General features: G+C 37.2%; 53 protein-coding genes and 4 pseudogenes (1 of these 57 running past the window's edge). 16 read left to right on the forward strand and 41 right to left on the reverse strand.

The window, feature by feature from the left end; translation table 11 throughout:
• Positions 1–238 precede the first annotated feature (238 nt).
• The 3 genes from FCJ93_RS19790 (at position 239) to FCJ93_RS19800 (ending at position 2734) form a co-directional block, all read left to right on the forward strand.
• A complete protein-coding gene (locus FCJ93_RS19790; protein ID WP_328592012.1) occupies positions 239–568 on the forward strand; it encodes a GNAT family N-acetyltransferase in 330 nt (109 codons plus the stop codon).
• Between the two features lie 118 nt (positions 569–686).
• Complete coding sequence (locus FCJ93_RS19795) at positions 687–2060, forward strand: sensor histidine kinase (RefSeq protein WP_137744479.1); 1374 nt, start codon at positions 687–689, stop codon at positions 2058–2060.
• A complete protein-coding gene (locus tag FCJ93_RS19800) occupies positions 2057–2734 on the forward strand; it encodes a response regulator transcription factor (RefSeq protein WP_137744480.1) in 678 nt (225 codons plus the stop codon). Before FCJ93_RS19795 ends, FCJ93_RS19800 begins: the two co-directional genes overlap by 4 nt.
• A 282-nt stretch (positions 2735–3016) precedes the next feature.
• Here the strand turns inward: FCJ93_RS19800 and FCJ93_RS19805 are convergent, their stop codons facing one another.
• The 5 genes from FCJ93_RS19805 to FCJ93_RS19825 form a co-directional block, all read right to left on the reverse strand.
• On the reverse strand, positions 3017–3214 hold the full coding sequence (locus FCJ93_RS19805; RefSeq protein WP_137744481.1) for a hypothetical protein: 198 nt from the start codon (positions 3212–3214) through the stop codon (positions 3017–3019).
• A gap of 123 nt (positions 3215–3337) precedes the next feature.
• Positions 3338–3928 (reverse strand): YdhK family protein, encoded by a 591-nt coding sequence (locus FCJ93_RS19810; protein WP_137744482.1) that lies wholly within the window; start codon positions 3926–3928, stop codon positions 3338–3340.
• An 832-nt stretch (positions 3929–4760) separates the two neighbouring features.
• Positions 4761–5453, reverse strand: coding sequence for a Crp/Fnr family transcriptional regulator (locus FCJ93_RS19815; RefSeq protein WP_137744483.1), 693 nt, complete (start codon positions 5451–5453; stop codon positions 4761–4763).
• Positions 5454–5515: 62 nt separating this feature from the next.
• On the reverse strand, positions 5516–7426 hold the full coding sequence (locus FCJ93_RS19820) for a heavy metal translocating P-type ATPase (protein WP_211344138.1): 1911 nt from the start codon (positions 7424–7426) through the stop codon (positions 5516–5518).
• Entirely contained in the window at positions 7423–7884 is a 462-nt protein-coding gene (locus FCJ93_RS19825; RefSeq protein ID WP_095310533.1) for a flavodoxin, read from the reverse strand. The genes FCJ93_RS19820 and FCJ93_RS19825 overlap by 4 nt, the downstream gene beginning before the upstream one ends.
• A gap of 360 nt (positions 7885–8244) precedes the next feature.
• Here FCJ93_RS19825 and FCJ93_RS19830 point away from each other — a divergent pair, with 360 nt between their 5' ends.
• On the forward strand, positions 8245–8649 hold the full coding sequence (locus FCJ93_RS19830; protein WP_095310535.1) for a MarR family winged helix-turn-helix transcriptional regulator: 405 nt from the start codon (positions 8245–8247) through the stop codon (positions 8647–8649).
• Positions 8650–8721: 72 nt separating this feature from the next.
• On the opposite strand, the gene FCJ93_RS19835 is transcribed toward FCJ93_RS19830, so the two are convergent.
• The 4 genes from FCJ93_RS19835 to FCJ93_RS19850 all read right to left on the reverse strand — a co-directional run bounded on the left by FCJ93_RS19835 (position 8722) and on the right by FCJ93_RS19850 (position 11348).
• A complete protein-coding gene (locus FCJ93_RS19835) occupies positions 8722–8943 on the reverse strand; it encodes a heavy-metal-associated domain-containing protein (RefSeq protein WP_095310537.1) in 222 nt (73 codons plus the stop codon).
• A gap of 505 nt (positions 8944–9448) precedes the next feature.
• Entirely contained in the window at positions 9449–10375 is a 927-nt protein-coding gene (locus FCJ93_RS19840; protein WP_095310539.1) for a helix-turn-helix domain-containing protein, read from the reverse strand.
• A 102-nt stretch (positions 10376–10477) separates the two neighbouring features.
• Positions 10478–11044 carry a DUF2812 domain-containing protein gene (locus tag FCJ93_RS19845; RefSeq protein WP_095310541.1) on the reverse strand — a complete coding sequence of 189 codons (567 nt, stop codon included), beginning with the start codon at positions 11042–11044 and terminating at the stop codon, positions 10478–10480.
• Positions 11031–11348, reverse strand: coding sequence for a PadR family transcriptional regulator (locus FCJ93_RS19850; RefSeq protein ID WP_137744485.1), 318 nt, complete (start codon positions 11346–11348; stop codon positions 11031–11033). Before FCJ93_RS19850 ends, FCJ93_RS19845 begins: the two co-directional genes overlap by 14 nt.
• A gap of 932 nt (positions 11349–12280) precedes the next feature.
• On the opposite strand from FCJ93_RS19850, the gene FCJ93_RS19855 reads away from it, so the two are divergent.
• Entirely contained in the window at positions 12281–13081 is an 801-nt protein-coding gene (locus tag FCJ93_RS19855; protein WP_137744486.1) for a hypothetical protein, read from the forward strand.
• A gap of 33 nt (positions 13082–13114) precedes the next feature.
• Positions 13115–13930, forward strand: a complete 816-nt coding sequence (locus FCJ93_RS19860) for an immunoglobulin-like domain-containing protein (protein ID WP_137744487.1) — start codon at positions 13115–13117, stop codon at positions 13928–13930.
• A gap of 243 nt (positions 13931–14173) precedes the next feature.
• Here FCJ93_RS19860 and FCJ93_RS19865 read toward each other — a convergent pair whose 3' ends face one another.
• A complete protein-coding gene (locus FCJ93_RS19865) occupies positions 14174–14851 on the reverse strand; it encodes an N-acetylmuramoyl-L-alanine amidase family protein (protein WP_235879550.1) in 678 nt (225 codons plus the stop codon).
• A 457-nt stretch (positions 14852–15308) separates the two neighbouring features.
• Between FCJ93_RS19865 and FCJ93_RS19870 the strand changes: the two genes are divergently transcribed.
• Complete coding sequence (locus FCJ93_RS19870) at positions 15309–15734, forward strand: MarR family winged helix-turn-helix transcriptional regulator (protein ID WP_137744489.1); 426 nt, start codon at positions 15309–15311, stop codon at positions 15732–15734.
• A gap of 18 nt (positions 15735–15752) precedes the next feature.
• Complete coding sequence (locus tag FCJ93_RS19875) at positions 15753–17057, forward strand: MFS transporter (RefSeq protein ID WP_137744490.1); 1305 nt, start codon at positions 15753–15755, stop codon at positions 17055–17057.
• Positions 17058–17355: 298 nt separating this feature from the next.
• Here the strand turns inward: FCJ93_RS19875 and FCJ93_RS19880 are convergent, their stop codons facing one another.
• Both FCJ93_RS19880 and FCJ93_RS19885 read right to left on the reverse strand, forming a co-directional pair.
• The gene (locus FCJ93_RS19880) at positions 17356–18603 is read right to left on the reverse strand and encodes a sensor histidine kinase (RefSeq protein WP_137744491.1); all 1248 of its coding nucleotides are present in this window, start codon (positions 18601–18603) and stop codon (positions 17356–17358) included.
• A gap of 9 nt (positions 18604–18612) precedes the next feature.
• The gene (locus tag FCJ93_RS19885; RefSeq protein ID WP_137744492.1) at positions 18613–19284 is read right to left on the reverse strand and encodes a response regulator transcription factor; all 672 of its coding nucleotides are present in this window, start codon (positions 19282–19284) and stop codon (positions 18613–18615) included.
• A 165-nt stretch (positions 19285–19449) separates the two neighbouring features.
• Between FCJ93_RS19885 and FCJ93_RS19890 the strand changes: the two genes are divergently transcribed.
• The 5 genes from FCJ93_RS19890 (at position 19450) to FCJ93_RS19910 (ending at position 24153) form a co-directional block, all read left to right on the forward strand.
• Positions 19450–20424: an efflux RND transporter periplasmic adaptor subunit gene (locus FCJ93_RS19890; protein ID WP_095310556.1), complete on the forward strand. Its 975-nt coding sequence runs from the start codon at positions 19450–19452 to the stop codon at positions 20422–20424.
• A 1-nt stretch (position 20425) separates the two neighbouring features.
• Complete coding sequence (locus FCJ93_RS19895) at positions 20426–21148, forward strand: ABC transporter ATP-binding protein (RefSeq protein WP_095310558.1); 723 nt, start codon at positions 20426–20428, stop codon at positions 21146–21148.
• Positions 21105–22283 carry an ABC transporter permease gene (locus FCJ93_RS19900; RefSeq protein WP_306428705.1) on the forward strand — a complete coding sequence of 393 codons (1179 nt, stop codon included), beginning with the start codon at positions 21105–21107 and terminating at the stop codon, positions 22281–22283. Before FCJ93_RS19895 ends, FCJ93_RS19900 begins: the two co-directional genes overlap by 44 nt.
• Before the next feature lie 140 nt (positions 22284–22423).
• The gene (locus FCJ93_RS19905) at positions 22424–22858 is read left to right on the forward strand and encodes a hypothetical protein (protein ID WP_095310561.1); all 435 of its coding nucleotides are present in this window, start codon (positions 22424–22426) and stop codon (positions 22856–22858) included.
• A 41-nt stretch (positions 22859–22899) separates the two neighbouring features.
• Positions 22900–24153, forward strand: coding sequence for a cadherin-like beta sandwich domain-containing protein (locus FCJ93_RS19910; RefSeq protein WP_137744493.1), 1254 nt, complete (start codon positions 22900–22902; stop codon positions 24151–24153).
• Positions 24154–24322: 169 nt separating this feature from the next.
• Here FCJ93_RS19910 and FCJ93_RS19915 read toward each other — a convergent pair.
• From FCJ93_RS19915 to FCJ93_RS19945, 7 genes and pseudogenes are all read right to left on the reverse strand, one after another.
• Positions 24323–24825 (reverse strand): annotated as a pseudogene (locus FCJ93_RS19915) (FMN-binding negative transcriptional regulator); the annotation flags it as partial.
• Between the two features lie 25 nt (positions 24826–24850).
• Positions 24851–25369: a GNAT family N-acetyltransferase gene (locus FCJ93_RS19920; RefSeq protein ID WP_095310564.1), complete on the reverse strand. Its 519-nt coding sequence runs from the start codon at positions 25367–25369 to the stop codon at positions 24851–24853.
• A gap of 25 nt (positions 25370–25394) precedes the next feature.
• Positions 25395–25847 (reverse strand): MarR family winged helix-turn-helix transcriptional regulator, encoded by a 453-nt coding sequence (locus FCJ93_RS19925; RefSeq protein WP_095310566.1) that lies wholly within the window; start codon positions 25845–25847, stop codon positions 25395–25397.
• A 393-nt stretch (positions 25848–26240) separates the two neighbouring features.
• Positions 26241–27104 carry a dimethyl sulfoxide reductase anchor subunit family protein gene (locus FCJ93_RS19930; RefSeq protein WP_095310568.1) on the reverse strand — a complete coding sequence of 288 codons (864 nt, stop codon included), beginning with the start codon at positions 27102–27104 and terminating at the stop codon, positions 26241–26243.
• Positions 27105–27124: 20 nt separating this feature from the next.
• Positions 27125–27667 carry a 4Fe-4S dicluster domain-containing protein gene (locus FCJ93_RS19935; RefSeq protein ID WP_095310569.1) on the reverse strand — a complete coding sequence of 181 codons (543 nt, stop codon included), beginning with the start codon at positions 27665–27667 and terminating at the stop codon, positions 27125–27127.
• Between the two features lie 4 nt (positions 27668–27671).
• Positions 27672–30035 carry a molybdopterin-containing oxidoreductase family protein gene (locus tag FCJ93_RS19940; protein WP_137744494.1) on the reverse strand — a complete coding sequence of 788 codons (2364 nt, stop codon included), beginning with the start codon at positions 30033–30035 and terminating at the stop codon, positions 27672–27674.
• 46 nt (positions 30036–30081) lie between these two features.
• Positions 30082–31323: a sigma-70 family RNA polymerase sigma factor gene (locus tag FCJ93_RS19945; protein ID WP_137744495.1), complete on the reverse strand. Its 1242-nt coding sequence runs from the start codon at positions 31321–31323 to the stop codon at positions 30082–30084.
• Between the two features lie 258 nt (positions 31324–31581).
• Between FCJ93_RS19945 and FCJ93_RS19950 the strand changes: the two genes are divergently transcribed.
• Positions 31582–32292, forward strand: a complete 711-nt coding sequence (locus tag FCJ93_RS19950) for a DNA alkylation repair protein (RefSeq protein WP_095310575.1) — start codon at positions 31582–31584, stop codon at positions 32290–32292.
• A 505-nt stretch (positions 32293–32797) separates the two neighbouring features.
• Here FCJ93_RS19950 and FCJ93_RS19955 read toward each other — a convergent pair.
• The 9 genes and pseudogenes from FCJ93_RS19955 to FCJ93_RS20005 form a co-directional block, all read right to left on the reverse strand.
• Complete coding sequence (locus tag FCJ93_RS19955; RefSeq protein WP_095310577.1) at positions 32798–33550, reverse strand: ChbG/HpnK family deacetylase; 753 nt, start codon at positions 33548–33550, stop codon at positions 32798–32800.
• Positions 33551–35543: 1993 nt separating this feature from the next.
• Entirely contained in the window at positions 35544–36044 is a 501-nt protein-coding gene (locus FCJ93_RS19965; protein WP_095314702.1) for a PTS sugar transporter subunit IIA, read from the reverse strand.
• 11 nt (positions 36045–36055) lie between these two features.
• Positions 36056–37471: a PTS transporter subunit EIIC gene (locus FCJ93_RS19970; protein WP_137744496.1), complete on the reverse strand. Its 1416-nt coding sequence runs from the start codon at positions 37469–37471 to the stop codon at positions 36056–36058.
• A 103-nt stretch (positions 37472–37574) separates the two neighbouring features.
• Positions 37575–38405 (reverse strand): PRD domain-containing protein, encoded by an 831-nt coding sequence (locus tag FCJ93_RS19980; RefSeq protein WP_137744497.1) that lies wholly within the window; start codon positions 38403–38405, stop codon positions 37575–37577.
• 305 nt (positions 38406–38710) lie between these two features.
• Positions 38711–39412: a metallophosphoesterase family protein gene (locus tag FCJ93_RS19985; RefSeq protein WP_235879552.1), complete on the reverse strand. Its 702-nt coding sequence runs from the start codon at positions 39410–39412 to the stop codon at positions 38711–38713.
• A 224-nt stretch (positions 39413–39636) separates the two neighbouring features.
• Positions 39637–39789: pseudogene (locus FCJ93_RS25550) on the reverse strand (acetyltransferase); the annotation flags it as partial.
• Entirely contained in the window at positions 39789–39968 is a 180-nt protein-coding gene (locus tag FCJ93_RS19995; protein ID WP_137744499.1) for a hypothetical protein, read from the reverse strand. The gene FCJ93_RS19995 and the pseudogene FCJ93_RS25550, both read right to left, overlap by 1 nt.
• Positions 39969–40144: 176 nt before the next feature.
• Positions 40145–40971 (reverse strand): annotated as a pseudogene (locus tag FCJ93_RS20000) (HAD family hydrolase).
• A gap of 47 nt (positions 40972–41018) precedes the next feature.
• Entirely contained in the window at positions 41019–41639 is a 621-nt protein-coding gene (locus FCJ93_RS20005) for a DapH/DapD/GlmU-related protein (protein WP_095314697.1), read from the reverse strand.
• 372 nt (positions 41640–42011) lie between these two features.
• On the opposite strand from FCJ93_RS20005, the gene FCJ93_RS20010 reads away from it, so the two are divergent.
• The gene (locus FCJ93_RS20010) at positions 42012–42914 is read left to right on the forward strand and encodes an AraC family transcriptional regulator (RefSeq protein WP_235879553.1); all 903 of its coding nucleotides are present in this window, start codon (positions 42012–42014) and stop codon (positions 42912–42914) included.
• A 624-nt stretch (positions 42915–43538) separates the two neighbouring features.
• On the opposite strand, the pseudogene FCJ93_RS20015 reads toward FCJ93_RS20010, so the two are convergent.
• Positions 43539–44360: pseudogene (locus FCJ93_RS20015) on the reverse strand (transposase); the annotation flags it as partial.
• A gap of 323 nt (positions 44361–44683) precedes the next feature.
• Here FCJ93_RS20015 and FCJ93_RS20020 point away from each other — a divergent pair.
• Complete coding sequence (locus FCJ93_RS20020; RefSeq protein ID WP_170211363.1) at positions 44684–45802, forward strand: acyltransferase; 1119 nt, start codon at positions 44684–44686, stop codon at positions 45800–45802.
• 243 nt (positions 45803–46045) lie between these two features.
• Here FCJ93_RS20020 and FCJ93_RS20025 read toward each other — a convergent pair whose 3' ends face one another.
• The 12 genes from FCJ93_RS20025 to FCJ93_RS20080 form a co-directional block, all read right to left on the reverse strand.
• Positions 46046–47239: a PDZ domain-containing protein gene (locus tag FCJ93_RS20025; protein WP_137744501.1), complete on the reverse strand. Its 1194-nt coding sequence runs from the start codon at positions 47237–47239 to the stop codon at positions 46046–46048.
• Between the two features lie 206 nt (positions 47240–47445).
• The gene (locus tag FCJ93_RS20030) at positions 47446–48171 is read right to left on the reverse strand and encodes a hypothetical protein (protein WP_137744502.1); all 726 of its coding nucleotides are present in this window, start codon (positions 48169–48171) and stop codon (positions 47446–47448) included.
• 11 nt (positions 48172–48182) lie between these two features.
• Positions 48183–48968 carry a hypothetical protein gene (locus FCJ93_RS20035; protein ID WP_137744503.1) on the reverse strand — a complete coding sequence of 262 codons (786 nt, stop codon included), beginning with the start codon at positions 48966–48968 and terminating at the stop codon, positions 48183–48185.
• 138 nt (positions 48969–49106) lie between these two features.
• Positions 49107–50402, reverse strand: a complete 1296-nt coding sequence (locus FCJ93_RS20040; protein WP_137744504.1) for a hypothetical protein — start codon at positions 50400–50402, stop codon at positions 49107–49109.
• A gap of 42 nt (positions 50403–50444) precedes the next feature.
• On the reverse strand, positions 50445–51098 hold the full coding sequence (locus FCJ93_RS20045) for a Tad domain-containing protein (RefSeq protein ID WP_095314690.1): 654 nt from the start codon (positions 51096–51098) through the stop codon (positions 50445–50447).
• Positions 51095–51487, reverse strand: a complete 393-nt coding sequence (locus FCJ93_RS20050; protein WP_137744505.1) for a TadE/TadG family type IV pilus assembly protein — start codon at positions 51485–51487, stop codon at positions 51095–51097. Before FCJ93_RS20050 ends, FCJ93_RS20045 begins: the two co-directional genes overlap by 4 nt.
• Positions 51488–51538: 51 nt before the next feature.
• Positions 51539–52975 carry a vWA domain-containing protein gene (locus FCJ93_RS20055; protein ID WP_137744506.1) on the reverse strand — a complete coding sequence of 479 codons (1437 nt, stop codon included), beginning with the start codon at positions 52973–52975 and terminating at the stop codon, positions 51539–51541.
• A 54-nt stretch (positions 52976–53029) separates the two neighbouring features.
• Positions 53030–53233: a hypothetical protein gene (locus FCJ93_RS20060; RefSeq protein ID WP_137744507.1), complete on the reverse strand. Its 204-nt coding sequence runs from the start codon at positions 53231–53233 to the stop codon at positions 53030–53032.
• 54 nt (positions 53234–53287) lie between these two features.
• Positions 53288–54223, reverse strand: coding sequence for a type II secretion system F family protein (locus FCJ93_RS20065; protein ID WP_095314686.1), 936 nt, complete (start codon positions 54221–54223; stop codon positions 53288–53290).
• Positions 54224–54227: 4 nt separating this feature from the next.
• Positions 54228–55154, reverse strand: coding sequence for a type II secretion system F family protein (locus FCJ93_RS20070; protein WP_137744508.1), 927 nt, complete (start codon positions 55152–55154; stop codon positions 54228–54230).
• The gene (locus FCJ93_RS20075) at positions 55132–56508 is read right to left on the reverse strand and encodes a CpaF family protein (RefSeq protein ID WP_095314684.1); all 1377 of its coding nucleotides are present in this window, start codon (positions 56506–56508) and stop codon (positions 55132–55134) included. The genes FCJ93_RS20070 and FCJ93_RS20075 overlap by 23 nt, the downstream gene beginning before the upstream one ends.
• A 64-nt stretch (positions 56509–56572) precedes the next feature.
• Positions 56573–57671, reverse strand: the 3' portion of a protein-coding gene (locus FCJ93_RS20080) for an AAA family ATPase (protein WP_095314683.1). 68 nt of this gene lie beyond the right edge of the window; only the last 1099 of its 1167 coding nucleotides appear in the window; the start codon falls outside the window, past its right edge — the gene reads right to left on this strand; it ends in the stop codon at positions 56573–56575.

Raw genomic sequence — 57671 nt, forward strand, 5'->3', positions numbered from 1 at the left:
TATGTATTGGAATAGTTTAACATATTAGGTAAATTTTATTAGGAATCGTGTCGAAAAATATTTTTTTGGCACTCCAACAGCGGTTCAAACCGTTGATATATCAATATTTATAGAGGGAGGACTTTTAGTTGGAAATTTACCAAGCAACTATCGCAGATATAAATGGGTAGCCACCCTGTTTGATCAATATCGACAGTTCTACCAACAACCATCAGATCTCGAGGGGGCAAAAAGTTACATTAAGGAACGGCTTTCAAAGAAAGAATCGATCATTTTTATAGTGAAAAATGATGGTAATTACATCGGTTTTACCCAGCTTTACCCCACTTTCTCTTCCATTTCAATGGCGAGGGCATGGATTTTAAATGATCTATATGTGACAAAAAATGCTAGAAAAAAAGGCGTTGGAGAACTGCTTCTACAAAAGGTAAAAGAGTTTGCCAGCGAAACCAAGGCAAAAAGCATCAGCTTAAGCACTGCTCCAGATAATGACACGGCTCAACGCTTATATGAAAAACATGGCTACATAAAAGATGTCCAATTTTATCATTACGAGCTCAATTTATAAAAGGTAGAGGAAAACTGCACTGTTTCTCCACAATTTCTCAGTACACTATTGATCTAATCAAATTTCGTGATGGAAAAGCATGCAAACGTTTTGTCCATTATCAACTTAGGTGATAGGATTGAAAAATTTATCGATTAAATTAGGCATTCTTTTTTTCATTATTATCTTTTCTCTAATTACTTCGATGCTCTTCTTTTTACATATGGGAATAGCCGACACAAAGGCGGAAGAGGAGGTAATGGCACTGCAAGCAAGAGGAAATTCCCATCGGGCCGTTCTTGAAAATCACTTCGCTGAAGACATTATCGACCATGTGATTCTGATGGAATCAGAGTCCTCAACAGATGTCGTCATTACCGATGAAAAAGGCACTGTAATTCGCTTCTCTGATCCGATAGACAACTTTGAAAAATATCTTCCGGCTCCTGGGCAGGAAATTCCTAGGGAAGGGCAAGTCATTGAAGATGATTGGAAGAGAGAAAGATATATTGCTACAGTCAGCCCTATTTATATCCATAATCATTTAATGGGCTATGTCTATATGTTTGAAAACACGGAATCGGTTCATTTAATGATGAAAAGTTTAAACGAACACTTTTTTCTTGCCGGCGTATTATCGATCATTTTCACCGTTATCATTATTGTCTTTCTCTCTAAAGGAATTACGAAACCTTTACTCACGATGAAAGAAGCAACCTATCAAATTAGCAAAGGAAACTTCTCTGTCTCCTTTCCGAAAACCTCTAAGGATGAGTTAGGCGATTTGGCACGCTCGATCGAAGCACTTGCCGCGGAACTAAATTACTTAAAGCAACAGCGGAGTGAGTTTCTCTCCAGCATTTCACATGAGTTGCGGACACCCCTTACCTATATAAAGGGCTATACCGATATTGTTAGAAAAAGAAACTTGAATGAAGAAGAGCAGCAGAAATATTTAACCATTATATCTGACGAAACAAATCGTCTCTCAAACCTTGTAAAAGAATTGTTTAACTTAGCAAAAATGGACCAAAATTCCTTTGTGATCCAAAAAGAGCGCCTAGATCTACAGCCATTATTAGAAAAAGTTTCGCAAAAACTGACACCCGCGCTTACAGAGAAAAAAATTCACTACATGTATCAGTGCCAGACACAACTCTATTTAATGGCAGATCCCATCAAACTCGAACTCATTTTATTTAATCTTTTGGATAATGCCGTCAAATACTCAGATACAGAATCGGACATTACTTTAAACGCTTGGAAGGAAAAAGATTCGATCCTTATAGCCATCACTGATAATGGAAAAGGCATTCCAGAAAAAGATCTTCCTTATATTTTTAACCGCTTTTATCGGGTCGATAAATCTAGAACGAGATCTCTTGGCGGAACAGGGCTTGGACTGGCCATTGTCCATGAACTTGTCCATGCCCACGATGCGGAAATCTCTGTTACAAGTAAAGAAGGCGTAGGCACAAAGTTTCAATTAACGTTTAAGGAGGTCAGCAAATGAAGACGATTTTATTAATTGACGATGAGGCAATGATGCTTGATTTACTGTCTTTATATTTAACTCCACTTGGCTATAAATGTGTGAAAAAGGAATCAGCAAAAGACGCGATCGCCTTTTTAGAGTCTGAACACGCTGACCTTATCTTATTAGATGTGATGATGCCTGAAATGGACGGTTGGGAAGCCTGCAAAGAGATTCGAAGGCATTGGGACATTCCGATCATTATGCTTACTGCTATGAGTGAAAAATCAGATATTGTCAAAGGATTAAAAGGTGGAGCAGACGATTATATCTCAAAGCCCTTTGATGAAGATGAACTCACAGCAAGAATCGAAGCTGTTTTAAGAAGAAAAAAAGGGATATCAAGCAAGCTATATTTTAAAGGCATCATCTTAGACAACGACTCCTACCAAGTTCAGTACAATGGTAAAAATATTCCGCTAACCCCTAAAGAATTTGCAATGATGAGTTTATTCCTAAGCAACCAAAATAAAGTCTTTTCAAGAGAGCATTTAATTATGACGATTTGGGGCTTTGAGGTGGCAACGGAAGATCGTACCGTCGACTCACATGTGAGGAATTTACGGGACAAGCTTCGAAAGGCCGGTTTCCCCCCAGATGATTACTTGCAAACCGTCTGGGGTGTCGGCTATAAATGGGCCAGTAAAAGTTAGGTAAAAGGGATTGGCCATACTTTAGACGTTGTAAACTTCAAACAAATTAAGAATTGAGCTTAATCTTATGTGAATAAGATTCATTCCTAAGGACAAATCTCTGGATTTACGACTATATGGTCATTTCACCTAAAAAAATCGTATTGCATCTTCGAATATCGTTTCTGCGATCATGATCCACAGCTGCTTTCCTTCGTACTCATCACAGTACAAACGATCAAGGCCTTTCTTTCGATATAAGAACCTACGGGGCTCCGATTGACTTATCGTCGGTTGTAAAATTCAAACTAAAAGCTTATTGCTTGCTCCTGACATAACACATTCCAAGAGTGGTGCACAAACGATAAAATCTGCCTCTAAAAGGAGACAGATAATCGTTTGTCGTGCTGGGATTTTCATGCGTTCTAATAGCTGCTCGATTGACCACTCTTTACACTCTTCTTTTCCGGTCTTATAGACTCTCGATTCAACCGATAACAACCTTGTCCTCCCTTTCTCAAGGTAAATTCCCACTCAATTCACTTTAAATAACTCGACTTTAACCACATCGCAATAAAGGGATTTAGAGAAAAAAATTACTGAGTGAAGAACATTCGACTTATTTTATTCAGCAGGAGACAATTCGTCTTCAGTTACCCATTTATGAAACTTGACTTCTTCTCCACTTGGAGTTGTGAAATCTACCATGTAGACAGTCGTTTCTTCAGCTGAATCAATGGTTGCTGTTGCGTCCTCCATACCTGCCATGTGGACAGCATCGGTTTTTACCTCTGTCCCTGGAGCCAAAGGTGCATCACCCGGATTAACAAGTTCCTCGTGAATGACCCATTTATGATTTTCTACTCTTTCCCCACCAGTAGTTGGTGTATACGAAATGGCATAGACAGTTGTGTGGTAAGCTCCGGAAACAGTTGCTTCGGCTCCCATCATTCCCTCCATATGATCCGCTTCAATGATCACTTTGCTGCCAACTTCATAGGTTGGATTTTCTTCATCAACCAAACCTTCAGGCACTTCCCCTGTTCCGGACATCTCCATATGACTGTGATCTCCACCTGTCGATTGTTCTGTAGGAGCAGTTTCATCATCCCCTTCTACAGCTTCGTCATCACCTCCATTGGAACATGCTCCTAAGATAAAAATGAAAGCCGCTAATAAAAAGATAGTCCATTTTCCATTTAATTTTTTAAACATTTGTAATTCCTCCTTAGTAAATCATAGTGAGTTTTATCACAATGCATACTTTAACAAGAAAGTATGCAGAAATGATGGAGATCCCCAGTCGAATTTTTTGAGCATTTTGTGACGGTTTCTCTCAAGCAAGAGTATCTCCAAATTTAAAATACATTGGTAGGATCATCCTATACTTCCAATCATTCATCATCGACAAAATTCGACAAGGTTCGTATACTAGATTTAACAATAAATTTTGGGTTGGTAAGCCATAATCTTATTGTTTCCTCCGAGTTTTCAACTCGGAGTTTTACATATAGCCAAAAAGAGTACTCATTGCAGTACTCTTTTTTATTGTAAATTCATCAAAACGATAGATTCCCAAATTTCTTATTTTACATATGGAATCCATTCAATCAATCAATTTGAAATCTTTATTAATACATATAAGTTCAAAATATTATTGTCTTCAGTTACTGGTCTTGTTACGGTAAGTTTTGCAGTAAAAAAATGAATAAAAGCGACAAAAAAATTTCGGCTAGCAAGAGAGCCTTCATCATCACGTTCTCCCTACTTGTTCTATAAGCTATATTATGGGCCGAAACAGCTATTTTATCCTTTGATGGTGTATAACTTAAATTGGTTAAATAATCGTCCGGATCTAAATTCCACAGACCGACTTTCTTCACTTCTACTATAAAAGATAGTAATGCGGTCGCTATCTATTTAATGCCTCTATGGTCATTACAGGAGTAGGTATACCCTAAACTCGCATTTAAAAACTCCGTCTGGAAACTCAATATATCCGATCGAATTTTCAGACGGAGATTTCATTTAATGGGTGCTAAAATTGCTATTGGCTAACAACGAACAGTTGTTCTAAATCTAAAATTTTGATTCTTTTATTCCCTTTCTGTTCAATATAGCCTGCTTCTACAAATTCTGTTAACTTACGACTAATCGTTTCTGGGGTTGTTCCAAGATAGGAAGCTAAATCCTTTTTACTCATCGGTAAATCAAATTCATTGCCATCTTTTTCTTGCTTGAGACTTTCAACTAAGTAAAGGGCGAGCCTCGTCTCTACCTTCTCTGTCGTAAACCTCATCGTCTGCCTCTCCAACATATCCAATCTATTCGAAAGCTCTGCTAACATTTTGAATGAAATCACAGGGTATTTTATTAAAAGTTCCTGCAAGCTCGTTTTTTGGATGACACACACTACAGTATCTTCCATCGCTTCCGCAAATGAATGATGAAGCGAATCCATGAACAATGGTTGCACATCAGTGAAGTCACCTGGATATAAAATCCGAATTAATTGCTCCTTTCCTGATTCTGAAAGTCTGTAAATCTTTATTTTCCCTTCCTTCACAATGTAAAGGGAGTCTGAAACATCCCCTGCATGATGAATGATCTCTTTATTCTTATAAGAAACAGCTTTTACTGTTCTCATAATTTCCTTTAAATGCGCCTCCCCTAACCCGCTAAAAATGGGAACCCTTGAAACACATGCTTGATGAATGAATATTTTTTCTTCTAGTTCCAATTTGAATCAACCCCTATTTGGAATAACACATTGCTTAACGTTTTAATTTTATTTCAGTTCTCTCATTTAAGAAGTGAACTTCCCCACTGTTTTCTATATGCAGTTTGTGCCTTTGTTCCAAGCTTTTTAGATTTTTGATTAAACCCAATAAGTCTCATTCCGTTCAAAATCACAAGCAACACACTTGCCTCATGGATAAACATTCCGGATGCTAAATGAATAGAGTCAATCAGTACTCCTATGAGTAGAATAAATACGGTTGCTACAGCCAAAAAGGTATTTTGCTTCATATTACGAATCGTTGCCTTCGACAAAGCGTAGGCGTGAGAAAATTGCATTAGCTTGTCGCCCATTAAGACGACATCCGCTGTTTCCATTGAAATATCTGTGCCACTCTGCCCCATAGCTAAACCAACATCTGCTGAAGCAATCGCCGGTGCATCGTTAATCCCATCTCCTGCCATAGCAACGATACGATCCTGTTGTTTGAACATTTTTACATATTCTACTTTTTGCTCCGGCAGTAACTCTGCATAGAATTTGTCAATCCCCAATTGAGTAGCCACTAGTTCAGCCGTATAGCAGTTATCTCCAGTTAACATAATGATATTTTCGACCCCGCTTTTTCTCATTTCGTTCAAAGCCTTTGCCGCATCCTCACGAATTTGATCGGCAATCGATATGACAGCGATCATCTGATCCTCTACTGCTACAAAGACCGCAGTATTCCCACCTATCTCACGTTCTTCTGCATATTGGGAAAGTTCATTTGGAAGTTCCACTTTTTCATTTTTCATTAATTTGCGGTTGCCAATCACAAGCCTTCGACCATCTACCTTGGCACGAATCCCATGTCCTTTCACTACTTCCCCTTCTTCCGGTGCTTTCGTTATAGGTAAATGTCGAGCCTTCGCTTCCTTGATAATGGCTTGCCCTAAATGATGCTCTGAAATCAGTTCAGCATGTGCAACTAATCGTAGTAATTCATTTTCTTCGAACTCCTGAAAAAGGCGGATATCGGTAACCTCTGGTCTTCCTTTTGTTAATGTCCCTGTTTTATCAAACATCAATGTATCCACTTTCGAGAGCTTTTCCATTACTTCTCCACCTTTGACCAAGACGCCATGCTTGGCCCCATTTCCAATCCCTGCAACATTAGATACAGGAGCACCAATTACTAATGCTCCAGGGCAAGCGATGACAAGAAATGTAATCGCAAGATGAAGATCTCTGGTTATAACAAATACGAGGGTAGCTAAACCAACTACTGCCGGTGTATAGTACTGGGAAAACGTATTAAGAAACTTTTCCGTTTTCGTTTTTGATTCTTGCGCCTCTTCGACTAGTTCAATAATTCTCGAAAAAGTCGTATCATCTCCTACTTTTTCAGCGATGATCTCAATAAAACCATTGTCTACAATCGTTCCACTAAATACATGATCCTTTTCATTTTTCCTTGCTGGAATTGCTTCACCAGTAATAGCAGCCTCATTTATAAAAGCGTGCCCTGATACAATCCTTCCATCTACGGGAATCTTTGCACCTGATTGAATCACTACTCGCTCTCCGAATTCAACGTCCTCAACTGAGACTATCTTTTGTGATCCATTCCGAACCACAATCGCCTCCTGGGGAGCCATGTCCACCAATTCTTTTAATGCTGAACGCGTTTTTGCCAATGTACCTGCTTCCAAAAAATCCCCAAATAAGAATAAAAACGTGACAACCGCTGCCTCGAAATATTCTTGAATAAAAATAGCGCCAATCACAGCAATGGTGACTAATAATTCAATACTAAAAGCTTTCATTTTAACAGAGTGATAGGCTTTCATGGCAATAGGGATACCGGCAACAAAGGTAGCCAAAATAAAGGCCATTTTCTTCATTCCCTCAATATCAAAACCGCTAGCGAACAAACCACTTATGATTAAAACAAATGAGATACTGGTCAGGTAATTTTTATTTTTATTCATCGCTTCGCGCACCCCATTTTTTCTATCATCAATCTCTCAACAAACCACTTACATTCAGTTTGTATTTCCTGCTCATCGCTGCTTCTGCTATCCACTTTTAAGCCGTTTGTGATGATGTCACATCCGCAAGCTCTTAACCCATCTTCCAAAATGTCAACAGCTCTGGCAAAATGTTTATAAGATGAATCCCCTGGACCAAAGGCAGCAGCTTTTTTTCCTGTTAAATTCATCTGTACCATTTCTTCGTAAAAATCGATGAATTCATCAGATAAGTCTCCGTCCCCCCATGTTGGACAACCGAGCAAAATTCGTTCATATGCTGGCAACTCTTCACCAAAAGCATCGAAGGCATCTTTCACAACTACTTGTTCACCACTCTTTACTAATTGCTCCGCTAAAGCATACGCCATCTGCTCTGTAGTTCCAGTCATACTAGAAAAAATAATAATCGTATTCACAGTCTCACTTCCTACCTTAAAGAACTTCACTATCATTATGAATTAATCATAGTCACATTCATTTGCAATTGAATTGATCCTCATCAATTTCATCTAAAAATTGGCTCAAAAAAAAAAGCTCCTGCACAAAATAGCAAAAGCCTTTCTTTGTTTAATCATTAAATTTATAAACCTTTTTGTTCAAAATAAAAATCCCGACAATAGAGACAACAAAAAATACGATGCCAGATATGGTGGTTGGAGCTAAGAATTTTAAAAAATCCATATTAATCCCTCACTTTATATCCTAATACGATATATTTATTGTATTTAAATTATATCGTGTTAAGATATATTTATCAAGATTAAAGGTGGATTTCTATGACACATGAATTAACGAAAGAAACGTACGAATCACTAGCTGAATTTAGATATCAATTAAAGAAATTCCTTCATTTTAGTGATTCTGAAGCACGAAAAGTGGGGGTCACTCCTCAGCAACACCAGCTTTTACTGGCTATTAAAGGGTTCCCCGGACGAGACACAGCGACACCACGTGAACTTGCCGAACGTCTGTTCATTTCACATAATGCCTGTGTAGGGTTGATTGATCGTTGTTCACAGCTCGGTCTTGTCACAAGAATAAGTAACCCGGATGATGGACGCAGTGTTTTAATTAAATTGACTGTAGATGGCGAAGAAATTTTGCAGCGTTTGTCTGAAATTCATTTAGAGGAAATCGCAAGGATAGGATTTCTGCAAGTAAAACAGAATGTACCGGATTAAATGAGTGTTTGAAATAGGAGCAGAAACGATTAAAAAGAAGCCTCTGCATTCCCGCAGAAGCTTCCATGATAATTATGAAACTTTCATAGATAAAACAGAATACCCTAGCTTTTCCAATGTTTCTTTTAGTTTTTCGACCCTCACTTCAGCCTCATTCAACTCCACTTTTACCTTGCTTGAATTAAACATCACTTTGGCAGATTCTACACCTGCCGTTCTCTGAAGAACCGTTTCGATTTTCTTAATACAGGATGGACAAGTTAGTGGCTCTAATTGGAAAATTATTTTTTCCATTTTGTTTACCTCCTCAATCGTTATATCTTGATTGTAAGGGAATTTGAAAATGAATAAATTGAGGAGGATCAAGAATGGGATTTAAGAAGATTACGCGCACTGAGCTTCCTTTAGAAAAAGACAAGCATCTGTGAATCAATTCACTGAAATTTTTAAACCGAAAATGCCTATCAGTAAATATTAGCAACCATCGTTTAACTTTTTCATAAGGATTTGATATTTTACTTTCATCATATCCATCTGAATTCTCTAAATTAACAAAGTAATATGGTGAAAAGAGTATATATTTTGCACATGACAATATGTGTAACTCTGTTGCTTCTTGTTCAAGAATTACGCCTATTGCCGTAAAGTTGAACAATACTTTCATCAAAACTTTAAGTAATGAACAAGCGTGTTAATTCCTGCAAATTTTACAGCCATGATTGCAATTATAACTATAATACTTAATACTACTCCTGCAGCTTTTTTACCAGAATTATTCATTCTATGCTCCTTCTTTAATTCATATTTCTTCGTCAAACGATAAATTAACTGGCTCGTCCAGCAGTTCACCATGTACCTCTAAATTAGTTGTTGGAATACTTTCATCCACTTCTTCAAAAGTGAATTGATCTGCCCATACAGTTCCTTGTCCAGACAGAATGATACCAAACGAAATAACAGCACTTTGAGTTGGAACATCTAAAATGATTGAGTAATGGTTCCAGTTTGTGGTTCCTTTAATGGGGCGATTACTCATATTATCAAATTGAAGTACATCTTCCATTGTATCGTCTACTCGCATCCACATCCCAGCGTACGTATCTACCTCTTGCGTACGGATGAAACAAGAGAGTTTAATGCGCTTTCCAACAAACTGATTAGCCTTAAACGCTTGCATCATGGTTGCGAATTCAGTCGAATCCGACACTGTTTTTGATTTTAAATATCCTGATGCTTTCCCCTGATGAACAACTTCATGGTCAATCCCCATTTCGTAATGAAATGGATTTGATCCACTTAAAAACCAACCTTTCACCTTTGTATCCATGTTTGTTTCCTCCTTAATTTTAATCATGTCTCGCATGATTCTTCGATACTTGCCTGGTGGTAACTTATAAATCTCTTTAAATGCTCTTGTGAATGATTCTTGTGATTCAAACTGATAATATAAAGCGATATCAAGTATACGCTCACTTGTGTAAATCAAGGCAGAAGAGGCATTAGCCAATCTTCTTATCCGAATATATTCAGTTATCGTCATGCCAATCGTGGATTGGAATATTCGGTGGAAGTGATACTTTGAAAAATTTGATTGTGCTGCAATATTCTCCAAATCAAGTGGTTCATGTAGATTTTCTTCCACATACAAAATAATATTCTTAATCATAATTTCATGGTTATACAACGAAAGCACCTCCTTTAAATGTAAGATATCAAAGTTTTTCATCCGTTTTTTGATATATCTTGCGACAAAGTAATTGCTGTATCCTAAAAATCACTAAAAAAAGGTCGATGTAATATCAACCTTTTCATACTTAAACTCCTATTGTTATTTTTCTTTTAACATTGAGTACCTTCGATTAGCTTTATAAAAACTAATCCCAAAGAAAATACTGAAAAAGAAGGGAGACAGCTTCAATAAAGCAAATGGAGTTTCAAAGATGAAAGCCTTCCAAAACAAATCACCTTGCATACTCCAAAGACCTGAATGATATAATTCCGAAAAATTCATGTAGGGAATAGCAACAGCTAGCATAAGCATACATAGCCAAAATGAATAACCCATCAATCTTTTATAATAATGGCTGTTTGATTGGCGATCCGAGAAGATTTCATTTTGACCGTCGTCTTCTTTTTGCCAGTAGCGAATCCTGCCAAACAAGCTATGCGTAATATAATTCCAGCCGAAGTCTTCATATATCCCTTTATACTCTTGAAACTTTTTCTTTGGTAAATACTTTTGATAATCCAGTCGCATCACATATCTCTTGTCAGTTTTTTTGAATGTATATATTCCTAAACTACTTATATTTGTACAACGATAACCTTTTTGCAACTGCTCGTTTAACCATAGTTCTTCCTTTTCAATATCAAAAAACACCTTAAACATCTTCATTTGATTCACTTCCTTCATACAAGGATAAAATATGCTCTAGCCTTTCTTGTTCTAATTTCAAAATCGTTCTTCCTTCTGCGGTGATCATATAAATTTTTCTCCTGCCTGAATTTCCAACAGGTTCAATCCAACCATGTTTACTCAAATTTTCAATCGCACCATATAATGTACCAGCGGCTAAAATAACAGTGCCATTACTTAATTCCTCTATTTTCTGCATAACGGCATACCCGTGAAGCGGCTCACGTAAAGCTAATAAAATATAATGCATCGTTTCGGACAACGGCAATAAATGATGTTTCATATTCCCACCCCTATATTCAGTTGAACTATATAGTTGAACTGAATAATAATATAGTACAGTTCAACTGAATAGTCAACACCATTTTTAAAACTCATCGAAGCAACTTGAAAAAATTTAAAACGAAAAAAGTCGATTTCCTAAGTAAAAGAAATCGACTTTTTTATAATCTTATTCATTAATTGACCGTTTCATTGAACAAGCAGAGATGACGAATATTGTTCTCAAACATAAACTAAGTTTTTATCCATAAGAATTTTATAGGAAAAGATAAAGCTATTTTTTCTTTGTTCATTCAGATTAAATATTCATTTAACAAGCAGTTCATTGTTACGTTTAATTTTTGGATAATTCAGTATCTTTGAGGATTATTTTGGATCAATTTTAAAAAAACATAGACCTTTGCTTGGGAGTGGTTAACTAGATTTCTTAAACTTACAGCTCTGCCCTAAACACTTTTAAATTTTTTCCATTGTTCTGCACTATTTTACAATTAAAATAAATTCTTACTTGTTTAATGAGAAATTAATCGAAGAGTTTTGATTCTCATTATAAAAACAAGTATTTATTTCAATTAATAGTTTAAAAATAGCATAGTTCCATTACTATCATGTATTCAAGATATGGAAATTTCTTTGAATTTCTGTGTCTATAATATGGAGTTTGTAATAATTATTATGAAAAACATCACTTACAAGGTTTAATACATAGCATATGCGGATTTAGATCGCTTCTTTTTTAAAAGCACTTCGACTAAAGGATCTTCTCAACAATAAACCTCAATTGCATGCTGACTTATTTTATTAATTTGTTTAAATTCCCCATTGATTTACTACTTTCAAAATAATGGTAACGCATTCTCTGAGTTTAACGACTAATTAAGTAAAGGAGGTGATACCATTGAAAAAACCATTACTCTATGCTTATCGTTATGGTTGTTAACAGGATGTACGTCTAATGAAACCGTCAAGAACGGTACGGAGAAAGTTGTAAAGGATAACCACGCGGCCGTTTTTAATGATATTCCGCAGCAATTAAAAGAAATTGATCGTGCCAAAATGAACACAGCTATCCGTCATTCAAGTAAATCGTACTTAGCTTTATTAGACTCTGCCTTTTTTGCCGACCGTGATCCCGAATCCTTTCAGCAAACATCTCACAGCCTCTATCGCCCTGGGGAAAAGTTTGAAATTAATCCAAATACTTTGTCCCGTGGTGGCAAATATGAAGTGAGATTTCTAAAGTTCAACAATACGGAGAATATATTTGAAACCATTTTAGAGGAAACTGTGCATCGGGATGACCCTCTCTTTACCATACAAATTCCTGACGAGGAAAATGTCGTTTATTATATTGAACAGATTGCCCTAAACAAAGATCATGAAGTGCGCAAACAAGAATACCATCGTCTTTTTGTTCCTTACAATGAACTAAATGCAAGAATTGAATTAAATAAAACTACGTATAGCGCAGGAGATACAATGACGATAACATTAGTGGAATTAGGAACCATCCCATTAGGATTTAGAGCTGGCAGAACCTTTGAAAAATGGGACGGTGAAAATTGGAAGCTTTATAAAGTTGATAAAATGGAGAGTGGGCAATTAATTTCAGTGCAAATGGATGATTTTCATTATCCTGAGTACACCGAATGTCGATTTGAAAAAGGAACCTATCGTATTATTGATAAACTAACAGAGCAAGATAAAATTTCCGCACTCTTTACAGTCGAGTGAACGGAACTCTTTAAATAGCGAGGGAAAAACAAAATGAAAAACATCTATCTATTTTTGCTGTTTTTATTATTAACTGGATGCAGTTCGGACGAAATCACCAAGCCTGACGTTAAAGGTGAAAACATTCATAATGAGATCCCGCAACAGTTAAAAGCCGTCGACAAAACGAAATTAAATACAGCGATTCAGTACACAAGTAAATCGTACTTAGACTTGCTAGATTCAGCCTTTTTTGGTGATCGTGATCCAAAATCCTTTCAGCAAACAATTCACCGCCTCTATCGTCCTAGGGAAAAGTTTGAAATTAATCCGAATACTTTGTCCCGTAGTGGCAGATATGAAGTGAGATTTCTAAAGTTCAACGATGAGGAGAGAGCGTTTGAAACCATTTTAGAGGAAACTGTACATCGAGATGATCCTCTCTTTACCATACAAATTCCAGACGAGGAAAATGTTGCTTATTATATTGAACAGATTGCCATAAACAAAGATAATGAAGTTCGCAAACGTGAGTACCATCGTCTTTTCGTTCCTTACGATGAACTAAATGCAAGAATTGATTTGGATAAAAGCATATATTCCCAAGGCGATACGATGATCGTAACCTTGAAAAATTTGGGTACCGTTGAGATAGGTACAGGCTATGGAATCATATTAGAAAAGTGGAATGGAGAAGGATGGGAACCATACAAATTCGAACAAATGGTTCCTGACATTGGTGTTATAATCAGGAAAAACGAATCTTTCTCCCAAGATGTCAAGCTGGATGAATTGGAAAAGGGAACCTATCGTGTCATTAAGGAATTGGATGAAAACGAAAAAATTTCAGTTTCCTTTACAGTGGAATGAATACATGTTTCCGCAGACAAACGATTTTCCGGCATCCGATTCATTTCAGAAAAATTTCTAAAGAGGAATTCGGCTATCTTCAATGGCTTTTTTATGTCAATATTAACTGTTGATTCGTGAAGATTATCCACATAGGCTTTGCAAAATTTAAAAGACGAATGGCTAAAATGGTGAGCAGATTTCTGCCTACAGCGATTTTAGCCATTTTTTCTGAGTCTTTCTTCAATAAATGGAGAAAATAAACTATTCCTCTGTTTTTTCCAGATTCTCTTGATATTCTTTAATTCCTGCAACTATCGAAGCAGCAACACGATTTTGAAAGTCGTCCGTCCACATTTTGGCCTCATCCTCCTGGTTTGTTAAATAACCTATTTCGAGTAACGCAGCCGGCATTTCCGTTTCCTTAACAACAAATAGATCCCTTTTCATTGCTCCTCTATCTCTGAAACCAGTCGCCTCCACCACATGTTTCTGCATAATCTCAGAAAAAGATTGAGAATTTTTATGATAATAAAATGTCTCGGTTCCCGATACGGAAGAATCTGAAAAAGTGTTTCCATGAATAGATATAAATAGATCTGCCTTTACCTCATTAGCGTATTTCGGTCTTTGCCGACTTTCCTGTGAAATGAAAGTATCATCACTTCGTGTCATCAAAACTTTTATATCAGATTCCTTTTTCAACAATTGCTCCACTTTTTTCGAAAGACTTAAAGTAAAATCTTTTTCATATTTCCCGCTAACACCTGTTGCCCCTGCATCTACTCCTCCATGACCTGGGTCAATAACCACCTTTAAACGATCGTCGCTACAAGCTGAGCCTATTACGATAAACAATAATAGTCCAAAAAGCCACACGATTTTCTTCATATTTCTGCCTTCTTTCCATTTTAGTTCTTCACTGACATTGCCTAGACTCATAAAACGTCATCTTCTTCATATTAACTTGATCTGCTTCTTCTTACACGATATAACCCATATTCATAATAATATTTCACGCTCGAATTGCTTTACCCTTCCACCATGAGCATTTTGGATACTTTTTAAAAGAATAACACAGAGATGCAAAGATGTACTTGGCTTTTTCTAACTTTTGTTATATGCCGGTGCAGCTTTTCTTTCCATGGAATCAAAAGACTTTTCTAAACTAAAAGACGTGCGAGACCAAGACTTCACACGAAAAACCGTTTTTTTAGTAAAATGACGATTCAATGAGAGATAGATAAACGTTAATCTATTTTGATAAAAAAACTTCGCTTTAAAGCAGAGCATGATTTTAAAAATTGCCCAATAACTTTTGCACAAATTATTGGTGCACCAATAATTTGTGTGCTACTATTATAATTAAGAAAATTCTTTTATTGGGAGGTCTCGACAAGTGGAAAAAATTGAAGATTGCTTTTGTTTTTTGTTAGGGAAAACTTTTCACAAAGTATCGCAAAAAGGAAAAGAACGGTTAAGCAACTTTGGAATTACGCCCGTACAATTTACCATATTGCATTTACTATGGGAGAAGGAGGGCCAAAAAAGCATTGACATTGCCAAACGACTTCATTTGGATGGCTCAACAATAACCCCCATATTAGATCGGCTAGTGCAAAATGGACTGATCGAGCGGCGCCATGATCCGAAAGATAGACGGATAAACTTAATATATTTAACGGAAAAAGGAAAAGAACTGGAAACTCCTCTAAATAATACGATGGATGAAGTGAATCATTCGGTAATAGAGGGATTTGATGAGGAAGAAATAAAAGTTTTCAAAAAAATGCTGACAAAGCTGGGATTGAACCAGGAAAATTAAATCTGGAAGGAGACATCCATGAAGTTCAAGTTTCATTATGCTTGGGTCATATTATTTATTACATTCTTAACGATACTAGCTGTGCAGGGAATTCGTTTATCCTTTGGTGCTTTTATTGAACCTTGGGAAAAGGATTTTAATATGGATCGAGGGACGATTTCTCTTATCTCAACACTTAGCTTTATTGTATATGGACTATCACAACCTTTAATCGGAAAGCTTGTTGATCGCTTTGGTGTTCGCGTTATTTTATCCTTCAGCACGCTGCTTGTAGGAATTAGCATCTTTCTTTGCAATTGGGCAACCTCTCCTTGGCAATTATTCATCCTTTACGGAATTATTGTCTCTCTTGGTGTTGGTGGGGCCTCTAATGTCGCTGCCTCAGTTGCGGTTACGAATTGGTTTACAAAGAAGCGCGGACTTGCCTTTGGAATCATGGAGGCTGGATTTGGCGCTGGACAGCTCATTCTTGTCCCTGCTTCACTTTTCTTAATATCGATGTATGATTGGCAAATGACAGTGATTTCATTAGGAGTATTCTTAATGCTCTTCGTATTTCCAATCGGCTTGCTATTTTTACGAAATAAACCGGCAGACAAGAATTTAAAACCAATTGGCGGAAATCATTTCGATGAAGAAAAAGAAGATCAACATTCTCTGGAAAAATCAAAACCATCATTTTGGCCCATTCTAAAGAAACGCCATTTTTGGTTCCTGCTTCTCCCATTTTTTATATGTGGATATACAACTACAGGGTTAATGGATACTCACCTTATCCCATTTGCTCAGTTATGTGGTTTTACACCTACTGAAATAGGTACAGCAGTCAGTCTTTTAGCTGCCTTCAATATTATTGGAACATTGATATCTGGTGTCATTGCGGATAAATGGAGTAACAGAAAATTCCTTACATATTTATATATTGGTAGAACACTTACTCTCATTCTATTGGCCATATTTATTAGTAATCTGGAATTTTTAACATTTTTCGTTAATAACCCGTCCTTATTAATCATCTTCGCTATCTCTTTTGGTGTCGTGGATTTTGCAACTGTAGCCCCTACGCAAATGCTGGCAACGCAGTTTTTTAATCGACAGTTGTTAGGGTTAATGTTAGGCTGGTTATTCTTCAGCCATCAACTTGGCTCAGCGCTAGGAGCTTATTTGCCAGGATTACTCTTTAATATCACTGGCAATTATAATATGGCTTTTTATTCGGCAATCATTTTGTTAATCGGAGCAGCGCTAATGTGCGTCATGCTTCCTGAACCTGAAAAGGTAAAAAGGGAGCCGAATTTATCAACAAATCAAATAACCAGTTAATTAGTAATTGAAGTGCACAAGTAAATTCTTATGGGGCTGGCTCTGTATTTTCTATTTGACGTTTCGTATGGATTCACTTCGTTCCATGCAAAGTCCATTACGATATTGCTTATGAAGCAACAAGATTGTGGAATTTGAAGTTTACGTGCGGATCTCCATTCAAATGACGATAAATCAAAAAGGCAAGTGAAGAAAAACAAATTTTCATCTCTTGCCTTTTTGTACTGGAACTTATTAAATAGCTCCAAGTTTTGTATCTATATTTCTATTTTTCCAACAGTAAGATTTAACAGAGAAACTAAAATGTCCCCCTTTGGACTTTAGGAAAACTAAGTTCAATGGTTGTTCCCTTTCCAGGTGAACTATGCACTTTTGCTTTTCCTTGATGCTTGTCAATTATCCATTTGGCGATCGATAATCCTAAACCAGCCCCTCCTCCTGATGTTCGAACTTTATCGCTTTGAAAAAAGCGATCAAAAATTCTAGGGATGTCCTCTTCAGAAATCCCGATTCCAGTGTCGCTTACCTGAAGATTAATCGAGGAGTTTATCTCATGACAAGATACTACTATTTCGCCACCTTTATTCGTATATTTCAAGGCATTGTCCAGTAATATAATGATTAATTGATGAATCCTCTCTTGATCCGCAAAAAATGTTATCTGCTCTGGCACCTTTAATTCTAAAGATTTTTCTTCATATAATGCAATATCTTCATATTGACGGATAATATCATGAAGCATTTCATCCAATCGAAAATCCTCTTTCTTTATTTCGATCTGATCAGAATCAGTTCTAGCAAGAGTTAATAAGTTAGCAACCAATTTGGACAGTCTTCGCGATTCATTCGAAATCGTTGAGATGTCGAGAACTCTTTCTTTTATTGTCGACTGTGGATTTCGGAGAAGTAAATCTGTTTTGACTTGAATTACTGATAATGGTGTTCTAAGTTCATGTGAAGCATCTGAGACAAATTGTTGTTGTTTTTGCCAAGCATTCCTTATCGGAATAAGTGCCCTACCCGCTAAAAAGTAACCCGAGGCAACTGCGGCAATCATTCCTATTCCACAGCTGACTAAAATCACGATCAAAAGCCTATCTAATAATTCTTTTTCAGAATTTACATTTCGAATAAATTGTACTGTCGTTATACCAAATTCTGTTTCCATATTAAAAGCAATATATCGATAAGTGAATCCTTCAATTTTCACGTCCTCTAATGCATTTAATTTTTGAGGACGAATCGAATCCTCTTTATCTACAAACAAATCCGCCTCTCTACTCTGCTCTGTTACGAGCTCATCCTTTATCCAAATAAGGGTCATAATCCTCGGATCTCTCCTTATAAAAGGCGGTACGTCCCAATTTGGCTCGCCAAAAACGACACGCTGCTGGAAATGCTCAACAGAATCTAAAAGTGATTTATTTACATCTTGATATAAGCGATTTTCCGTATAAAGATAAATAATACTTCCAAGCGTGCTGATTAGAACAAATAGGACTAAGGAATTTAATAAGGTGAGCCTAATATGAGTTTTACGAAACATAGCTTTCTCCTATTCATCGTTTAACATGTAACCGACACTACGAATGGTTTTAATATCCGCATGATATCCGAAAGGTTCTAATTTTTTGCGGAGATGATGCATAAATACCTCGACAATTGCGATAGTTGTATCACTCTCAAAGCCCCAAATACGGTCATAAATTTGTTCTTTTGTTAAAATGGCCCCTTTGTTTTGAATTAAATATTCCAACAGTTCATATTGTTTAGCTGTAAGCTTGATCGGCTCCCCTTCCACAATAATTTCACGTTCCTTTCCTGATAATTCAATTCCCCGATATCGAATCGTTTGATCAGTTGTTAAACTGCCGCTCCTCCTTAATAAAGCACGTATTCTCGCCTTCAATTCAGCCGCTTGAAAAGGCTTTACCAAATAATCATCCCCGCCACTATCCAATCCTTTTACCCGATCCTCTAACGAATCTCTTGCCGTTAAAAAAAGAACAGGTATTCTTATCCCTTCCTTGCGCATTTTTCTTAGCACTTCAAAACCGTCAATTTCTGGAATCATCACATCCAAAATAATCGCATCATGTATGTTCTTCATTGCCAAATATAAAGCATCTTCTCCATTGTTCGCCTGGTCCACTTCAAATTCATCTGAGAGAAACTGAACAATTGTGTTCAATAAAGAAGGATTATCTTCCACAACTAATAAATGCATATTATCGCTCCTAATAAAATTGCTATAACTAGAACTATTATATAGTAAAATAAATCCATCGCAAAAGAACTCAAATTCTAAAAAGCATCTTAAGGAAAAATTAAGGTTGGCCTTCTATAATGTGTTCATACATCAAGATAAAAGATGAATAGAGGAGGAATAACTGTGAATAAATGGATTTCTATTAGTATCATCGTATTGCTCATCGCAGGCGGTGGCTTTTGGTATTACCAAACTAAACAAGCCTCAGCAGCACCCGATACAGCTCAAATTATCACAACAACCGTTAAGAAAGGGGACATCAATGTCCAGGTAACTGGCTCTGGTTCAGTAACTTCCATAAATAGCACTGATATCATCGCAGCCTCTGATGGTGAAGTTGACGAGGTTTTAGTGGAAGTTAATGAAAGAGTAGAAGAAGGCGATGAACTAATCACCTTTGAGGATGGAAGTGACCCAATCACTGCTCCACATTCTGGTACGATCACTTCCCTTGATATCATAAGTGGAGACCGCATTCAGCCTTCTCAAGTTGTCGGTCATATTACAGACTATGAAATCTTACAAACCGTTATTAGTGTAGATGAGTTGGATATCACGAGTATTGAAGAAGGACAATCAGCTGAAATAACAGCAAATGCCTTTCCAGATGAAACTTTTGAAGGAATTGTAACAAATGTCGCAAAAGAAGGAACGTCTGAAAATGGCGTTTCTGGATTCAATGTAACTGTCCAGTTTACTGATCCAAAGGGTTTATTAATTGGAATGTCAACAGAAGTCATGATCACAACGGAAAGTAAACAAAACGTTCTATATGTACCAATTGAATCTGTCAAAGTCAATGGAAATGAGAAATATGTAACTGTCCAAGAATCTGCGTCAGAAGGAAGCGACGCAAAATCCACTAATCAAATGGTCGAGACAGGCATCAATGACGACCAAAATATTGAAATTATTTCTGGTTTAACAGAGGGACAAATCATCCAATTGCCAATCACAATTTCTTCTGGAAATCAATCAGGAAATGGACAAGGATTCCGTGATGGTGGTGGACAAGGTTTTCCTGCTGGTGGCGGTCAAGGAGGGCCTCCAGGTGATGGTTCAATTAGCCCAGGTGGTACAGGAAGAGGTGGACAGTAACATGACAAAACCAATCATTGAAATAAATCATTTATCAAAATCCTATGAGCTTGGAGGTGAAACGGTCCATGCCTTGCAGGAAGTATCTCTTCAAATTAATGAAGGGGACTTCCTCTCCATTATTGGGCCTTCAGGTTCTGGCAAGTCAACATTCATGAACATGCTTGGCTGTCTTGACAAACCAGATACCGGAGAGTATTTACTCGATGGAAAGAATGTCACCACCATGAAAGATCATGAATTAGCAGTCATACGCAATGTAAAAATAGGATTTATCTTTCAAAATTTTAATTTACTAAATAAATATACAGCATTGGAAAATGTTGAACTTCCTCTTGTCTATAGAGGAATCAGTGTAAAAGAGAGAAGAGACACCGCCATTGAATGTCTAGAAATGGTCGGATTAGGAGATAGGCAGTACCATTTACCAACACAGCTTTCAGGTGGGCAGCAACAAAGAGTTGCGATAGCAAGAGCTCTCGCTGGCAATCCTTCTGTCCTGCTTGCAGATGAACCAACTGGAGCTTTAGATAGCAAGACAGGAAAAGAGGTTTTGAAACTACTTAAGGAGCTAAATGAAAAAGGACATATCATTATTTTGATTACACATGATTTAGAGGTTGCGAGAAAAGCAAAGCGTGTGGTCAGAATTCAAGATGGTCAATTATTTGAAAATGGAGGTGACTGGCTTGAACCTGCTGGAATCCGTCAAAATGGCCATTAAGAGTATCAAAAGCAATAAACTAAGAGCTTTTCTAACTATGCTCGGTATCATTATCGGGATTTCTTCAGTCATTACACTAGTCGCAGTTGGACAAGGCTCTTCTCAATCGGTAACAGAAGAAATTGGTAGTCTGGGAACAAATCTTTTAACGCTAAGTGTAACCGATACGGAATCTGTACAACTTAACTTGGATCAACTTGAACATTTTGATGATTTGAGCGGTATATCTGAAGTTGCTCCGATTAGTTCTGAAAGAGTAATGGCTAAAAAAGGTGATAACTCAATACAGGTGTCAATAACGGGAACGACTTCTCCCTATCTATCTATAAGAGATTTATCACTTAGTGCAGGCCGTTTTATTTCTGATATAGAGAATGAATTAAGGCAAAAAATTGTTGTACTGGGATCAGATACGGCTTCAACCCTTTTTCCAAACACAAACCCCATTGGAGAAAACATTCAAATAAATGGAGTTTCCTTTAAAGTAGTTGGCGTCTTAGAGTCAGTGGGCAGCTCGCTTGGCACAAGCGGAGATAATGTTATCATTGCTCCTCTTTCTACGACACAGAGGGTTACTAAGAATACAACCATCAATACGCTCTACCTTTCCGCAGAAAATGAAGAGATGATAAACAGAGCAAAATTTCAGGTACAAGGAGTCATGACCACGTTATTTCCAAATTCAAGTGATTCTTACGCTGTATCCAGCCAGGACGACCTAATGGAAACGATGAGTTCTGTCACAGATACAATGACATTAATGTTAGGAGGTATTGCGAGCATTTCCTTACTCGTTGGAGGAATAGGTGTAATGAATATTATGCTTGTTTCTGTCTCAGAACGAACGAAGGAAATTGGTATTAGAAAAGCTATAGGTGCGAATCGAAAATCGATTCTTTTGCAATTCCTTATTGAGGCAGTTGTTCTAAGTATGATAGGTGGGCTTATTGGTGTTGTTAGTGGACTAGGCATAGCAAAACTCATTGGGATATTCTCTTCCTTGTCTATCTCATTCTCGCCTTCCGTTACGATACTTGCGTTCGTCTTCTCTTTTGCAATTGGCATCATATTCGGGGTATTTCCAGCAAATAAAGCTTCAAAATTAAATCCCATCCAAGCTTTGCGCCAAGAATAGCTGATTATCTGCTGTTCCTTCAGCCGCAATGCTTGCTCAATGAATCCTGAAAGAAAGTTACATCAATAAGAAATAAGCAAAATAAAACATAATCAGAATACTAATATACATTTAATCATGTAATAAGGAGATCAAAATCAATGAACAAAATAAAGAGTTGGGTTGGATTGATAGCAATCATTTTCTTAATTATGCAATCGACTATTGGAATAATCAGCTATTCGCAAGCTGAAGCAAGACAAGGCGCTCCAAATGAAAATAATAAAGTCATGATGGATATAGATGGTGCGGATGAACTTAGTAGTATTCCTCCTCAGAATAATATATCTGGTGAAGAGGATGCAGGAACAGATGTAAATCATAACATGACTACACCACCACAAAATGGACAAATGCGTGATTTTAATCGAAATGATGAGGAACAGTCGAACAATTTGTCAATCATCCTCGCAAAGTTCCAAAATAGCATTATAAGCTTATTAATGAATGTTTTAAGTCTCGGACTAGGCATTGCTTGGATCGTTCTATTACTATTTGCAAAAAGACAGCAAAAAACCACTAATATTGAGGCTTGATCGGTTTAGATTATATTCGGTTCATAGAGAGGTGATAAAAAATGATATTAAATAAATCGATAAAATTAGTTTTAGCTGGGGCTGTGATTGGATTTGCCAATGTATCTATTTATCCAGTTAATTTTTCTAGTGCTGAGGAGGCTGTGTCCTCTGAAAGCACTACCCAATTACAAACTTTAAGAATTGAAGAGTTTCAGCTTGAGGAAACATTTTCATCTAGTAAAAAAGCTTATACTGCTTTAGTTACGAGTGACATACACTCTATGACTTTATTATTGGAAGCAAAAGAGGAGTCAGCTTCCATTACGGTCAATGGGAAGGCAGTAGTCTCTGGTGAAAAATCAAGCTTCTCACTTAATGCAAAAGAAAACTTATTTACGATCATTGTCGCAAATGGCAGTGAAGTTTCTTCTTATACTATTACTGTCTCTCGTGCACAAAACGATAATATTCAACTTGCTGATCTTGTATTATCGAGTGGTGACCTTGTATTTAATCCAGCTGTAACAAATTATCATTTAAAAGTTGATAATGAAACCAGCAACATTACTGTATATGCTAAAGCAGCATCTGATACAGCTAAAGTTGAAATAAACGGTACAAAAGCAACCTCAAAAGGTTTGTCAGTTGACATTCCAGTGGGCTCTACGACAATCACGATCATTGTTACAGCTGAGAATGGCAACAAAAAAACATATCAAATTACGATAACACGCGAGGAACCATTACCAAAAACACCTACGCAGCCGATTACAACAGAAGCTTCATCAAGAATGTCTCAGTCTCAAGTGGGTTCTTTACCTGCTACCAACTCTGGTAATGCTCATATAGAGACTACAGCGAATCTCGATTCATTGACAGTTTCAAACGGGACCTGGAATAAATCTTTTACATCTGATCAGTATACTTATCATCTCGCAGTGGGAAATGACGTAACAAATGTCTCCATTACTGCAAAGGCTGAGGAAAGTAATGCAGAGATTACCATTGATGAAAGCGACATCTCATCCAGTTCAGATATCACAATTAAGAATCAGGAAAAAACTGTTATCTCTGTAGTCGTCACCAACGATGATGAACGAAAAACTTATGTATTGGTTTTTGATAAAGATATTGAGAAAGAAGAAGATACTGTAGACACAGATGTGATCGAATCTTTGTCAGCTACAGAGGATTTTTCTTCAGATAAAATAGACTTACAGCTAGAGAGAGAGCAACCAAATGATAATAGTGTATTAAAGCCAACAGATTCCCGTTCCCTTTGGCAAAGGATTCTAGCATTTTTTGGTTTATAATGGACTATAGTTTGGGAGAATCATTTTTTCATTAGCAGGAATAAGCTGTGCTTGCTCCTGCTTATTCCTGTTAAATTTTCATTCCACATGGTCTCAACTTCTTCCCATAATATAGAGGAGCTGTCACTCTTACAACATAGATGCAATCCTTAAATTTCCCCAGTAAACAGGTGAATTTATATGCGGCCTGAATTTCATCCACTTTAAGTTCAAAGCCCACTATCCCTTTCATTTCACTTTCCAAAAGTTGAGGTGAAAGGCCTATCCCATAAAACTGGATTCTCGCGGTATTTCTCATATTTTTGCAGTAATTTAATAAGGTCTTGCTTTAACTCTTCTTCGTTCAAAATACTTGCTTTTCCATATACATGCACAGCTTGATAATTCCAAGTAGACACATTTTCTTGCTGGTACGAAGAAGAAGAAATATAGGCGTGCGGACCTTGAAACATAACCAATTCATTTCTACAGGTTTCAAATGTTCTCCACTGAGGGTTTCCATAAGCGAAGTGCCCTGTAATAAAATGATCCTCCCCTTCTTTTATTAACTGCAAAGGAAGATGAGTGGCAATGGGTTTCCCTTGTTCGTTGTAACTATTGTGCCAAAAGAGTGATGAACAAAATCATAAATTTCATTAACGTTGTAACCTTATAATATTTTGGTATATACATATTCATCCACCCTCCAAACAAACTATTAAATTAGCCATTTCGTCATAATAAAGTCCGTTTGTTCTTCATTCCCCATATAAAAAGAATGGGCTCCAGTTTGGACAAATCCCATTTTCTGATAAAAAGCAATGGCATTTTTATTTCTTTCCCATACACCTAGCCAAATCTTCTCTTTGTTTCGTTCCTGTGCAATTTCATATGCTTTACTTAGTAGATATCTACCTAGCCCGTTCTTTTGAAATTTATTTCTTATATAAACCCTTTCGATTTCAAGAGCTTTATCGCCCATTTCTTCAGTTTGTGCATCATCGCAATTAACCTTTAAATAGCCGGCGACTTCATGATTAAAATAAACAAAAAAGAATTGCATGGAAGCATGGAGTAATTCCTTTTCCAACTGTTCAGTATTAAAAGCTTTTTCCAAATATGCTTTCATATTTTCAGGTGAATTTTGAGCTTTGAATGTGTCGTTGAACGTTTCAATACTTATTTGTTGAAGCATCTGTAAATCTTCATGGTTACATAGTTTTATTTTTACGGACATTTTAACAACTTTCTCCTTTCTATTATCAATAATTTCTCTTATTTCCCTTTTTTACATAATCCCAGTCTATTTCCACGTTTCTTCTTATCCTTTGAAGGAGATTAAAAGCAGTGTCTATCTCCTCCTCGGACAATCCTGCTAAGGCGACCACATTGGAATAATCATCCTCTCTTTTTATAAAAGGATAAACATTCTCTCCTTTCTCTGTGGGAAAAAGTTTTTTTATCTTTTTGTTATGAGTATCACTTCTCTTTTCAATAAAACCGTTTATTTCAAGTTTTTTTATAGCACGAGCTGCTGTTGTGCGATCAACCTTAATCATCTCAGCTAATTTTTCTTGGATGATTCCTTGATTTTCACATATGCGAACAAGATATAAATACTGCCCTTTTGTAAGGTCATGCTCTTTAAATTCAATATTACTAATGGAATCCAATGCTCTTGCTATCATTCCAATTTCACGAAGAATTTCCTTCATCACTAACTCCTTCCGAGAAATAATGTTGTAAATACAACAAAATATCGCACAATTAACTTTAACGCAAAATTGTTGTAATTACAACAATGAAATCATTATGTGGTAGAGGATTTTTCATTTAATGTTGCTAAAAGATAGATCATTCGTTATGAGCAATAGCCGTTATCGTTATAACGAAAAAGGGAAGCCCTCTCTTCTTAGGCCCCCTCTCCAATAAACAAACATATAGCGGCAATTATCACACTATCTATTAGTGTGTCATACCTGCTTTACATGATTGGTAAGTAACAATCCCTTCAAAAAAAGAGCGCGCTACTTCATTCAACAACCAGTATTGCTACATGCTCTTTGCTGTCTTACTATAATTGCATATTTATCGAATCATCCTTTCCTTTAGAACCATGGATATTGACTCATAATGGAAGAATAGAAAATCATCCTCCCTGATAATTCACCAATTAATACAAAGCCTGTAACAGCAAGGACATATTTGATTGGAACTACTTTTTTCCCAACAATCATATAAATAACGAGGGTAGCCGGTACCATTAAGCTGCCTAATACTCGAACCCAAAATAGAATAGATGTAATCGAATTAGTTGCAGCCACCTGACTTTCTACAGCACCATTTGCCATCATGACTGAACTACTAATAGTCACTAATAAAGCAGCTATGATAAATACAAGATACATGCCTAATATTTTCATGACATTTCCTTCGTTCTCCTTAGTATTGGCTTTCAGAGAGAAGTAGGATACTGTTAATGCCCCAAGCAGAAATCCTGTTAAGAGAAAGTTTGCAAACGTTGTCCAGTTGTTCCATGCTGGATGGAGTTGCATTGAAAAATAAACGGTGGCAGAAGCTAAGACCAAAACAAGCCCCAGCAAGGCAGTTAATGTGCCGACAGCTTTACGTATTTTATCCTGCTCGACTCTTTTCCACCAAATATAAGTAAATACAAGTAAGCATAGGTTAAACAAAATAACGGCAATGATTTCACGGCTGAGCCAAGAATGACCTGTGCCTAATAAACTTGAATAACTTTTAAAAGGATTGTTTAAATGAAACATGGACGATACTGCCCCAATGACAGAAATGACGAGCGCAATATATACAGTTTTATTTAATATTTGTTTCCCAATTGTATTCATAAATTTTGGGTTCAGCCATTCTAATAAAACAAGTGCCATAATAATACCTACTGCCCACTGACTAAACACAGTAAAGATAACTAATGGAAATTCATATTCTCCCATCTTAAGGCCTCCTTTTCTTCTCAATTAGCAGCAATAATGACCACATTAGGTTGACTTATTTTATGACTAGGCATATTGTACATGCTTTCAACCACTTCAATATCATTTCCATATTCAGCCCGTAACTCGTTTATTTCACCAAATTTAATGATTTGGGCTGGACAGGATTCTACACATCTAGGTATTAAACCTTGATCAATTCGTTCAACACACATATCGCATTTACTTACCTTTTGTTCAACTGGATCGTATTGAGGTGCTGAATAAGGGCAGGCCATTACACAGGAGCGGCATCCAAGACATTTTTCATGATCTTGTAGCACAATCCCGTCGTCTCTCTTCGTGTACGCTGAAACAGGACATACTTTCATACACTGAGGATCGTCACAATGGTTACATGACATCGAAATGAAATCCATTCGATTCGGATTTTCCACTCTAAACTCTCTTACTTTTCTCCATGTAATACCTTTGGCTGTTAAGTTTTCTGATTTACACGCAACAGAACAAGTTTTGCACCCATAACAATCATTTATATTAATCACAAATCCATATTGACCCATTTATTTAACCCTCCTTTCTCACATCAACAAGTGTATTATTAATTGATGTGCCTGTACCTAGCGCCTCTACCGTATCATTTGTAACATAACTACTGCTGCCGCCTTGTTGTTCCCACCAACCATTTTGCAAGCCAATAATATGTTCCTTTATATGAGTGGTTACGATTGCTTTTGCGTGATGCTCACCTCTATCATTAAATACAACGACTTTGTCCCCATCATTGATATTTCGCTTTTGCGCATCTTTTGGATGAATAAGTACCTCTGGTTCACTTTGATGAACTTCATTAAGCCATTCCAGTGTGCTAAAACTTGAATGGATACTGCGCGGCATTTTGTATTGTATAGCCATTATTGGATACTTCTCCAATAATTTATTGGACTTATTTTTAATGCTTTCTTTTGAGCAATAATATTTAACTATTGGACTATGATCCATATCTGCCCAATCTTCTACAAATAAATGTGCTTTCCCAGTTGATGTTTTGAATTGACCATCTTTAAACGGTACATAAGGTGTTGATACTGGTTTAACTGGACCTTGTTTTAATTGTTCAAGTGTTACTCCCGTTCCTTCTAAACATGCTTTAATATGTTCTTCTATCGGCTTATCAAATAATTCTCCGACTCCAAATCTTTTAGCAATTTCAGTAAGAATCCAGTAATCCGGTTTTGCTTCACCTGGTGGTTCAACCGCCTTTTCCTTCAATTGAATATAGTGGCTACGAGTGCCTGCCATTAAACTTGTATATTCAAAAACGGTCGTTACAGGCAAAATTAAATCAGCATATAACGCGGTTGAAGTCATTAAACTATCTGCCACCACAACGAATGGAACTTTCTCTAGTGCTTTTCTTACCATATTGGTATTCGGTACCTGGGTCATCGGACTCGTGGTCATAATATACCAAAATCCAATTTCCGTTGGGTCTCCATTAACGATAGACTCTCCAAGTTTAGCAACCGGAATGTTAGCCACTTCTTCTGTTACTTCTGCTGAAGGAACCGGTGGATTAATATTTACAAATTGGGTTACACCACCTGCATCACAAACACCTGCTCCCGGTTTTCCAATATTCCCAGTTAAAATCGCTAAATAGAATTGGCTGGCAGATACATAAGTTCCAAATTCAGTTCTTTGGGCACCAGACATATTTTGAATAATCATCGATGGTTTATTTTTCGCATATTCACGGGCCAAACGAAGAATAGTTTCTTTCGGAACATCCGTTTCCTTTGCTGTTGCTTCTACAGTCCATTCTTTTGCCTCTTCCTTAATTAAGTCATATACGGTTCTATATCCGTTTGGAATGGAAACTTCGTCTACACTTAGCGCCGGGGCGATATTTTTCTTATTATGACGTACAAGCATTTTTTGTTTCATATCATAAACAACATAGGAATCAGGATCTTCTTGATTTTCTCGAACAAGTTTCCCATTTTGGTCAACTAAATAAACAGCCCCCGTATGATTCATCAAAAATGATCGATCTATTAAATCTTCGTTGATAATAATATTTAACATTCCTAATGCAAGAGCAGTATCTGTACCAGGCATGATCGGAATCCACTCATCTGCCCTTGCAGCCGTTTCACTAAATCTTGGATCAATAACGATTAATCGAGCTCCATTTTTCATAGCCTCTTCATATTCCTTGAAATAAGCCTGCATTGTAACAGCCGGGTTATTACCCCAACAAATAATATATTGGCTATCTCGAATAGTATCTCTAGTGTCAACGTAACGAAATCCCACAATTGGGTTCATCGCTGCTGTTACTGCTGAGCAGCATAAGGAACCTGCAGGGCGCGTAGCTCCACCAAGATGAGTGAAAAGTGCTCCAGCCATACTGTTTGCAATCGAGTCCATATTACCAGATGCACTTTCCAATAATATTCCTTTATTTCCAATTTCCTTGATTGTTTTTCTTATATTTTCCTCAATTAAATCTAGTGCCTCGTTCCAAGAGATTTCTTTGAATTCACCTGAACCTTTTTTCCCCGTTCTTAACATCGGCATTTTAATCCGGCTTTCATTATTCACCCATTGCGTACGGCTCATTCCACGAAGGCAGCCTGTCACATTAAAATCTTTACTAGCCTCAACTTTAACAATTTTCCCATCTTTTACAAAAGCCGTCAGATTGCAATGCAAGCACTCCATTGAACAAGTTGATCGAAAAACTTCATACTTAACCGGTTCGCTAGCAAGTACCTCTGATGGCGACTTTATCGCATCTTTAATAGCTATGCCCCCGCTTCCAACAATGGCTGCTCCTCCGATTGTTCCAGCAGCCTTTAAGAAAGAACGCCTTTTTATTTTTTTGTTCAACAGTTCAGCTTGGCTTTTCCTCATTTCTTCTTTCATGAAACTCCCTCCCTCAGAGTCTAAAAATCTTGAAAGCAACAGTAACTTATTTTTTTCTACAATGTGCAATCAATAACGGCACTTTCACATATTTTCCTTTTACCTTCAAATCGTTGAAACAAAAATGATAGTTGTCATTTTCGGACAATTTAATAATTTCAAGTTCAGCTTCTTCCAGCCATTTCTGAAGCTGCTCTGCTTTAAATCCTGTCCAAAAATCATGACTTTCCTTAAAACGCCAATTTTTATTTGTAAAAGTAAGATCAGCGATAACTAACTCTCCACCTGCGACTAAAGTTTTGGTCATCTGCTTGATTGCCTTTAACGGATTAAAAATATGATGGATGAGCATGCAGGAAAAACCAACATCAACTGATCCTTTCATAAAAGATAGATCCATACTTACATCAGCAGAAATTGTTTTTACATTACTGAGACCATAATTTTTTTGTAAATTTGTTACTGTTTTGAGCATTTCAATCGAATGATCGATTGCGAAAACCTCTGAAACTAAAGGACTAACATCTTTTATTAAACTTCCTGTCCCAGCACCAAAATCTGCTACAATGGAGCTCTTATTTAATTGAACTAATGACAATAAATATTGATTTAAATTTCTTGGATATGTTTCTCTCCTGAAGTCTTCAAAGCTTTGGTGAAATCCATTGAAAAAGCCTTGAACTTTCGTTGAAATTTCCTTCTCAATATTGTTTGGATAATCTAAAATATCGAACCAAGTGAGTAGCATTCTTTGTTCATATAATGATAAGGGAAGTTTTAAGAGATCTGGATTAAACTCCTTTAAGATTTTCCTGATGAAAGCTTGCCTCGCTCTTTTTAAAAGGGAGCCAAATGCCTCTTCTGTGATATCTAACAGGTAAGCGCTCTCTTTGTAGCTCAATCCTTGGAGATCTACTAAACATATAGCTTTTTGATGCTCAATTTTAATTTCTTGCAGCATACTTCGGAGGAATTCTCTAAGCGCTTTTGTCTGGATCTTTTCCTCTAAAATCTCCCTACTCCAAATATTTGAAGTCACCTTTATACTATTTAAAAGCACATCATCCACTTTCTGTAAATATTTGATCGATAAATAATGAGCTTTCTCTAATGCCCAAACTTTTACTTTCTTCTGGTCAATTGAAGCATCCATGTCAATATTCTCACAAAGACAAGTAAAAGTTTCTTGAACAATTTCTTGAGCTGCATCGATATCATTTAATAAGTTATAAACATAATTAAATATATCTTTATAGTAATATTGATAAAAAGTAGCTACTTTGCTCATGTTTTACACTTCCCATGGGGTCCAATCGATCGATTTACCCATATTCTAAAACACTTTTGACATAAGCTTAGCTTGTTCGTGAATCATTTCACAATAATGATAAAAGAAAAAGAAAAAATTATGAATTCTTTATTTTAACCGACGGGGAAAATTAATTATTTTTCCCTATACGCACTAGATTTGAAGGAGATTTTATGAATCTGTATGATAATATCAAAGGGTCAATAGAAAATAAAAAATGAAAAGAGGTTTTTGCCAATGACAAGTCATACCGCCGAACGTTTTATTCAGGAATTAAAGCAACATCAAAATGAAGCAGATATAGAAAAAATGAAAAAATTTTTTAAAGATTCGGAGGAAAGTACGAAATGTTTTGGTCTGAAAATGCGCACCGTGTTCCAAACTGCAAAACAATTCATAGATATGCCTTTAATAGAAATCGAACAGCTTCTAGAAAGTAATTATTACGAAGTAAGAATGGGAGCAGTAAGCATTATGGATTTTCAAGCAAAAGCCAAGAAACAATCCGAAGAGCATAAACAGGCATTGTATGAGCTTTATATGCGAAGACACGACCGAATCAACAATTGGGATTTCGTCGATCGTGCAGCTCCTTCTGTTATCGGCTCCTATTTGCTTGATAAACCGAAAGATGCTCTCTATAAAATGGCAAGATCACTTAATATTTGGGAAAGAAGAACAGCGATAGTAAGTACGCTAAGCTTTATCAAGACTGGTAACACGGAGGATACCTTTGCAATTGCTGAGATACTAGTAAAAGATTCGGAGGAATTAATCAACAAGGCTGTTGGAAGTTTGATTCGGGAAGCTGGTAAAAAAGATGAGGATAAGCTGAAATCTTTCTTGAACAAACACGCCAGCACTATGCCTAGAATTACCTTAAGATACGCCATTGAAAAGTTGGATAAGAGTACAAGAGATTACTATTTAAATTTTAGAAACAGTTAATGCTATGCTTGAGTGAATGATTAAATGAGTATTCCTATTAAAAAGGTCTTTGCTAAACAACAGAGAAACTTCTTTCTATGAAATCTGCAGAACTGACCTCTAACTCAATTAACCAAGAAAAACCTCAAACTGGAACTCAGAAAAAATTAAGCCATCGAAATAACACTCGTTATCAGTATCGATTTTTCAAAGCGACCCTCACCAACATGGTTATAGAGGTATAAATTAATAATAAACTTAAATTTTTATTGCTCCGGTGATAAACTGACCGTTTAGTGAAATGAGATGCGGATGAACAGTTTCTCCTTTTATAAGAATTTTGCAAATGGGAAATAAAAATTAGAGTGTTAAGGAGTGTCCCAAAAGTTAGACTTTGCACCGCCTCAAAAAAAATTGAGGAAAGTGAATATCTTGAAAAGCGGCAATACCTTTGGAACAACCCCTATAGGTTGTAGGAAATCTACGCTCCTTTTTTCAAGGATGCTTCAGAATACCTACAAATTTTTTACAGATCATCATAAGTGATCAGTTCTACATTTAATTCTTCAAGCCATTTTCGTGTTCGTGGGTCGCACAACATATCCACTTCCATTGGTCTTGGCAAAGTAAGCGAGGAATTTCTTAAAATAAAGCCATCTAAGTATCCAGGGTGACAGACAAACATACAGTATCCTCCCTTATCTGCCTGTTCAACCGTTTTCTTTAATGACTCAAATGGGTTATAATCCATATCCGGCGCTATCGTTTCCATATTAATGCGAACTTGTTTATGGTTGATTTCCACCTCCCCTTCCATGGAAAAAGGAGAATACTTTAGTCCATATTTTTGCGCAACAATCTCCAATCCTTTAAAGAAATTATCACTGGCAATTGCATGCCCATCAATATAATGTGGCTTCTCTCCCATAAGCTCAATATACCTTTTATATTGAGCTTCAATCTCAAGGATCACTTCATCCAACACGACAAAATCTACTTTTGCCTGACGATATTCCTTTGATGACTTAAATTCTCCCTTCTCATTCGTAATACTTGGTATCAGCGAAGGATCTGTCAGAGGTTTGCCCACGGAAATATTGGTATGTTGTCCAAGACAGACATCCGTATCTTTTAATAACATAAGTCCATGAGAAACTGCAGGCATGTTCATCATCACCCCAACACTTCCAATAATGCCCTCTTTTACACTTTTGGCAATACCATAATTGACACCCTCAGAATAGCCTAAGTCATCAGCTCGTACTAATAGTTTTTTCATTTTTTTGCTCCTCCTTTTTTTCGTATTGTCAAAACTTTTATAAAAAATAGGTTATAAATGACCTAGTTAGAGGGCTTTGTAAGCAAAAAACTTGCCACCCCCTGAATTCAAAGGATTATTGAGGTTACCACACACCCAAAAATCTTAGAATGGAAGTGACAAGTTGTACCCTCAAATATAATCTATCTATTAATTTTTATAAACTATCAAGAACAAATCGTTCGAACATTGCTTCCTCTTCTTGTGGGGAAGAGTATGTTCGATAAACCCATAGAAACTCCCATAACTAAATCTTTTTGAAAGCTTCAGGTGGACGAACTTCCCGTCACTGTCGTCCCCCGAAAAACTTGACTTCTCGCGGAGCAAACCTTTGAAACCAGTTCGAAGACATAGAAACGCAAAAATAAAAGTCTCAAAATCGATGATCTACCCACAGTGTGGTGCTCCATCTGATTACTTATATGCCAATAATGGAGCCAAAGACCATTTCAATGTATGTGTGCTCCTGTCTTTTCAGCGATAAGAACTGTTTTTCTAAAGTGGCTATTTTAAAATGCCCTCACTGTGCCAAAACGCTTGATAAGATCAAGGAGCGAGAAGATTTTCACATATTTAAAATAATGCCTGTTCTTACTATTCAAAGGAAGTTAAATGCCCTGTCCTCAAAGGAGAAAAAACAGTTTTAAAAAGACCCGCAAGCTTTTAACTGGAATATTCCCATTTTGACCAATAGCATCTCTCATCGAAAGCTAAATCACAATTACTTTGGCGCCGTCAGGGGTAAAAATAAATTTCCTTCTAATATTTTGATCACCGAATGAGGACACACTTTGCTTTTTTTCAGCTTTCTTTGTCCTCATGAACCTTTTATGAGGACACACTTTGCTTTTTTTTGGCCTTCTTTGTCCTCATGGACCCTCTATGAGGACACACTTTGCTTTTTTTTAGCCTTCTTTGTCCCCATGAACCCTTTATGAGGACACGCTTTGCTTTTTTTCAGCCTTCTTTGTCCCCATGGACCCTTTATGAGGACACACTTTGCTTTTTTTCAGCTTTCTTTGTCCTCATGAACCTTTTATGAGGACACACTTTGCTTTTTTTTGGCCTTCTTTGTCCTCATGGACCCTCTATGAGGACACGCTTTGCTTTTTTTCAGCCTTCTTTGTCCTCATGAACCCTTTATGAAGACACGCTTTGTTTTTTTTTCAGCTTTCTTTGTCCTCATGGACCCTCTATGAGGACAAACTTTGCTTTTTTTCAGCCTTCTTTGTCCTCATGAACCCTTTATGAGGACACGCTTTGCTTTTTTTCAGCCTTCTTTGTCCCCATGGACCCTTTATGAAGACACGCTTTGTTTTTTTTTCAGCTTTCTTTGTCCTCATAAACCCTCTATGAGGACACACTTTGCTTTTTTTCAGCCTTCTTTGTCCTCATGAACCCTTTATGAGGACACGCTTTGCTTTTTTTCAGCCTTCTTTGTCCCCATGGACCCTTTATGAGGACACACTTTGCTTTTTTTAACGTTCTTTGTCCTCATGAACACTCTATGAGGACACACTTTCATTATTTTTGCTTTCTACGTCCTCATGCATCCCTAGAAGGGAAATCATCCAGAGTTATCAGGGCTGCCAACGATGCCAGCCCGATGGACAAAACTCATTGAGTTCGCTTAACAATGGATTACCCAACAGAGGTTTGCCTCACATTTTGTTTAGCAGAGCCCTTGAGTTTTAGAGCTGTTCAGCAATCGGCGGAGCGAACTCTTGACAAACTGAACTTACCAATGGTTTAAAATGAAAATAGCCAAGGGCGATTTGGTATGCCTTCTTTCTGTCCTCTTCACCCTTGTTACTCCACACACAAACCATTGGCATGTTGGTCAAGATCGATTGCGTGACCTTTCCACCTAATAAATGGGAGAGAACCTAAACATCTAAGTAGTTTTCATAGAACTTTGACACTACCTTTTATTTATCAATAACTCTAAGTATATTTAAGAAATATGCATGATGTTCTCTTGCCTTTTTCTCTTACCTTTTATTAAAACAAATTCATTAGGAAATTTTTCAGAGTTTGTTACAATAATGGCAGTTGTGGTTGCATAACCAGCTTCTTCAATTTCAGAGATAGAGAATGTCATGATCGGCTGCCCGCATCTTACTCTTTCTCCTTCTTTGACTAACGGTTGGAAGCCTTTTCCATTCATTTTAACCGTATCTATTCCCACATGAATTAACAGTTCTATCCCTTCTTTGTTTTTAAGAGCAATCGCATGTTTTGTAGGTGTGATTAACATGACTTCCCCGTCGAATGGTGCATATACTTCACCTAACGATGGTTTCATCCCACATCCTTTTCCAAGCATTCCTTCTGAAAATACGCCATCCTCTATTTCTTTTAGGGAAATAACCATACCATCCATTGGGGCGAAAATATCACCATTTTCTTTCTTTTCATCCTGAATTTTATCAATAAATTTTTTGAATATGCTCATGTTTACCACCCTTATTGTTGTTTTTGGATAAGAGGATCATCTTTTTTGAAGCCAAAGAAGTAAGTGACAACCGCAGCAACGACAATTGAAATTAGAACGGATATAACAGCATGAACAAGATTGGCAGTTGAACCACCAACATAGCCTAATATATTAAGGAAATTCGCAACTGGAATCATGGCATAAGCCGTAACACCAAAGAGTCCAGCATAAAACCCACCAGCAAAACCTCCGGCAATCATACCAAGTAATGGTCGTTTATAACGAATTCCAACACCATACATCGCAGGCTCTGTAACACCACCAACCAAGTTTGCAACAACATACCCAAAACTTAATCCACGTTGCTCCTTATTGCGGATACGCAGCACAGCGCCAATTGCCATACCAGCTACAGCAAAGCTTGCTGCCGTCGCACCAGGTGAAACTAACGCTTCTTGACCACTGTTAGTGAATACAAGGATCAGCATAGATATCATAACTAAATGCATTCCACTCAACACTAAGAACTGCCAAATCGCGCCGATAATAGCGATAGCTAAGAAACCACCTACATCAGAAAGACCTAAGATACCTTCTGAAAAATAATGACCAAGAAAAGAACCTGCAGGACCCAACACGGTTAGAGAAATAGGCAGCATTACAATAATGGTTAAGCTAGGTGCAAAAATCGTTTTTAAAATACTTGGTAAATGTCTATTAAAAAATCTTTCAACATAACTCATTACCCATACAGACATAATGCTTGGGAGAACAGTCGATGAATAGCTTTGAACACTTGTAGGGATTCCGAAAACTGAAAACTCATTCCCCTCAGTTGCCATTGACATCAATGTTGGATGTAGCAGTATTCCTCCTAAGAAAATAGCAAGTACCGGAGTGGCACCGAATTTTTTTGCAGCCGTATAAGCAACAGCAATTGGGAAGAAGTAGAATCCAGCATCCCCAACAAAATCAAGTAATATATATATATCGCTTTGATCACTAATAAGCCCCAGCATGCTTGGACCAAGCAATGCAATTAAAAATTTAAACATCGACGCCGCAAGCAGCAGCGGTATGAGTGGGGTAAGAGAACCTGCCAACCCGTCGAGAATTCCACTTCCGATGCTCTTCAGTGTGATCTTTTTCTTCGCCAGTTCAACATTATTATTTTTAGCGTTGTTCTCAAATCCGCCCACTTCTACTAAGCTCTGGTATACTTTATCTACCGTTTGCCCAATAATCACTTGAAATTGGCCACCTGTCTTCATGACTCCAATAACACCTTGAATTTTTTTAACTTCCTCCTCGTCAGGTAAACTCTCATCCTTCAGATTAAAACGGAGCCTTGTCATACAGTGGGTTACGTGGCTGACATTGTCTTTTCCTCCAATTGCTTTTAGCACATCTTCTGCTACTTTTTGAAACTGTTCTTTTTTAGTCATCTTTTTTCCTCCTATATAAAATAAAAAAACCCAAAGCCAGGATGAGTTGGATCTCAACCTAACTTTGGGTGATGCCTCCCTAACGAGTAACAATCCCTACTATTTATATTTTGGTGTTCTTTATAATCCGATTGATATGCATCATTAAATACAAAATCTCGTCATCTGTTGTTTTTGATTCAAGCTTTTCATCAATAAAATTACCAATCATAAAAGCACAATCATACACCTTTTCATTGTTTTCTTTCATTACTTGCAAAATTACGGAATTGTCATTCATAAATTGTGTTTCTTCTTTAATTCTTTTTAAATAATACCTCATATGCATAGCAAATCTATTATAATTAAAGCTCGCTCTATCTATGTTTATCGAGAAAAAGCCTTCAATCTTGTCTGCAACTTCGGAAATTAATGCCTCTGTATCTGGACCCTCTGTTACAGGTTCCTTTTCTTCTTGCGCATTGACAAAATGCATCGCAATATTCGTAACTTCACTTTCGGGTAGTATGGCGCCTAGCCTTTTTTTGACCAATTCTACAGCATATCTGCCAAGATTCGTTTCAATCGGGTATAACTGCTCAACATCATATGAAAACAGCATTTGCATTTTTTTATACTTTTTCAAACGAATAATGGCGAAATTTATATGATCCGCTAACCCAATTAACAGATTTGGATTGAGAGGCGATGAGAGTGTCTTCCGAGCTTTATCGACAATAAGTGCCGTCACCTCAAAAATATTCTCTGGAATTTCCTCCATGAGATTATAAAATCTATTGTCAATCCGATAAAATGTCATAGAAATTGAACTTAAATCCTTTATTTCATATGGCATTGGCGGAAATCCAATTCCCCTCTCAAAGGCGATTAGTTCTTTATTATTATTGTCTGTACAGATTGCAACGTTGTTATTAATTTTTTTAATTGCCTTCATCGCTTAACTCCCATATAGATTATTATAAATGCAAAAAACTCTTCGAAGCATACCAAATAAAGATAGGTAATGCCTCAAAGAGCAACAATCTCAAAGAGTAACAATCCTTTAAACTAAATCACTATGTTAACGCTTACGGCTATAATATCATAATGCATTTTGCTTAGCAATATTTTTTATTCACTCAAATAATGGAATTTTCTATTTATTAAGGATAGCAGAAACATGAGGAAGTGTAAATAATAGTTTTGAATGGTTCTGATTTCTAACGAACGCATCTGATCATTGAAAATATAATAATTTATTCAAGGTCCTACATGAGGAGGGTTTAATATATGCTCAGCAAAATCCTCCTTAAAAGGGCATTCTCCTAGAAGAATACTATTTGCTGCCTCCTCAAAGTTGTATTCAGTCACTTTTAGATATGCTTTTTTATCTAATAATAACCAACATGCTCCTTTTGCCCGACTTTGCAAGCCTACACTACCAGCATTTATTATTCTTTTATTACCAATAAAGCGGTTAAATTGTATATGTGTATGTCCACAAACTATGATATTCTCCTTAACACCTTGAACCATTTCCAGTACTTCTTCCTCAGGTGTATCAAACCTAATCGCTTCAGTGTCGCTCCGAGGGGAACCGTGAACAAATAATACTTCTTCAAAACCATCAATATATATAGTATAGCTTTCAGGTAGAGTTTTCAGGAATCCAATTTGAGTGTCTGTTAATTGTTCAGCACACCATTTGTTTAAATCCACTACAAAATCTTGTGCCTTTTCCTCTTTGTTACTGAAGGCTACTTCTCTATCAGCATTCCCCATTATGAAGTTAAAATTATCTTTATATTTCATTAAAGTATCCATAACTTCTCTAGGCTGGGGGCCCCACACTAAATCACCACCAATTACAACTCTTTGTACGTCATACTGTTCAATTTCTTTCAGAACAGCTTTCAAGGCATAGTAATTTCCATGAATATCATAAATAGCTGCTACACTCATAACCATTCCCTCCCTTTTTAAACTTTGACATCTTTTGATAAGGTTTTTGGCTACATATAAATCTATCTGGATGTTGGGTCATTATTCTCCTTCATAAGTCTCAACATAGAAGCACAGAAAACGGCTCTGAAGAAATGAACGAAGATTCATAGTCACACGCCTTATAGAAGAAAAAAAGAAGCGAACAATGATCGCTTCTTGATGTAAAGTCAAACGTTACTAATATTTGCAAAAAAGTTTTCACCTACGTGTGTATTATAGCCATAGTCAAAGCGTATATTTGATTCCATACATACATTTTCTCCAGTGGACCTGAGTAATTCATTTAATAATTTTGACCGTTTTTCTCCTTCAGTTTCTAATATTTGATTATATATTAATTATCAATTGGCTTGTTTTGTTCAATAACAAAAAGTAGTAGTGAGATGTTCAAAAGAAATTTTTCCAATTCAAGGAATGTAGGATATTCATCTTTTCCCGATACAAATAATGTAATTTCAACATCTCTTTCAATTGCTAGATCCATAACTTGAAAAGCTAATTGACTACTCAGCACATCCTTTCCACTACATACTATTCTTCTTTCTTTAATTATCATTACCTCACTATTAAAAAATATATCTTTTGTACAATCATGGTTTCGTGTATAGCAGGTTAAAGTTCTCACGGAATCTTAACTATAATTTTTATCCATCAATAGCTTCACCTTTTTCCCACCAATAACCCACAAAATCACCTCAATTTTCCACTTAAATTGTTATCGTCCTGTAAGGACAACATTTGAATGATTGTTTTCATGACCGCATCTTCTTCATTAGAACGTGTAATAAAATTCGCAGCATCTTTTAATTCTTGAACGGCATTTCGGACAGCAAAACTATATGTTGCGCGCACCATTAGCTCTAAATCATTATAACCGTCTCCGAATGCCATCGTTCCTCCGGTGTTACATTCAATAAACGCTGTAAGTGTTCAACTGTTGTGCCTTTATGAACATTCTCATTTGCTATGTCAATCCAGGCTGCTTCCGATGCGACAATATAAGCTGATTCAAAAAAGCGGGATAATTTTTCCTTAGTTTCAAAGCACCTAAAGGCTGGGTCGTGAATGGTAATCTTAACAAAATCCTCCGTTATTTCTCTAAAATCAGATACTTGTCTCACTTGTGCATAGGAGCTTCTGACAATAGCTGCTTCTTCAGGAGATAAAGTTTCTTTTATGACTGCACCACTTTTAGTACACGCAATAATCGTATGATCAAGACTGATTTCTTCAAGCAACTCGATAATTTCCAATCCCAATTTATTACTTAGCAGAGATTCATAAACAAACTCTCCATTATGCTTAATCCGAGTAGCGCTATCGCCTAAAATCCATAAATCTTTAGCGTCATCACCAAATAACTCTTCTACACGTTCACACTGCTTACCGGTAACAGGAGCGAAAACTACCCCTTTTTCCTTCATTATTTTTTTTACATCTTTGTACAGTTCACGGTTAAAGTCACCGCTATTATTTAAGAATGTTCCATCCATATCAGTTAGCACTAATTTAATCATATCATTTCCTCCTAAAATTTCTGCTTTTTAAAAAAATTCAAGTTAAATTATCTGAAAAGAGCTTCCTCATCCAAATCCTCTTGAGTGATTTCTCTGTCCTTGTAATAATATTTCATATCATGTTCATTAATGGTGCGCAACACGTTGCAAGGATTGCCAACAGCAACGGAGTTAGCTGGAATATCTTTCGTGACTACACTTCCGGCACCGATGACACTGTTTTCTCCAACAGTCACACCAGGACAAATGATGCTGCCAGCTCCAATCCAACAATTATTCTCTATTTTCACTGGATCAGCATACATATATCCTCTATAATTAGGATTGATTGGATGACCCACAGTAGCTATAGTTACTGCGGGACCAAACAAAACATTTTTTCCAATGAAAATTTTGGTATCATCAACAAAATTACAGTTAAAATTTATATAAGTATCTTCACCAATTTCAATGTTCGTTCCATAGCAAAAGTAAAACGGTGGCTCTATCCATGCTTTTGTTTCTCTTCCAAATATTTCCTTCATCAACTGAGCACGCTTCTCTAAAGCATCCGGTCCTGTCGAATTAAATACAACCATTCGTCTTTTAGCCTGTATTCTATCTTCTGGAAGACCCTCACAGTAATCTGTAAATAATTTTCCCGAAGCAATTCTTTCTCTCATTGTCATCAGTACATTTCCCTTTCTAATAATCTGATTTGCTTTCTAAAATTCCGTGTTATATGGTTTAACCACCTGTATTGGTGGTAACGAATTACAGCTTAATAATTTTTCTAAACTGATTACTACGAACAGAATTATAGGATTTACGGACCACACAAATACATGCACTTAAATGTAACACCAGGGAAATCAATTCGGTATTTAACCGTGCGATTAAAGTCACTATCCTTTTGTTTCGCTTCCCTTACATTTGCACCAGCAAATATCCCATCTTTCCTACTTTTCTTATTTTATCAAAATTGTATATGTTTCCTCTTGTTGATTTCACCAAAATCGAATATAATTCTATCAAAATCGTATATTTCAGGAGGGGTAATATTGAGTTCGCAGTTGGTAACGTTTTCTGATTTATCAGAAAAAATAGACTATAATCTGCCTGATTTTCCACTTTATGCGCGTAAAGGTGCTCTGCATCTATTCGATAGATATACTGCAGCGTGTCATTGGCATCCTGATTTGGAGTTTATTTTAATACTAGACGGAAAAATGGAGTATTTTGTTAATGGAAAAACAGTGCTTATTGAGAAGGGCAATGGAATTTTCGTAAACAGCAAGCGAATGCATTATGGTTTTTCGACCGATAAGGCTAACTGTACTTTCATTGTGATTACTATCCATCCTTTACTGCTTGGTGAGAGTACACATGTAGGTAAAGTGTACTTGGATGAAAAATTCGGAGCAGATACTGAAGACTATATATTGCTTACACCCAAAAGCCCTTGGAAAAATGAAGTTTTACTTTCACTGCATCATATTTACAATGAAATGAACAGTAATAATAGCAATCCACTTCGTCTTCTTTCACAGATTACTTCTCTTTGCGCCTGTATAGGAGATCATATACAAAACGTTCCTGGGCATCTAAACGATGATCAATCATGGATGTCTGTTTGGAAAATGACTGGATTCATTCATCAGCATTATGATAATAAACTAACACTTGATGACATTGCAGCATCAGGTTCTGTATGTAGGAGCAGATGTTGTGAGTTGTTCAGTAAGTATATTGGTCAATCACCAAATACTTATTTGGTTCGTTACCGTATTAAAAAAAGCTGTGAAATGTTGCTTGAAACAAATAGAACGATCAGTGAGATAGCATTTGTGTGTGGTTTTAAAAGTGCGAGTTATTTTTCATATGTTTTTCGTAAGGAAACGGGCTTAACACCACAGAATTACCGAAAAGAAGTTACCTCATCTTTACCTGCTAAAATAAAGTAGTCGTATGTTATATTTTTCTCAGCTAATAGTATTGTCTCATTAAATAACTCTTTTACTTTCTCTAAACCTTCTATTAAGAGCATTCAATCCCTTTAGCTGCCACATATTTTGTTTTGTATATTAAATTAGCTGCTTTTTCAATTAATTTATCTATTATTTAAAATTTTATCTAAAAATGAAATTTCGTCATTATTCACAACAAGGCATAATTGAAGAAATTGTACATCATAGATTTCCTTTATATGAAATTCCAGAAAGTACTACTGCTCCCTCTATAAATATTGATATATCAACGGTTTGAATCGCTGTTGGAGTGCCAAAAAATATTTTTCGACACGTTCCCAAATAAAATTTCCCTAATATGTTAAACTACCCCAATACATAGATACACTAAGCTGTCACTACTGGATAATGGTGGAAAGTAATGCTAAAAATTTATACGATGCACCATGGATCTCTAACGTAGCTTATGATGACGTACCCTCCCATGTCTCTGGGCATCAATGTGCCTACATTCCTTTGTTCGGTCTAGTCATAAGGCAGAGGCTAGCGAAGCTCCTTGTGGACTCAGGGTCGAATGGATAAAATAGTGCCAGCTTCTCCGTGTCATCCTTTTGTCTAGGTCTATTCAGGGGATGTAGAACTTACAAACTCTGCGAGACTTGGAATATCCTTCATCATTCGCTGAGCATCAAACGCTTTGTGCTTTGTACTGATTCCATGCAACACTTTTAATAGTTTCCCACACAGAACCACATTGGATTACTTCTTGCGCAAAGGATTAACTTTACGGTTTGTGTAATACAATGTAACTGTCTAAAGGCCTCATTGTAACGAATCATTGGCATCATGACCCGGACTTTCTTCTTCCTCGTTTAGAGATGCGCTTTTGACCTTTGTTCTGACCAGAGGAGTTTTCACGTAACGTTAATCCCGCGAGTTTCATTAATTGGTGTGGATCTTCGTAGTGTGAGAAGCTTCCGATATCAGCTAATAGCTCGATAATGGTGGTATCTCCAAGCTCTGGAACCGTTGAAAGCCATTCGTACTCTACAGATGTTTGTACGAACTTCACTAAATGCTGAGTAATGCTATCGATCTCTTGTTCAAGTTGGTGGTAACGACGGACCATTGGCTATTTCCATACGGGCCATCTCACGTCCTTCTGTTACTCCAATAGAGCTAGCTGTGACTTCAATAAGACTCAAGGCTTTCGGTCTTTGAGGGGATTTGAGCCCCTCAACCTCTCGATAAATCGTCAAGGGTTCATCAGGCCGTTTTTGATGAAGCTCACTTGGAAAAGGGGTACACTCAAGTATCGCCATAGCCATCTTCCCGAAAGACGGAAAGACCTGAGTAAAATTCAGGAAAATAGCGATCTAACCACTTAATCATCCTGTTTTTTTCAGCGGCTAGTTCCTCTGTCAAAAATTGATTTCTAAAAGTTGGAGCCAACACGAAGACTCTATCAAAAATAGAGTTTCATTCATAAATTCATTCATCCCCATTATTAAAAAATAAGCAGTGTTATCAACTAGGATCATTACATGGATATTATAGAAGTCCTTCTTAAACTAAACTGCCCTTACCATCTGGGCTTTGTCAACTGATCCTACATATAAACACCCATAAGTTCAAATGAGTAGCTTCACAACATCTTAGAATCCAGGAATATTTACATATATTAACATTCAAGGGCTTTTTATAGTATAATGATACTTGATCGGATTAAGGTTTATTAAAAATGAAATGGATAGGAGATGATAAAATTGAAAAAAGAGATTTTATCAGTTTACTATCTTAGAGTATTCGCTATGCTTTCAGTAGTTCTTATTCATACAACTGCTCAATATAGACATCTATTTGCTGTGAACTCTTTTCAACATCAGTTTTATCATTTTTTTAATAATATCGTTCGTGTTGAAGCTGGGATTTTTATTATGTTAGTAGGTATTGTTTTTTTCTATGCCTACAGAAATAAGCCATTTACTCCAAAAGAACTTTATCTGTATGGGAAAAAGCGTTTTATATTTATATTGGTCCCCTATATTGTTTGGTCTCTAATATATGAGATAGAGCAATTGTTTCTAGGTACAAGAATTTTTAATATTGGTGATATATGGGAGCGCATTCTAACCGGCGGCAGCAAGTATCAATTGCATTTTATTTACTTAGTCGTTCAATTTTATTTACTGCTCCCTTTCGTCATCATGATTGTAAAGAAGTCAAATCTGCTAAAGAAATATCTTTGGGTGATTGGAATTATCCTAGAGTTCTTTTTCTTTATGATGAGAGTAAATTATGGCTGGGATAATGTCCGTTTCGTGAATTCTTTAGGCGCATTTTTGCTTGGAGGCTGGATTGGTCTTCATTACGATGAAATTAAGGCCAATCTTAAAAATAACAAATTATGGATTTTGACAGCTTTATTTTTATTCACAAGTATTCCAGTTGTATTGATACGATATCAAAATATGTTTAATGAACGAATTGAAATTCCCGAAAGCTTTTACAAGTTATTGTCTATCGGTTTTATTGTGGGAGGAAGTTTCTTTTTCTTTTATTTGTTTGAAAAGCTTAGTGCTATATTCAATGAAACTACGACAAAAAGGGTTAAAAATGTTGCATCATATTCATTTGGTTTTTACTTGCTTCACCCACTTGTGTTATACCAAGTCATGAATTTCCTTCCTACTAGGGGAACAGGTTTGTCATTTCATATCATGGTTCCTTTACAATATATCATTACTATCTTTTTCTGTTATTTGATTATTTGGTTTGTTCATTCATACGTTCCGTTTGCAAACTTCCTGTTTGGAAAGCTTCCTAATAAACAAAAGCCGTTTTGGAAAGTGAAGCATAAAGAAGGAATAAGCGAATCAGCTTAGAAACACTGCCCTCTTCTAATTTAGCCCTTGTAAAAAGAAATCACTACTGATAAACATTGTCAGCTTACATTCTATTATTCACTTCTTTTGCACTACACTTCCAACTACTAAAATCTCTCACATATTTTCTATTCATTCATTTGGTCGTAAAGATATTTCCGGGTTTTGTGAATCTATCGGCAAATTTTTGAATCCTATTCCAAAGAATTATCCATCATTTTCGGATGTTTATAAAAACTTACATTACCCTACCTCTGTTCCCCACTTTTTCTCGTCCTGGACGAAGAGAATGCCTAGCTCGTGGTGGTCACCTTCGTATAGTGCCCGTTGGACGAAGCGTATTTGCTCTTGTGCATCAAGTACTTCCAGTTTGCAATGGGCACGATTTCGCTGCAAGGCCGTGTAGAATCCTGTCTCATCGTGAACGAGACTTCCATTCACTTTGAGCACAAGTTCACCGACCTGCAGCCCCATTTTACTTGCAGGCGATTCGGGGAGAATGCCTAATATCATCAAGCCTTTGTTACGTTTGGAAAAATAAAACGGCAAACTATCGTCGGTTATGCGATGTCTTAAGGCAATAAATTCCCTTCCTAGGATAGCTAACGACACCGTAACGATCGCTAAAATTGGGAGCCAATAGCTTCCGATTGCCATGAGAACCAAGAGAAGGCCTAAAGCTATCACTTTTTTCCCGACAGCTTGGACAGCTTTTATCGGGAGAATGCCCTGGATCCGTTGATGAAATCCTATTGTAAATGGAACGAGGAGCAATGAAAAGCTTTCTGATCCGATTGAAAAAACTGGCCACCATTCGAATTGGGCTTGTAAAGATGAGCCCGGGATTATCAAAAAGACAGGAATCATCCACAAACGCTTGACTTCATGTATTCCAACACGCTGTCCTCTTTTGCTAATGGTAAGCTTAGGAGAGGTTCCTTTTTTGCCGTTCATGAATATCAAGATGCCCTCACCAATGACAAGAAGCGCCAAAAGAATGGCGATAGACGGATAAATTTTCTCCTCTAATTGGAGAAACGCATTCTGAAACAGTGGTACTGACCACTTTTCTCCCCCTGCAAAAATGGTGAGGAAGAAAGCAAAACCAATCGTAAAGACAGGTGATAATAGTCGAGGATTCATGGCAATGCTTAATACCAAAGTAAGAAGTGCCACAAAAATAATCGTTGCAAATGGAATCGCTAATCCAACCCCAATCATGACGACAGAAATTCCAAGTCCAATGACGATTCCTAATGGTAGGAGCTGTCTCAGCTCAAAATAGGCATTCTCCGCTCTAACACTGAAGTTTTTTCGTTCTCTTTTAACTCGTGATACACCCAATACGGCTGCTAAAAAGAAACTGTAATAAAAAATCGGATGGAGAAAAAGTTTAAATGTACCCTTTAAAAATTCCATGAGCCAATCTAGTCCCACATCTGCCACCTACCTTTGTTCTAAATCTATTAAAATGATCCATTCATCTACTATAATGTAAAATGAGTTTCAACTTTTATTTTACCAAATGTTAGGGAGATAAGGCACCTGTTATATGAGGAAAGCAGCGATTTTTTAAAAGTGAGAGCATTCTACATTAAAAACAGGCAATAAAAAACCCTTAAAGGAGGTTCCTTCAAGGGAAGTTATTGATATTGTTTTAACTGTTGAAAATAGGCATCTTCATGGACAAGATCTGCTTCTCCATTCCAATCAAGATAAAGCTTTGCGACTGTGAAGACGAAGACGGGAAGCAAAAACATATTCAAGACCATTAATGCCCAGTTTGTAATGGCCATCAGCCCCGTTAAACCAATCGCTAAATAGGTTAATAAAAATGAAGCAAGAAAATCAACCGCAGCAAAAAGAAGTAGCAGTCCGCAAATATTCATAAAATGCTCTTTCCCAAACGCGATAGATTTTTTCAAAACTCCCTTTAAAGAGTCATCCTCTGTCACTTTCACAAATGGCATTCCCATCGAAAAGATTAACAAGACGAGACCAGGAATAATTAATAGAAAAAAACCGATCGTCGTTAAGATAGACACAGGAATACTAATTACATATAAAAAGAAAGAATATCGCAGCATATCAACATATATTTTTCCTGTATTCACCTTTTGCGTTCTTGTCTCTTGGACTACTAAACTAATCAGTGGGATTAAAATTAAAAAAAGACTCATGATCATAAAAATGCCTTGAAACAAATTACTCCAAAGGGGGATATTAAAAAAAGCAAGCGGAAGAGAAACAAAATTCACGACAATCGTATAAATAAGTTGAATCGGTAAAATAATCGTCAATCCTATTAATAGGACGCGCCAAAAATTCCTTTTATAAATCGCTAACGCTTCCTTAATTGATGCTAGCATTTCGTATCCTCCTACCTTGGGTTTCGAAGCTGTTTCCATACTTGTTCAGCATTTTCGTGCTTTTCAAGAGGAAGATCTTCCCCAAGTACCATTTTTCCTGTCTCTTCTGCTTCTCTAATATTTTCTGGTGTGTTTTTCATCATGTTTTTTTGATATTTTTTTAAGTTTAAATATAAACCTAAACCAATAGACCATTTATTCGAAGAAACATAATTCCAAATGATCTCTCTTTCTTTTTCTGTACGTAATTGAATTTCATTTTGTCGATAAGCAGCTCGCGATAGATCAACAATACACTGTCTCATATCAATTTGATCCTGCTCTGTAGCAAGCTCTTCATGATTAGTTCGATCCCAAATCTCAGTCGCCTTTTGCACAGTCATCTCGATATTGGACTGCTCCTCTAAAATCCTCTCCGCTGTCATTACATATGAATTGTATGAACTATTTAAATCTGTTGGTAATTTTTTCTTTAGATCTTTCAATATGTTTAATAATTGCTCATAATTTTTTCTTTTATCAGATTTCACCCACTTGCCACCCACAGCAATAAGGGATTCAATTGAAATATTGTAGTTATTAAAAATTAGAGCTTCTCTTTTTATCTCATGGAAATACGGGACAGTACCATCCTCTTTCATGATCAGTTGTTCCTTGGCAGGCGCAAACGTAAAATAATAATAATATTCACCATTGACTTGAAATTTTGATGGAAAGACGTCTGGCTTTTCATTTTGTTTATAAAAATTTTTTAGAGATGTACGAATATGTTCTGGAATATTCCCCATATTAAGCATGTTTGTTGCCTCCATTAAAAACTTCTATTCTTTGAATGTCTTATCATTTTTCTTTCAGTGGAGGATTTCTCAATCCCCCACCTATTTGTACTCATAAACCAAGCATAACAAACCTGCTTTTAGATAGTAAGCATCCTATTACCCAAACCAGCCTGCAATTTTCTTAAACCCAGATTTCACGACATCTACTCCGCCTTTTACAACATTACCTACTGCTTTTGCAGTATTGGCAATACCATTTCCTACTGCTTTGACAGCTTTAACAACTGTATCCTTATGTTTCACAATCTTTGCTCCTGCCCAAAGTACTCCACCAGCAATCGCAACGCCTGCCGCAATTGGCGCTCCAACTCCTGTTGCAGATAAGACGACTGCCCCGGACATGAGGGTTTCGCCAAGACTGGCAAAACCGTCTACAGTATCTCCATTGGCAAAATTCATGATCGTTTCTGCTCCTGAAATACCCGTACTAATTGCAGCCATCCACGGGGCAGCTTTTCCTGCAATACCTGTCCCCATATCAAAAGGCTTTGTTATTTTTGAGAAGAATGAACCTGAACCAAGAGCTGCACCGCTAAAGCTGCCACCTGTAGTTGTTGCAGTATTCCAAATGGATTTAATATCCGTCCAAGAGTTAAAAAACCCGCTTATGTGCTTAGCGTTGTCTACTCCTGACCATATATCTAATCCTAACTTACCAAGGCCCCCGTATAATGTGTTCCCATCAAACATATTTCCTAGCTGATTTTTTATGAGACTCTTCGCTACACTTTTACTTAAATTCTCCTCATAGCGATTCCAATCAATATCAATTAAAGTATGTTTATCGAGTCCCTTTATAGCTGGAAAGATCATGCTGTTCGTGATAAATTTAAGCCCTTGGTATGCCGGATCATCACTAAATGGATACTTTTTCGTACCCTCGGAGCTTGAATCCCCTTGATTCTGATCCGTTTCACCACTACCGGTTGTTGGAGCATTCGTGTCATAAGATGGATTTTCTATAGTAGATGGATTCGTTGTGGATGGTGTGGGATTTCCGTTTTGGCCGTCAGGGTTTGTTCCAGGCGTTCCCTCTGTGAAATTTCCTGGCGTTGTTTGACCCGGAGTGTATTGCCCCGGTGTCGCTCCTTCACCTGGCACGAAATCGCCTGGGGTAAACTCGCCTGGATTAAAAGTTCCTGGTTGAAAATCGCCCGGAGCAAATTCTCCCGGGCTAAATTCTCCTGGTTGAAAATCGCCCGGGGTAAACTCGCCTGGCGAGAAATTACCGGGAGTAAAATTTCCGGGTGTAAAGTTACCCGGTGAGAAGTTTCCAGGTTTAAAGTTCCCTTCGGCAAATGTAATAATAGGAAAGAAACTCATAAAAACAACCATAACTGCCATGAACACAGCAGTAATTCTGTTTATCCAAACTTTTGTCTTTCTTTTCATCCGCTCCATCCACTCCTTTCTTAGAAAGCTATGATTGAACTCTTACCATCCAGATACCTCAATAAACGAAATAACCGGACCTTTTCCCCTCTGCGGAATATCGCTTTCTCCGCCAAACTGAATGCCATCATGATTAACAGCTTCAAATTTTGTTTTCGCTATTACTTCAATGCGGTTTTCATCATATAAGAAGTTCCAGTCAAAATCGGTCACCTCACCAGAGTTCTCTGCAATGGTATTTCTTATCACTGATGGAATAGAATATTTTGCAGAATCTATTGCAGCAGAAATTTTAGCTGGCAAATCCTCATCATCTGGAATTTCCTTGCTTAAGACATCATTGACCGCTTTAATATAAGTCTCATTATTTGAAAGCCATGGATTGGAGGCTTTAATCGCAGACTCTCTGTCACGTACCTTATCAATGAGCGGCTCGTATTTGAAAATTTCAACACCGTCTTCATCAATGCCAATCAGCACTTTTTTCACATGATGTTTCACAACGCTATCAATTTTTTCATACACAACGCTCGTTGCTGCTATACTGGCATGCTCTGCGGCAATCGACGCCTGTTCTTTCTTTGTAAAAACCATGGCAATATTAAGCACTAGAATTAACATGATCCCCACAATCGCAAAACTGAATATCGTTAAAATAACGCCACTGCCCCGTTCATTGTCCAAGTATTTCTTCATTCAATTACCCTTCCTGAAGCAGAGTGAGTCAGTCCCACGGACGCAACATTTCTCCACTCTTTTGGTACAAAAACAAGTCCGTGTTTCAATTTTACTTCTGCGGTAAACTCTTTACCTGAATGTGGGGGAACATGAAACTGTTCAAATGTCATAATATCACTGTGACCAATTATATTCTCCGCCACCTCTTTTGCTTCGAATTCATTTTTGGTTACAGCGTATATTTTCGCTGCTTCATTTACAGCTGATTGAGCTTGCATAATCGTAATGCCTGAAGCAACAGCCTGCCAAAGTAATAGCATAAAGAAAAGGTAATAGGGCATCACCATAATAAATTCTAATGTGGCAGACCCTTTTTCCTCCTGAATTTTCTTTCGTAACTGGAGCATTCTTCCACCCCTTAATTTCAACGCCTTATCACTCTTTGACAAAGCACAAACCTATTGATCGGTATTTTCTACATTGTTTCTATATATTTCATTAATCTCTTTTTCTGCATCCTCGAAATTTTTCTCAGCTAATGCACGTAAGTCCTCACGTATTTGATCACCGATTTCTATTCCTGTACTAAATCTTTGATCTACTTTTTCAATCAACTGCTGATATGCATCTCTGCTTATATGGCCTTCATCCCGCAATTTAATTAATGGCTTTGAAAAATTTAAGTTTTCACGACGGTTCGCTTCCATCCATTCAATATGGTAGGCTGGGATATTCTTTAAAAATTGATCCAATTTGTTCGAATTGGCTGTATTGATGGATTTTTCCTTCCATTCTTTCCACTTGTCAGCGATGTCCTTCGCCTTTTGGAGCTGTTGTTTTAACTCTTCCGCATTTCTTGCATTCTCGTAAATTCCCTTAGCTGCTTCAGCCACTTCCTTTAGTTGCTGCTGTCCTTTTGAATCGACATCAAATCCGATGACGTTAACAATAGGCTGAATATTTGATTCCGCAAGCTCTTTTGCTTTAGCGATTGGATCCCCATTACAGGTTTCGATCCCGTCGCTAACCAAATAAATAATATTTGTATTGCTTTCACTGTTATACTGAGATAAATCATTTTTTGCTTGCTCAATCGCATCTGCCAACGGTGTCCAACCGGCAGGATTAACCCCGCTCAATGCTTGTTGAAGAGCGTTTTGCTCATATGCTTGCATATCATATATAAGTTCATTGCTGCTGCAGGAAAGCTCTTTATCCTTCTCTTTCTCTGTTCCCTTATGTCCGTAAACGCGGAGTGCGATGTTTGCTCCTTCAGGTAGCGAAGAAGCAAATTCTGTAATGGAGTCTTTAGCGATATCCATCATTGTTTTCCCATCCATTTCATTCCCCATACTGCCACTTGCATCAAGAATGATTTGTACATTCAGTTGCTCTTTAAAATGAAAACGCTCATCTTCGAGCTCTGGATTTCCGAACGATTCAATCTTTACTTCATCAAGGGCATCGGCAGGATTAGGGTAGTCCTCATGAAGAAGGGAAAGCGTTTTGCGCCAATATAATTCAATTTCTTCCTCTGTTGGTTCTTCACCAATTTTAGGTAGCTCCCTAAATAAACTAACAACTTCCTCTTGTTCTTCCGTTGGCAAATCAGCATATAGTTTTCCAGCATACAGCCCTGGTTCAGCGTTGATATATTCCTCGGCAGTTGTGGATGGTTCAGGAAGTTCAGCAATAAGTTCCTGTATACTAACAGCTTGCCCTTCCGTTTTTTCTTGTTGCACTTCATCACCATTCTCCGGTGCATCTGATTCTTTTTTCTCACTGCAAGCAGCTAGAACACTGATTCCCAAAAGAAGAATAATGGCTAATACATAGCTTTTTATTTGCATAAAAAATGTACACTCCTCAAAAAATGATAGTGGCAATTGAACCATTCAATTACCACCACCTTAGGTGTCTACTAAATAATATGTACTTCAAGTACATCTTTACAGGCTGTTCTGGACCTTCTCAATAATTTTATCAACAAGACCCTTTAGACCATCGCCATCTTTAAATGCAGCCCCCAGTAATGCAGCAATTGTGACAACAACTGCAGCAACTGCAACCCACTCAAGTGTTTGTGCACCTCTTTCATTTTGAAGAAGCCCTTTGCACTTCACATACATTTCAATACATTTCTTTTTGAACATTTGCCTTTCACCTCCTTTCAAGTGAATTCTCTTACTCTGTTATTCTGCTAATTTTTACTTAAACATGTTTAGTAAACTGTCATCACCGGTGAACATATTTAAAATAAGCAGGCCTCCGATCAAAATCATTACCGTCGGCATGACAATAAATGATGTAATCATGGTGATTTTCGGAGAGGCCTTTGCCGCCATTTCCTTAATCTTCTCTTTCTTCATTTGCCGCATCTCGTTTGCTTGTATTTTGAATGTTGTTGCGACCGGGACTCCCAGCTTGGAGCCTTGAATTAATGATTTAATTAATGACTGAAAAGCGAGATTATCATTTCGCTCCAGCATCCTCCTATACGCTTGCTCCCTTGGTACTCCAAGATCGATTTCCTGATTAAACCTTGAAAATTCTTCACCTATTGGTCCTTGAAAATATGGAACAATTTCCCTTAATGCTTGATCCAAGCCAAGTCCGGCTTGAAGCGTGACGCTGACCGTATCAAGGAAGTCCGGTAAAGAGAAACCAAGCTCATCCTGCCTTTTTGTCGCTTTTCCCTTCAGCCAAAAAATCGTTGCAAAATAGCCAATCAAAGGCAAGAAAAGAATTAAAAATTGCGCGAATGGGAAGCCGATAATCATTAACAATACTCCCATTACAAAGCCTACAAGCATCATAAATATTTTTAATCCTTGAAAACGTTCAACCGTTAAAGCGTATGGATACCCTGCTTGTATTAACCATCTTTCTACTTCATGAGATTCACTGAAAAAGTTGATTCTATTTCCTAGCGCAGAAAAATCATCGGCATAATAAAAGGTCTTTTCTAAAATTTTTTCTTTTCTCGTTTTCCCGCTCTTCATGTCAAAGCGATTGACCATCACATTTTCATGAACATGCTGTTTTAATTCTTGTTTTTCAGTCAAGTAATCATAGAAATACTTGAGGCCGGTTGCCAGTAGAAAAAAACTAATGACCACACTTATTAAAATCATTCCATCCATATCATTACACCCTTATATCCGTTACTTTCTTTACTAAGAAGAAAGATAATAACGTCCCTATCACAAATAAGCCGAGAAGAATAATGCCAATTCCTGAAAACAGCGGATCTAAAAATCCGTCTACTAAATTATTCATAATGAGCAATAAAAATATTGGTAGCACAGGTACGATATAAGCGATATATCGCTGCTCAGCAGTCATCGTTTTGATCTCTTGCAAAAGCAGTTTTCTTTCTTCCAATGTTTGCCCCATTTCATCTAGAACCGCATGCATATTTCCACCCGCATGCTTTTGAATCAAGAGCGAGGCAATAAATAATTTAAACTCTCTGGATGGAATTCTCCTTTCCAAATTTTTTAACGCCCGATTAAAATCAACACCGAGTTGAAGTTCTCCGTATAATCTTCGGAATTCGTCTTTTGCTGGTTCATTTAATTCTTGGGCGCAAATCCCGATGCCTTGTGTTAACGTCATTCCGGATCGAGTAGAATTGGCAAGAATTCGACAAATTTCCGGCAATTGATCATTCATTCTCTCTTGGAATTTATTTTTTCGAATCAAAAATAAGCCCCGTCTTACCATTTCCATTAGAACGATTGAAATAATAAGATTAATAGGAAATTTGATGGAGAAGAAACTGTTGAGCAATAAGGCTGTTACGCTGACACCTAAAAGTAAAATTCCATAAAATTCTGACGGCATCAATTGGATATTAGCCCGTTTTAACTGAAGATTTGTTTTCTTCCCATACTTGGTTTCATCGAATTTATCACCCAGAATCAAAATAAAACTTTTTCTCGTATTCCTACTGCCAAACCACTTGCTTACTCTGTTTCCCCATTCTTTTTTAGAAGCACGATAACCTAAGAGATTGTAGGCGCTCCATAACGCAAATAAAACAGCTAAACTATAAAGAATAGATATAATCACTATTCTTCACCTCTTCCTCTGCTTGGAAAATGGATTCATCAATGGCCGCTCCAAACACTTGTAATCGCTCTAAACAGTGAGGAACGATTCCTGTTGGCGTAAAGTAACCTAGCACTTTTCCATCTGAATCTATTCCCGTACGTTTAAAGCGGAATATTTCTTGGATTTCCGCCTCTCCATTCGGTCTCTTGACAACTTCTGAAATCGATATAAGCTTTCTCTGTCCATCAGGCAAACGTGTTCCTTGTATAATTAAATCTAGCGCCCCTACAATGTATTCACGAATAACCTTTGAAGGCAAATCCATCCCTGCCATCACAACCATCCCTTCTACACGTTTCAATGCATCGAGTGGAGAATTGGCATGGACCGTCGTAAGAGAGCCTTCATGTCCAGTATTCATCGCCTGCAGCATGTCAAATGCCTCTGCACCGCGCACCTCTCCAACAATAATTCGATCGGGCCGCATTCTGAGGGCGTTTCGAACCAATTGTCTGATTGTGATTTCACCAGTTCCCTCTACATTCGGCGGTCTTGCTTCCATGCCAACCACATTTGGTCGACCAAGCTTTAGCTCTGCTGAGTCCTCGATTGTAATAACCCGTTCTCCGCTTGGAATTGCCCTTGCTAACGCATTTAATAACGTCGTTTTCCCACTTCCTGTTCCCCCAGAAATAAGGACGCTCATTTTGGCAAAAACGGCTGCTTGAATAAATTGTGCCATCGCTTCATTTAATGAACCAAAGTCAAGAAGATCACTCATTTGATAAGGGTCTGCTCTAAATTTCCGTATTGAAATCAGCGTTCCATTCAAACTGACAGGTGGAATAACCGCATTGACACGGCTCCCATCAGGAAGTCTTGCATCCACCATCGGCGAACTTTCATCGACGCGCCTCCCCAACGGGGCTACGACCCGATCAATAATATGTCTAACATGAGCTTCATCGCGAAATTGAATTCCCGTTAACTGCAGCTGCCCTTTTTTCTCAATGTATACTTGGCTATGACCATTAATGAGAATCTCGGTAATTTCATCATCCTGAAGCAACGGTTCTAATGGGCCTAATCCAACAGATTCATCAATTAGTCGGGTTAGGAGAATCTCCTTATCACGCCTGGAAATAATCACTTTTTCCTCTGACATAAATTGGCTGATCATTCGTTCGATCGCAAGTCTCATTTCTCCTTGCGTCAAACTTGTCAGCTGTTCAAGATTCGTTTCACGGAGCAATCTTGTTTTATAATGTTCAAGCAGTTCATCAACATAATGACTATCGTAAGAAGAATAATGAACTGGACCTTCTTTACTTGCATTCTCTATTTTTTTCTCTGAACGGTTAAATAATGACATAAGAGGGCCTCCTCCTTTCTCGCTCTTATCGCAACCTACATGCAATCATCTCGGAAAAACCTGTTTATTTAAGAATCGTCAGTGTCCACTTGCGAATATCCTTTGCGAGCGGGATTAGCTTTTTCTCTTTTGGCACCTTTCTTAACGGTTCTCCTTTGTTGATAAAGGACTGGACCCCTTTAATATCCCTTCTTATTTCCGCAATAACTGGAATTCCTATGAAATTTTTTAAATCACTGGGAGTAAGCTCGTTTTCTCTCCCCTTCTCATTGACGACAATTTGCAGCCGTCCATCCGTATCCATTCCTAATCGATTGAATAGATCCTCCACATGCTTAAACACTTTAAAGGAAGGTGTATCGAGGTTCATAACATAGAAAATTTTATCTGCCTCTTCTAACGCTACATATGTATTTGTGTTCATATTCGAAGGGAGATCGACGATAACGAAGTCATAGCTTCTTCTGCATGCTCTCAACAACTTTGTAAAAAAATCATCGTTTAACCCTTCAGCCACTTCAGCATCTCTTGGACTTAGTAATATTTCCATTTTCGAATGGGGCTCTTTTTCACTGACATTGCGAATATGGTTTTCATTTAGCTCATTGATTACTGGTTTTAAATCGGCAAGAGACCGATTGCTTTCAAGCCCGAGATACATTTCAGCCCCGCCAAATTGTAGGTTCATATCAATATATAAAACTTGTGATGTTGATTCTAATTTAAGCGTTTGGGCAAAGGTGCTGGAAATCAGCGTTGAACCACTGCCACCTTTTCCACTGTAAAAGGAAAAAATCTGGCCTCTTCCCCTCCGAAGACCTCCTTGATGCGGTACTAAGTTCCCTTCAATCGTGGCACTTTGCTCTTTTGCAATCAGAAGAATCCTTTCGATCCTGTCACTAAATTGGCCCATCTCATCGGGGAGAATAAAGAAATCTGTTGCTCCCGCTCTCGACGCATCTCGAAGCAAAAGAAAATCCTGCTCTTTTGCAATAAAAACGATAATGATATTTGGATACTCACCATGTATATATTGAACTAGTTCAATCCCTGACTCATCGTCTGGATTAACTAATAAAACGACATCCGGAGATAAACGATCGATTTCCTTCCTCACCTCAGAAGGAGCAGCCTGAGTTAAATTAGGATACATTTGTAATGCT

Origin of the sequence: Robertmurraya siralis, assembly GCF_005502275.1 — a bacterium.
Lineage (GTDB): Bacteria > Bacillota > Bacilli > Bacillales > Cytobacillaceae > Robertmurraya > Robertmurraya siralis.

Coding starts and splice junctions, on each gene's coding strand:
- FCJ93_RS20035 (WP_137744503.1), bottom strand. CDS start 48,968: ATGCTTAATATGGGGAATATTCCAGAACATATTCGTACATCTCTAAAA.
- FCJ93_RS19955 (WP_095310577.1), bottom strand. CDS start 33,550: ATGAAAAAACTATTAGTACGAGCTGATGACTTAGGCTATTCTGAGGGT.
- FCJ93_RS19985 (WP_235879552.1), bottom strand. CDS start 39,412: ATGAGTGTAGCAGCTATTTATGATATTCATGGAAATTACTATGCCTTG.
- FCJ93_RS19860 (WP_137744487.1), top strand. CDS start 13,115: ATGAAAAACATCTATCTATTTTTGCTGTTTTTATTATTAACTGGATGC.
- FCJ93_RS19980 (WP_137744497.1), bottom strand. CDS start 38,405: ATGAAGGCAATTAAAAAAATTAATAACAACGTTGCAATCTGTACAGAC.
- FCJ93_RS20055 (WP_137744506.1), bottom strand. CDS start 52,975: ATGGTTCAATTGCCACTATCATTTTTTGAGGAGTGTACATTTTTTATG.
- FCJ93_RS19880 (WP_137744491.1), bottom strand. CDS start 18,603: ATGTTTCGTAAAACTCATATTAGGCTCACCTTATTAAATTCCTTAGTC.
- FCJ93_RS19910 (WP_137744493.1), top strand. CDS start 22,900: ATGATATTAAATAAATCGATAAAATTAGTTTTAGCTGGGGCTGTGATT.
- FCJ93_RS20060 (WP_137744507.1), bottom strand. CDS start 53,233: ATGTTCAAAAAGAAATGTATTGAAATGTATGTGAAGTGCAAAGGGCTT.
- FCJ93_RS19970 (WP_137744496.1), bottom strand. CDS start 37,471: ATGACTAAAAAAGAACAGTTTCAAAAAGTAGCAGAAGATGTGCTAAAA.
- FCJ93_RS19920 (WP_095310564.1), bottom strand. CDS start 25,369: ATGTCCGTAAAAATAAAACTATGTAACCATGAAGATTTACAGATGCTT.
- FCJ93_RS20045 (WP_095314690.1), bottom strand. CDS start 51,098: ATGAAGAAATACTTGGACAATGAACGGGGCAGTGGCGTTATTTTAACG.
- FCJ93_RS20065 (WP_095314686.1), bottom strand. CDS start 54,223: ATGGATGGAATGATTTTAATAAGTGTGGTCATTAGTTTTTTTCTACTG.
- FCJ93_RS20005 (WP_095314697.1), bottom strand. CDS start 41,639: ATGACAATGAGAGAAAGAATTGCTTCGGGAAAATTATTTACAGATTAC.
- FCJ93_RS20050 (WP_137744505.1), bottom strand. CDS start 51,487: ATGCTCCAGTTACGAAAGAAAATTCAGGAGGAAAAAGGGTCTGCCACA.
- FCJ93_RS19875 (WP_137744490.1), top strand. CDS start 15,753: ATGAAGTTCAAGTTTCATTATGCTTGGGTCATATTATTTATTACATTC.
- FCJ93_RS19840 (WP_095310539.1), bottom strand. CDS start 10,375: ATGAAAAACTTTGATATCTTACATTTAAAGGAGGTGCTTTCGTTGTAT.
- FCJ93_RS19930 (WP_095310568.1), bottom strand. CDS start 27,104: ATGGGAGAATATGAATTTCCATTAGTTATCTTTACTGTGTTTAGTCAG.
- FCJ93_RS19895 (WP_095310558.1), top strand. CDS start 20,426: ATGACAAAACCAATCATTGAAATAAATCATTTATCAAAATCCTATGAG.
- FCJ93_RS19820 (WP_211344138.1), bottom strand. CDS start 7,426: ATGAATAAAAATAAAAATTACCTGACCAGTATCTCATTTGTTTTAATC.
- FCJ93_RS19845 (WP_095310541.1), bottom strand. CDS start 11,044: ATGAAGATGTTTAAGGTGTTTTTTGATATTGAAAAGGAAGAACTATGG.
- FCJ93_RS19940 (WP_137744494.1), bottom strand. CDS start 30,035: ATGAAAGAAGAAATGAGGAAAAGCCAAGCTGAACTGTTGAACAAAAAA.
- FCJ93_RS19835 (WP_095310537.1), bottom strand. CDS start 8,943: ATGGAAAAAATAATTTTCCAATTAGAGCCACTAACTTGTCCATCCTGT.
- FCJ93_RS19810 (WP_137744482.1), bottom strand. CDS start 3,928: ATGTTTAAAAAATTAAATGGAAAATGGACTATCTTTTTATTAGCGGCT.
- FCJ93_RS19950 (WP_095310575.1), top strand. CDS start 31,582: ATGACAAGTCATACCGCCGAACGTTTTATTCAGGAATTAAAGCAACAT.
- FCJ93_RS19965 (WP_095314702.1), bottom strand. CDS start 36,044: ATGAGCATATTCAAAAAATTTATTGATAAAATTCAGGATGAAAAGAAA.
- FCJ93_RS19850 (WP_137744485.1), bottom strand. CDS start 11,348: ATGAAACATCATTTATTGCCGTTGTCCGAAACGATGCATTATATTTTA.
- FCJ93_RS19945 (WP_137744495.1), bottom strand. CDS start 31,323: ATGAGCAAAGTAGCTACTTTTTATCAATATTACTATAAAGATATATTT.
- FCJ93_RS20040 (WP_137744504.1), bottom strand. CDS start 50,402: ATGAAAAGAAAGACAAAAGTTTGGATAAACAGAATTACTGCTGTGTTC.
- FCJ93_RS20030 (WP_137744502.1), bottom strand. CDS start 48,171: ATGCTAGCATCAATTAAGGAAGCGTTAGCGATTTATAAAAGGAATTTT.
- FCJ93_RS19905 (WP_095310561.1), top strand. CDS start 22,424: ATGAACAAAATAAAGAGTTGGGTTGGATTGATAGCAATCATTTTCTTA.
- FCJ93_RS19865 (WP_235879550.1), bottom strand. CDS start 14,851: ATGAGTCTAGGCAATGTCAGTGAAGAACTAAAATGGAAAGAAGGCAGA.
- FCJ93_RS19830 (WP_095310535.1), top strand. CDS start 8,245: ATGACACATGAATTAACGAAAGAAACGTACGAATCACTAGCTGAATTT.
- FCJ93_RS19800 (WP_137744480.1), top strand. CDS start 2,057: ATGAAGACGATTTTATTAATTGACGATGAGGCAATGATGCTTGATTTA.
- FCJ93_RS20075 (WP_095314684.1), bottom strand. CDS start 56,508: ATGTCATTATTTAACCGTTCAGAGAAAAAAATAGAGAATGCAAGTAAA.
- FCJ93_RS19925 (WP_095310566.1), bottom strand. CDS start 25,847: ATGAAGGAAATTCTTCGTGAAATTGGAATGATAGCAAGAGCATTGGAT.
- FCJ93_RS19885 (WP_137744492.1), bottom strand. CDS start 19,284: ATGCATTTATTAGTTGTGGAAGATAATCCTTCTTTATTGAACACAATT.
- FCJ93_RS19935 (WP_095310569.1), bottom strand. CDS start 27,667: ATGGGTCAATATGGATTTGTGATTAATATAAATGATTGTTATGGGTGC.